The following is a 57,671-nucleotide window of genomic DNA, read 5'->3' as shown; positions in this document are numbered from 1 at the left end:
ATCCTATTATTCATCTTTTCCCTCGATAGTAATGATTCGCCCGTCTGCATCATACTGAAGTTCACAGACTTTCAAGCTACGGAGCCAAGTCTTTCCCTCTGATGGTACACAATCGTGATGAAACAGATACCACTTACCTTTAAACTCTACAATAGCATGGTGAGTAGTCCATCCTACCACCGGAGTCAGAATGACTCCCTGATAAGTAAACGGACCATAAGGGTTATCACCTGTTGCATAGCAGAGCAAATGAGTGTCTCCCGTAGAATAGGAAAAATAGTATTTACCATTATATTTATGCATCCACGAAGCTTCGAAGAAACGGCGTTCCGTATCCCCTGCTGTCAATGGCTTACCGTCTTCATCCAGAATTACCACTGCACGGGGTTCTTCGGCAAACTCCATCATGTCTTCACTCAAACGAGCAACACGCGACGGGATTGCCTCCTCCTCTCCTTCCGGAAAAATGGCAGATTCCAAGGCTTTATTATTACGGTAACGTTGAAGTTGTCCACCCCACAATCCACCGAAATATATATAATAGTTACCATCTCCGTCATCCCATACAGCCGGATCGATGCTGTAACTTCCTTTCATCGGATTAGCTTCCGGTATAAAAGGACCATAAGGTTTATCACTCACAGCTACCCCGATACGAAATATATCATTCTGATCTTTCAATGGAAAATACATATAGTACTTACCATCTTTACAAACCACATCACAATCCCATAGTTGACGGCCCGCCCAAGGAATATCCTCTGTGGAAAGCACCACTCCATGATCTTTTATTTCACCGTTCATCACATCATCCATAGAATACACGTGATAATCTTTCATATTGAAATGATCGCCATTATCATTTTCAGCAATACCACTTTCCCAATCGTGCGAGGGATAAATATACAGTTTGCCATCAAATACATGTACGGCAGGGTCAGCCATATAATCACCGGGAACTAAATATCTTTTTTCTGTTTTCATGCTTTTTCGGTTTTTCTGTTAGAAACTTATTTTGTTTTTTCAGCCTCTTTGATAATCAGGCCGACTACCGGCTTCGGCTGATAATTGCGATCAAAAAGTAACGGATAATCCGTGCGGCCTCTCATCGGCCAGTCATTACGCCAAGAGTTCTGATCGGCTACTCCCCAAAGAGTAACCCTGGTGATGAGGTTATGATGTTTCAGGAACAGACGGAAAAAGTCATTCATTCTTTCAGTCCATGCTTTCGATACCTCTTCCGGTAATCCATCCGGATAAGGATTCATCTCTTTCTTATATTCAAAGGAAGCGGAAACTTCTGCACCTACATTGGGATTCGGTGATGGTATCACCGTCAAATCCAGTTCTGTTATCATTATCTTCACTCCTGTTCCGGCAAAGGCCAGCATACTCTTCTCAAATTCACTGATTTTCGGGTAGTCCATGCCGATGTGTCCTTGCATACCTATGGCATCAATACGGATTCCACGTTTTTTCAAATCGTTCACCATTTTCACGACGGCTTCTCTTCTCCCCGGTTGGGCCATTGAGTAGTCATTGTAGTAAAGTTCGGCATCCGGATCAGCCTCGTGTGCATATTGGAAAGCCAATGGGATATATTCTTCCCCCAGAATCTCATAAAACTTTGTCTTGCGATATGCTCCATTATCTTCAATCGCTTCATTTACTACATCCCAGCCTTTGATACGGCCTTTATAGCGTTTCACGATGGTAGTGATATGGTCTTTCATCCGTTTCTTCAGGACTTCCGGAGAAACATTATTCCCGTCCTTATCTACGCAAAACCAAGGAGCCAATTGTGAATGCCAAATCAGGCAGTGACCAATGATAGCCATTTGATTGCTCTCACCAAAACTGACAAATTCATCTGCCTGCGCAAAATTATACTTATTTTCTTTCGGATGAATGACAGAAGACTTCATGCAGTTTTCCGCCACGATGGAATTAAAATTCTTCTTTACAATTTCAACAGCTGCGACATCCTTACCGGAACTTTGATGTGTGTTCACTGACACGCCAATCAAAAACTTGTTTTTCAAAGCCTTTTTCAGCGAATTTCCATCTTTCGCAAAAACTTCTCCATAAGAAAAAGAAAACATCACTGTCAATAACAACAGAATTATTCGTTTGAGTTTCATACGTTATATTTTTGAGTAATAAACATTCTACTATCTTATCTATTCGCCTTTTTTACAGCGCGATTCTATCTCCTCATTTATATTGTCAATCACATTATCTTCCAATTCATATTTAGAAATAATGAACATAGCGACCAAAAGCAACAACGCCGGAATAACGGCTACGAGCCACAGTATTCCCTGTTCGGCAAAAGGTGATTGTGACACTTCATTTGTCTGGTCGAATCCGACAAAAGCCATAACAAGTCCCGGTACAACTCCTCCAAGAGCCATTCCCGCTTTATAGAAAATACCAGTCAAAGCATTGACTATACCCGAAATACGTTTACCATGAGTATATTCGCCATACGAAATTACTTCGGGAACCAAAGCCCACATATACCCTGTCGCAATAATGACTCCCGTCGATTTTATGAACTGCGCCACAAAGACCAACCATATCTGCGTTTTGAGTACCGGAACCACAGAAATAATATACAGCAATGCCATACCCAATATAGCGACTGAAAGGAATACATAAAACATTTGCTTTTTTCCAATGGCACGTTTAATGGCAGGTACCATCGGCATGAAAATGAATGCGGGTATCGAGCCCAAGGCCATGAAATAAGGCAACATCTCCGGTGCACGTACATTATAAATCATATAATATGAACCGGCAGAATTACCAATCGCCATCATTGCAAAAGCAGTAATGAAAAAGAACGCCAAAATACGCAAAGGTTTATTTCTACAAAATTCTACCCACAAGTCGGACACTTTTACTTTAGATGTCTCCTCCTGATCCATAACCACACGCTCCTTCGTCTGGCTAAAGCAGAACATCAATAACGCCAATCCGATAACAGCATAAATAGTCATCGTAATAAACCATGCGTTAGCAGATGCAGTAGTATTGATTTTACCATCGGGAGACAACACCTTCACCAGTATCGGAATACCGTATGCCACAGCCAAACCACCCAAATTGGCAAGAAACATACGCACTGACGTCAACACCGTGATTTCATTCGTATCGCGGGTAAGTGACGCATTCAGTGCTCCATAAGGCACATTAATCAATGTATAACACATGGATAATCCAACGTAAGTGAAATAGGCATAGAACAGTGAACCCGAAAAGCCGTTCCAAAAACAAAGAATAGCAAAACCAGTCAGCGGAATTCCTCCCCAAATAAGATATGAACGGTATTTACCTAGTTTAGGATTGTGTTTATCGACGAAAGCACCCACCAGAGGATCCCAAAGGACATCCACTATCCTGACAATAAGAAACATCACGGCTGCCACTTCCGGTTTAAGTCCATATACATTGGTATAAAAAATCAGCAGATACATACATACGGTCTGGTAAATAAGGTTTTGCGCCAAATCACCGGAACCGAATCCTATACGTTGAAGCCAAGAGAGTTTATAGAAACCTTTCGCTTCATTGGTCTTTATTGTATTCTCCATAAAATAGATAAATTGGTCATTTTCTGTTTTTCGTATTCATTTCTATCAAGATAGCTGCTGCCACTCGTTGCCCTAGCGTCTTTTTATCCAATGGATGAATATCATTCCATTCTCCTAAATCACTATTTTTAATCAGAGTAACATTTTTATTTGTATCGGCTACTTCCGCCTGCGCTTTCCGGAATTCCGCCCAGGCAGTGCGTCCTCCTTTATCTGTGGGTGAAAGGAAATCCGCCAGCTCAATGATATAGAAAGGCATATCCGACTTATTCCATCGCTGTCTCCAATCGCTAATCATAGCCGTCAACAAGTCTTTATACTCATTTCTGCGTGAGACATTCGATTCTCCCTGATACCAGATGACACCGGATACCGTATAGTTCAGCAAAGGAGCAATCATTGCATTATACAGTCCTGTGGGTTTATAATGAAAAGCCGTTTGTCCCGGAGCAGCGGGCATAGGAGCACCGAGATGATATTTCCAACTCCCCTCCAAATTGATCTCCGATTCTCCTTTTTCCGGCTGACCTTTTCCGAAAAGGATTTTATAAGGCTTTTCCTTTACAAATTGAGGACGACCGCCATAACTGAAAAGGCGTATGGTTATTGTATTTTTTCCGGCTTTCAACAATCCGGCAGGAATGGTGTAGATACGGGGAGGATACTGATAAGAGACAGTCCCCACAAATGTGCCATTTACATAGACCGAATCTGCATCTACGATGCATCCCAAACGAAGAGTCGCTTTCTCTCCCGCCTGTTGTGCAGACACCTGAAAGTCTTTACGGAACCAGTGGGAGCCATTGACAGTATTCAGTCCGTTTGTTGCCCAGCCGGAAGTAAACAAATCTGTTTCTGTCCAATTGCTATCATCATAATCGGCAGCATACCAAGGGGTAGCCTCATGCATCCCTTTATCTCCCTGAAACAACGCCACATTCCAGGCATGACTTTTCTTCCTCTCCTCTTTTTTCATCGACTCCATCAAATCGTCTGACTCATAGATACGCTTTTCATTCAAATAAAATGGAAAAGGCTTCAACCCTCCCTCACTGATCCACGCTTCTACCGGTGAACCTCCGACACTGGAATTTATGATTCCTACCGGAACCTTTGTCTTTTGATAGACATCTTTAGCGAAGAAATAGGCTAAAGCAGAGAAAGGCATCACATTTTCAGGAGTCATCGCTTGCCAGGAAATTCCCGGAATATCTGCCTGCGGAGCATGAAAATTATAGAGCAGAGGTGTTTTTATATAGCGTACCATCGGATAGTTACTGTCCGTAGATATTTCATCGCGAAAACGATCTGTAACCCGTGAAACAGGCAATTCCATATTCGACTGTCCCGAACATACCCAAACATCACCAATAAGAATATCCTTTAATTCGATATCATTAATGGCCATCGTATAAGGTCCGCCAGCTTTCAATATAGGCAAAGTCACTTTCCAGTTACCTTGTACATCAGCAACAGTCTTATATTTCTTTTTCAGGAAAGTTATATCAACGGTTTCATCAGGATCAGCCGTTCCCCAGATATTGACAGGTTCCCCACGCTGAAGTACCATTCCGTCGGAAACAAGAGTCGGAAGTTTAACCTTTGCTCCGCCCAACAAGGCGAAGCAAAGGAACACAACTACTAACCCTACCTTATAAAACCAATACTTATTCATTCTGTCTTTTCTTTTATATGTCTTTATTTCATGATAATTTAGCAAGAGAAGAAATCCATCGGGATTCCACTTTGCAAACTTAGGAAGTTTCTTCCCACTTACCCAGAAATTCTGATTCAAATCATTACTCGCTTGTTACATCATCGTTTACGTATGTTACAAAAACTTGTTGCAATGTTACATTCAAGCTGAAACCACCGATAAACAAGAGGAAAGGGAAAGTTTTAGAACGAGCGGATTACAGTAGTTATTGTTATTCATTTGATCCACTCCAAGATAATAACAACTACTGTAACCCTCACTCTCCCCTTCTTTAATCGTTATAAAATCATTTATTCCAAATCTCCGGTAAAGTCTCCGCTGACATCTTTACCAGCCAAACCATCGGCCACTCCCTTATAAGCATGTTTACGTGCATAATTAGCATCCCAAAGGTTCGGAGCGTCATTCGGTATCCAATTCACATGTTCTTTTTCATTGTCCGATACTCCCCAGATGGTAATACCATATTGTTTGTCCGCTGGGATATACTTCTTGTACATATCAATGACATACTGATACATTTCTGCCTGTTGTGCCAGATTTTCAGTAGTAGGCGACGAGGTGTTAACCTTAATATCCAACTCGGATACTTTAATCAACTTGCCGGTAGCACCCAGTTTCTGGAACATTTGAGCAATATTGTCTTTATTGGAATCAATAGCAATATGCATTTGTGTACCAATACCATCCACTGTGGCCCCTTTGCTTTCGATGTATTCCACATATTTAATCAGACCGTCACACTTATTGAGGTTATATTCCAGATTATAATCATTGATGAATAGTTTATTATCCGGATTTCCATACTGACGGGCAAGTTTGAAAGCTTCTACTGCATAGTCTTTCGGAGTCAGGAAATAATCTTGCCAGTAGAATTCATCAGAAGCCAGATCAGTTTTGCCTTTACCAGTCTTAATGTCTGATGTTTTTCCGTCATCCATTGGTTCATTGACTACGTCCCATGCATGAACATAAGGTTTGCAATGGGTAACCATCTTTGAAATCCAGTCTTCCATAGCATCTCTGATAATCTCGGCTTTTTCTTCGTCGGTCTTCTCAATGATAGTAGGACCGGAAGCGCGAGTGACTGCACGTGTCTCCACCACTTTCTCCGACAATACGATATTATCTATATAATAATCGCCTGCACTAACTCCGAAATTGATACAGAATCGATTCATATCCTCTTTAGACACTGTAAATTCTTTCTTAAATTCTGTCCAAGTCGTACTCACATTTCCATCTACATAGCATTCACCTGCATAACTCGTTGAGTTCTGAATTTGAATTTGGAAAGTAGTTGAGACACTTGCTTTAATCATAGCAGAGAACTCATAGGTCTTGCCGACTTCCAAAGGAGTATCAAAGCCATATCCAGCCTGTGCCTTATATGCATTGCCCGCCCCTCCGTCAACAGAACTAGTCAGCTTCATCGAGTATGAACTTCCATATCCTTCACCTTCTTCCGAAATCGTGGCCTTTCCACTACTCCAAGCTCCCCAAGGAGTAATAGCTTTGCTTTCAAAATCTCCGTTAGAAATCAGATTAACCACAGTAGGCTCCGCATCTTTGTCTGTCACAACAATATTATCTACATAATAAGTCACATCCGGCAAATAACCAAATTCAAATGCAATCTGAAATGTAGTACTAACAAAATCATTCACTGTGATCTTCACCTGCTGCCATTGAGACGTTGTCTCAAAAGCTTCCGTCCAACTGCCACCTGTAGCATACCAGTCTTTATATGGATAATTATTTCCTAACCCATCAAAAGTCAACCGGGCTTTACCGGGATTATCCGAACGGACAAAAAATGAAATTTCATAATTATGCCCACTTACTGCTGAAATGTCAGGAGTATATAATTGCACTGAATGAGCAGCCGTTACAGAAGATCCTACTGCAAATTTCAATGCTTTGGAAGTAGCTGTCAGTCCTTCCCCTTCCACAATGGACATCGCATCACTTCCATTTTTACGATTCCAGCCATCAAAGGTTCCATCTTCAATGCCCGACAAATCCAACAAATTACTGCCCGCCGGCCCCGGAATAACTTCCGGTGCAATCAGACTATTCAGATAACTCGCATTCTGATTAGTGTGCCAAATCAGACAGTGCCCATAAATGCTGATACCCGCTTCTATGGTCTTTGTAAACAACTGATCGACCTTATCAAATTTCAAATTCCCTTTAGAATCGACCATAGGACCGTGCTTCATGGCATATCCTATCGTCAGATCATTAAAGTTCTCATTCACAATGGTAGTCGTTGTCTCGTCACCAAGATATTCATCCATCCCCACTCCGATACCCAACTTAAAGTTGGGATCGGATAAATATTCTTTCAACGGCTTGTAACGAGAAATCTTTTCAGCCAACTGTAAAGGCAGTTCGGAAGAAGTAACCGCTCCATGTGTAGGGTCTTTATACCACTCCATCTTATTATCGTCACACGATGTCAATATCAGCACCGACAAGGCAACAAACGGAAGCATATTTCTGTATTTCATAATCTTTTCAATTTAAAGTCATTATTATTCTGCATCCTCTTCTTCGTCCGGGAAATCGGTATATTCCGGCTTCGTCAAAGGTACGACACGCCAGTTATCAATATAAATCTTCACGGAAGTTGCTTTGGATAGAAACTCTGTTTCTTTATCCGAGCTCGCACCTGTGATCTTATCCAATGTAATATCAGAGTTCTCAAAATAGAAACCGAAGTTGGCATAAGAAGCAGATGCACGGGTAGCGGCCACATCGGCAAAAGTGGTCCAAGCTCCGCTGGATGCTTTCGATTTGTAGAATTCACTAAACGGAACAGTTACAGTCTGCCAACCGGTTGTCTGGAAAGGAACAATCTTTCCGTCTACAAGCCACGGTACGTAATTATAACAGTCTCTCTCCCATTCTCCACCGTTGAATCCGTTCTGACCACAAATCTTCAGGAATCCGGATTCAGACCAAGGTTCGGGCACATAAATTTCAAACTGAATAGCACATTCGGCAACAGGAGTTTCAGCAGGGACACCCAGCGTCAACCAGTCAGGATCAGTGCCATTACCAGCTGTCCAAACTTCAGCACAACGATTCTTCGCTGCTGCCACCGGCAACTGTCTTTCTAATGGCAAACGACAGTAAGCACCTTGCGACACATTACCTTCACCAATCGAAGCTGATTCCAGTTCGGTTGTTTGAATCATACTTTCAGAATCGCCCCATGCCCCTTGTGCACCCACTCCGTCGAAGTTCAACAACAAGCCTTTCTTATAATTGAAATAGGCAGGAGAATAAGCACCACCATTCGAACCTTCTACGAAAATAGAACCGCCCTCTTCAGAAACTCCGGCAGGCATATCCACCATAAAATATTCACCGTCAAGATCAGAAATAATACCTTCTGTCACCACCACATTTCCGGGGAAAACGACTTTTGCTATTTCCGTCAATCCACTTCCATAAACAATGATAGGTTCACCTACATTCGGCATACAGTTGGAGATTTTCGTTATAGACGGTGCAGCAGCACGAATCTGGAAATCATAAACGTATTCACCGCCATCTTTTACCAAACGAATTGTATTACGTACATTCTCGTCAGCTTCTGTAGTCGGAACTTTACTGTTCACACTAACCAGAAAAGATTTATTCGAAACAAAAACCGGATTAAAATAACAGTTATATCCATTAATATACACTTTCTTCAATCCGTTGAATCCTTCACCTTCAATTCGGATCAGTTGTCCCAAACGGGCAAAATCAACCAAACGGTCAGGAACATTCGACTTCGCGTCTTCCAGATAGATCCCTGTTATGTTCATCACAGAACTTCCGCCATTATCGTCATCGTCGTCACACGAAACAAATGAACAAGAGCAGATGAGCAGACTCACCAATAAGCCAAATGCTTTCATACTATTTTTATATATCAAGCTTTTCATTCGTATTCTCGTTTTTAGTTAAACAAATCGGTTATTCTGTCTTCCTTAAATGCATAAGGCATAGGATCCGCTTTCAACAAAGGATTTTGCACAGTCTCCGATTCCGGATAAGGAAGAAGGAATATACTGGAATCGACGTCACCTATGGCACGCTTCGTTTCATCCGAATCCTCGTCTCTCTTCAAAGTCTGTGTATCCGCATCCCATACTACAGGAATAGCAGTACCCCTATCCTGTCCGGTGATATAATTGAGTACTTCCTGTTGTTTATAATAAGCTCTACGTACCAAGTCATACCAATACTGTCCTTCCAGACAAAGTTCCAGTCTACGCTCACGACGAATATCTTCGTAAGTAATCGAATTTTGGGGTTCCAAACCGGCACGCTTGCGCACTTTGTTAAAGTATTCCATTGCATCGGCATCATCTGTTGAAGGATTATTTCCCAATATAGCTTCTGCATAAATCAGATATACTTCTGCCAGACGCAACATGTAAGTATTGATAGGAGTACTTCCGGAAGTGATCTTCGCATTATCTTTGCTAGAACCACAAACATATTTCTTACAATAAATTCCGGAAACAGTACCCGATGCTTTCTTCTCACAAGTATATCCTCCGTTTGCTTTCTGTATTTCAGGATAATGATCGCCATAAGCCATCCAAGTCGGCTGACGCCGTTTATCTCCTTTTTCATACTCCCAAATCACGTCCGGTTGTGCAAAAACATAACCGCCCCATGCACGGTCATTACCGGTAATAGCCGACTCACAAGCAAAATAATCCTGTATCGTATTACATTCCCCATACGTACCATTACTAACCCATTGTAAAGCAAACAGTGTTTCCGAGTTGTTATTTTTATCAATCATAAACAAATCGGCATAATCAGTCATCAGTTCAAAATTTCTGTTTTCTATCACTTTTAAAGCCGCTTTCTTTGCCAAATCCAGATAGTCCTGATTACGGGTCGCACTATTAGGGTTACTACTATAACCGGCATACGTCAGATAAACACGCGACAACATGCCAAAGGCACTGTATTTATTGACACGTCCGGCAGCAGAAGAAACCTCCGGCAAATATTTTGCCGCAAATTCCAAGTCACGCATCGCAAATTCATAGACATCACTTACCGGGCTAGTATTGACAATTGGATTAGCCACCAGTTCATCCGTATCCTCATTTATAATAACATTTCCCCATAACATCGCCAGATAGGAATAAGCAACTCCACGCATGAACCGTGCTTCAGCAATATATGGGTTCTTCACTTCTTCGCTATTGGATGAGTTACCTTTGATCCCGTTAATAATCTTATTAGTTTGCTGTACTATATTGTATAATGAGCCCCAAGCCGAAACTAACGGCCCCGTCAATCCGGTTTCGGTCAAATCGGCAAAAGGATAGATATAATTAGAGGTTGTCGCACAAAGGTTGAATCCGCGTCCATCACCCAGTCCATAATAGAACTTATCGTTAAAGTCGAACCACACCTTATTATACAAAGGAGCTGTTGCTGCCCGGAAATCATCTTCCGTTTGATAAAAGTTATCTCCTGCGATATTGGAGTTATCTTCAGAATCGAGGAAGTCACTGCATCCTGCAAACGCCAAAGCTACAGCCAACATGAAAGAGTATATATATTTACTTGTTTTCATATTTAGTCACTTTAAATGATTAAAAGGTTAAATTCAGACCGAATGTATAAATTCGCGGAGAAGGATAACGATAGTTATCAAAGCCTGTAAGCAAAGCGTCCTGATTGGCAGAACCTATTTCCGGGTCCATCCCTTTGTATTTTGTGAATGTATATACATTCTGCAGGTTACAATAAAGTTTCAGATTCTGAATACCAATCGGTGCCAACCATTTACGCGGGAACGTATAGCCGAAAGAGATAGACTGAATACGCAGGAAAGAACCATCTTCCACAAAGCGGTCACTGAAACGATAATTGGAATCATCTGTCCCTTTGGCAATAGCCATACGGCAAGCATAAGGGTCACCGCCTACAATCTGTATATTCCGATAATCATCCGGACCATTCGGATCAATCAAAGCCAGTTGTGCATAATCCAACGCCGATTTCAGGATATTATTATTGCCCCGTGGATTTTCAAGTTCACGACGCCCCCAGTTTACAACTTCATTTCCCACCGATCCGGTCAGGTTAATGCTCAAGTCGAAGCCTTTATAAGAGAAAGAGTTACCGAAGCCGAAAGTAAAGTCCGGTTCAGGATTACCGATATAAGTACGGTCCTGTTCATTGATAACACCGTCTTTGTTTACATCTTCAAAAATATAATCACCAATCCAGATACTATTCTTGGAAATCGACATACCTTCAGGCAATGCTACCGGCTTAATTGCTCCGGAAGCATCTTTATAGTAAAAGTCAGTAGCCTTTTCAAAGCGGCCAATCACTTTATAACCATAAAACTGTCCGATAGGGTTTCCTACTGATGTACGTGTCAGTACGGTTATTGTTTCGCCTGTCTGATTACTCTTATCTATCAGGCTGGTTGCCGTATCCAGCGATTTTACTTTATTACGGTTCATAGAGAATACCACGTTACTTCTCCATTGAAATCCGCCTTTATCAATATTCACTGTATTTAAAGTCAACTCAAGTCCTTTATTCTCCAAAGAACCCACATTCTTCCAGGGTGCGGAAGTAGAGCCCTGACCTGAAGTTCCCACGTAAGCAGGAAGAGGCACTTGCAACAACAAATCATTTGTTTTCTTATAATAAATATCGGCTATCAATTCAATCCTGTTCTGGAAAAGATTAATATCAAGTCCCAGATTACTTGAATAAGTAGACTCCCATTTCAATTCGGGATTCGGAGTATTGCCAGCCAGCAATCCTGTTCCCCAAACGGTAGCAACAGATGAATAAATGGCTTTATATGCATTATTAGGCACATTCTGATTACCTACAACACCCCATCCTAAACGCAATTTCAGATTATTAATAATATTGTTGTCTTTCAAAAAAGATTCATTGGAAACCTTCCAAGCCAAAGCAGCCGACGGGAACCATCCCCAACGATTATCTTTGTAGAATTTGGAAGAACCGTCGCGACGAAGAGTAAATGTCAACAGATATTTGTCATCGTATGAATAGAACAGACGGCCGAAATAAGATAAAATCGAACTTTCTCCACTATTACCATTATTCTTGGCTGTTGCGGCATCTCCCAATGTCAGGTCGGTTGCGGCATTGGACAAATATCCCATACGGCTTCCCATCAGATATTCCCATTTGCTCTCCTGCATTTCCTGACCAATCATTGCATTCACATTGTGCACTCCAAAAGTTTTCATGTAATTCACGATATTTCTCCAACTCCAGAACTTATTATATGATTTGGAGAAAGTCCCCTGACGGTCCGTATTTTCAATCGCACCAAAAGTATATGAGGGATCAAATTTATAAGTATTAGTTACCCCATAATCGAAAGACAATTCCGTTTTAAACGTCAGTCCGTCAATGATAGTAGCTTCAGCATAGGTGTTTGCCCGAATACCCATTTTCTCATTGCGGTTATCCTTAATCATGGCAAGACCCACCGGATTCGTTTGTACCCATTCGTCCGTATCCGGTCCGTCAAATGTGCCTTCAGCATTACGAACAGCCACACTCGGACTCTGCAATAAAGCAGTTCTAATCAACGACTCGTCAGATACAGTCAATTTCTGACGGGAATTACTAAACGCAAAGTTAATACCCATTTTTAAATAGCTCTTCACCTGGGCATCAAAACTACCTCGTAAGTTCAGACGCCTGAACCCTGAACCAACAGCAATACCATCCTGATTGAGGTAACCTGCTCCCAATGCATAGTTACTTTTATCAGTACCTCCGGTCACAGAAAGATTATGACTGGTCATCATAGCTTTAGAGAACATCTCATCCTGCCAGTCTGTACCCTCACCTAGTAAATCCGGACGAACAAAGTTATTATCCTTGTTCACTATTCCCCAATCATTTCCCGAATAGTCTTTTCCTGAACGAACATTCTTATGCTCCGCATATTCACGCAGATTCAGCATATCCAGTTTTTTAGGCATTTCCTGCCATCCTATATATCCGTCATAAGTTATTTGCGCCTCACCCTTCTGTCCACGTTTGGTAGTAATCATAATCACACCGTTTGCAGCTCGCGCACCATAAATAGCAGTGGCGGAAGCATCCTTTAATACGTCCATAGAGACGATGTCCGAAGGATTGATAGATGCCAGTGCATTATCACTTCCCGAACCTGTGGAACCGTCGATGATAACACCGTCAATGACAAAGATAGGTTCATTGGAGGCATTCAAAGAGTTGATACCACGAATACGGATGGAAGAACTACCACCGGGCATACCGCTATTAGCCTGTACCTGCACACCAGCAGCACGTCCTTGCAGTACCTGGTCAACGGAAGTCACTACAGATTTCTTAATGGCTTCATCGTTGACCGATACAACAGAACCGGTCAGGTCACTACGTTTCATCTGACCATATCCAACTACAACTACTTCGTCTAATACTTTTGCATCTTCTTTGAGGGTAATATCAAACTGCTTTTTCCCGGCTACAGGAATCGTTTGTGTCTGATATCCGATAAAAGAAATCTTCAAGCTACCTTTGGCTGATACATTCAACTTAAAATTACCATCCAAATCGGTAACTATACCATTGGTAGTGCCAGCTTCTACTACACTGGCTCCGATAATCGGTTCGCCCGATGCATCTTTGACCACTCCCGTCACGGAAACAGTCTGTGCCAATACCCATACAGGGAAGAGGCAGAAAAGAATGATAAGACCTAACGGTCGAAAATAATGATTTGTGCTTTCCATAAAATCATTTTTTTAATTAATAATGATAGTGGTTAATCCAAGTTATAGGTTTTTCTCTTCTTATTTATAATAAGGAATAGAGTAAGGAATTCATGTTTCCATAAGCAGTTATTATTTTAAGGTGTCCGACAATTCATTTTTTTGGTTAATGCAAATTTATGGATAATATATCAAGCATAGGTGGAGATTTTGTTTCAAGCAATTGACAGGCGGTTACATACACTTGCATGTACGTTACAAGCTATTGCACACCCGTTACATACCCCTCCCAGAAGCATCCCTAAAGGGTTTGCACGTAACATCAGTAAAAGGAAAAGTAACAAAGCTAATGCTATTTTAATTTAATATAGTATCTTTGTCTATATAAAAAGCACCAATAAACCCTGCTTATATTAATGAGTATGAAAGCACAAATCCTATTCCTTTTTTCCATATACTGTTTCCTGATAGGAAGCACTCCTGTTATGAAAGCACAGACCGGCAAATTCTATTCAACAGACAAAGAACTTTCCAACAGTCTGATCAATGCCGTATATCAGGACCGGAAAGGATTTATCTGGATAGCTACCGAAAACGGACTTAATAAATTCGACGGGACACGTTTCTCGATCTATCGACATAATGCTACGGATAGCACCAGTTTGAAAAACAACTATGTACGGACATTATTCGAAGACAGTCGCGGTAATTTCTGGATCGGATGCATCAATGGCTTACAGCGATATGACCGCGCCACAGACAACTTTCACGAATTATTCATCTCTCGGAAAGACGGACGAAAGAATCCTCATATCACTTCCATTATTGAACGCCGGAACGGAGATCTTTGGATAGCAACTTCCGGACAAGGCGCCATATCCCTAAAAAAGAACAGCAATCCCGCCTCCTTCCATATCGAAACCGAACTGACAGACCGGATAGGTAGTAACTACCTGAATGTCATTTTCGAAGATTCCCGGCAAAATTTATGGATTGCTACAGAAGAAAAAGGACTTTACCGTTATTCTCCGGAAAGTAAAGAGCTTAAAAGCTATAAAGCACCTTATCATATAGCAGGTGATGACGTTTCTGCCATTTGTGAGGATGCACACGGACAAATTTTCGTAGGAACCTTGACAAAAGGTCTTTTCAGACTATCATCCCGACAGGAAGGAAACTTCGAACCTGTCCTCTACCAAAACCGGATGAATTTGAATATCCGGACTCTCATCATTGATACCCGTGGAAAACTTATCATAGGAACAGACGGTGAAGGAGTAAAAGAATATCAGCCTCAACAAGATATTATTGTGGACAGTGAGATTAATGCGGGTCCCTTTGACTTCTCCAAATCCAAGGTTCACTCGTTAATCGAAGATAAAGATCACAATTTATGGCTGGGCATTTTTCAGAAAGGTTTGATACTAGTGCCCGGCATTTCAAATAAGTTCGACTACTACGGCTACAAATCAATACACAACAACACCATTGGTTCCAGCTGTGTTATGGCTATTCATACAGATGAACAAGCTACAATCTGGATAGGTACGGATAACGACGGATTATATGCCATAAACGATCAGGGAAAACAATTACGCCATTACACCCATCAGGCAGGTAATCCCCAATCTGTCCCCGGCACTATCCTATGTCTCTATGAAGATTCCAATCAGGAACTTTGGCTAGGATCTTACTTCGATGGTCTGGCACGGATGAACAAACAAACCGGAACATGTCAAGATGCCACCTCGCTTTTACAAGGAAATCTTAACGCAGGCAAGCCCAAAGTTTCCTGCATCATTGAAGACAAAAACAAGAATCTCTGGGTGGGTACTTATGGTTCGGGCTTATACAAAATCAATTTACCAACTCAACATGTCACCTATTACGAATCTACCCGCAACGAAAACGATGACTGGAGCATCAACCGTCTTCCGAACGATTGGATCAGCTACCTACTGGAAGATAAAGAGGGAATGATATGGATCGGCACTTATAAAGGTCTGGCCGTACTCAATCCTCAAACGGACAATTTTATCAATTATAAAAAGCAAAACAATCTCCTCCCCGGGTATGTCGTTTACAGTTTATTGGAAAGTAGTAATGGAGAGATCTGGGCTGGTACTTCCGAAGGATTGGTCTGCCTGAATAAAGACAGACTAACACCTGTACTTTTCACTACTGCCGATGGACTCCCCAGTGATATTATTTGCGGCCTGGCTGAAGACGAGAAAAAAAATATATGGATCAGTACCCATCAGGGAATCTCCAAACTGAATCCTCCAGAAAAGAAGTTTATCAACTATTATGCAGGCGACGGTCTGCAAGGAAATGAGTTTACACGCACTGCTGTATTTAAAGATAAACGCGGCAAGATATTTTTTGGAGGTACCAATGGAGTAACAGCTTTCTACCCCCAGGATATCACCGAAATCAAAAAAGAAATGAATGTATTGATTACCGGCTTTCACGTTGCTAACCGCCCTGTGAAAAAAGGGGATAAATCCGGCAACAATGTCATCACTGATACTGCTGTCATGGATACCGAGCAATTTACACTGGCATATAATGAAAATACATTCAGCATTGATTTTTCTGTTTTGGAATTCAGCAATCCCGACCGGATTAGTTATCAATATAAGATAAAAGAATTAGGCGATGAATGGATCAGTACGCAACCGGGAACAAACCGGGTGACTTATAGCAGTCTGAAACCGGGGAAATACACTTTCTCCGTACAGGCACGCGACCATAATAATTTCTCTAATATCCGCACAGTTACTATTGCCATCACTCCACCCTGGTACCAGACCTGGTGGGCAAAAGTAATCTGGGGATGCCTCGGAGCATTACTAATCTATGCTCTTACCATGTATATTCTGTCACGTATCCGCCACCGGCAAGAAGTGATGCGACAAAAACACATGGAACAGATTAACGAAGCCAAATTACAATTCTTCATTAATATCTCACATGAAATACGTACCCCGATGACTCTTATCATCAGCCCGTTAGAGAAACTGTTAGCCGAACATTCCGAGAAACAACCGGTTTATCTCATGATTTACCGGAATGCCCAACGTATTCTACGTCTGATCAATCAACTGATGGACATACGAAAACTGGACAAAGGACAAATGCATCTGAAATTCCGGGAAACAGACATCGTAGGATTTATCAATGACTTGATGCAAACATTCAATTATCAAGCGCAAAAAAAGAACATCACATTTACTTTCGAAAAAGAACTGGAAGGTGCTGATTCTCTGAAAGTATGGATTGATCTAAATAACTTTGACAAAGTATTGATGAATGTCCTTTCCAATGCTTTCAAATATACACATGAGGGAGGAAATATCGAAGTGTTATTGAAAACCGGTCACAACGATGCCTACCGGGGTGCTTTGAAAGATTATTTCGAGATAGATATCACCGATAACGGAATCGGTATTGACAAAAACAAAATAGAACAAATATTCGAGCGTTTCTATCAGATTGACAACGACATGACACAATCTAATTTCGGTACAGGAATCGGACTGCATCTTTCACGGTCGTTAGTGGAACTGCACCACGGCATCATCAAAGCAGAAAACCGCGAAGACGGACAAGGAACCCGTTTCATCATCCGCCTGCCGTTAGGTAGTAATCACTTGAAAGCAGAAGAACTGGAAAATCCTGAAGAAACCGGAAGCGAACCAACAATCTCCCAACTTCCCAAAGATTCGATCTATGAAACGGAAGAAGAAAACAAAACTAACGAGTACAGGAAACACAAAGCAAAAACACGTTATCGCGTCTTAATCGTAGAAGATGATGAAGAAATACGCCGCTACATACGTAGCGAACTGGATAGTGATTTCCGTATCTATGAATGTACAAATGGACGGGAAGGACTGGAAACCATTTTGAAGGAGAAACCCGATCTCGTCATCAGTGATGTTATGATGCCCGAAATGGATGGGATCACTCTCTGCCGGAAAATAAAACAGAATATCAATATCAATCATATACCGATTATATTATTAACCGCCAAATCGAAAGCCGAAGACCAAATCGAAGGGCTTGAAATTGGAGCAGATGCTTATATCGTAAAACCATTCAACACTGAATTATTACGAACTACTATCAGTAATCTGATAGCCAATCGGGAAAGACTGCGTGGCAAACTGGTAGGTGAACAACAAGTAGAAGAAAAAATAACAAAGATAGAAATGAAGTCCAATGATGAGATCTTGATGAGTAAAGTAATGAAAACCATCAATGACCATCTTGCCGACCCTACCCTTAATGTAGAGATGCTGGCAGCCAACGTTGGAATGAGCCGCGTACATATGCACCGCAAATTAAAGGAGTTGACTAATCAGTCAGCACGAGATTTCATTCGTTCTATCAGACTGAAACAAGCTGCCAATCTGCTACGTGAGAAGAATCTAAGCGTTTCGGAAGTTGCATACGCTACAGGCTTCTCCAACCTCTCTCATTTTTCCAATACATTCAGAGACTTTTACGGAATTTCACCGAGTGAATATAAAGAACAACAGATGTAACAAACAGAATTAGACTTGTTACAAACAAGAATCTAAATTAGAAAGAAAGCCGTTATTGATATGACAAATAATGACTAAAGCTACTTATACATAATCAATGCAGACTGTCCGGGAATAATTACTTCCGGTCCGATCTGCGTACCTAATCCACGCACATCTATCACACCATCTTTGCATACCACTGTATATTTACCAACAGGCACTTCCAAACGCGCAGGAGTCATACGAGAATTAAACGCCACGATAATATCTTCCCAACTATCTCCGTTCGCATGATCCTTCAGGCGGAATGCAATCAGGTTTTGTCCTTCCACCGGAAGAAACTCCAGATGCTTCCGAACCTTTTCCGCATCTCCCATACGGAAAGCGGGATGGGACTTACGCAGATCTATGAGTCGCTTATAATACATGAAAACATCTCCGTTCGTCGTTTTACGTCGCCAATCGATAGCATTGACTGCATCCGGACTCTTATAACTATTGTCCACTCCTTGTTTATCGCGCATCACTTCTTCTCCTGCATAGATAAAAGGAATACCTTGCGAAGTGAAGACTACCGTCTGCGCAAGCTTATCAAGTCGAACCAGTTGCTCGGGAGTAGCGCCCGGCATACTTGCTTTCAAGCGATCAACAAGGCACAAACCGTCATGGCAGGAAACGTAGCTAATCATCTGGGTAGGCTGCTCCGCCCACGGTTTCTGACTATAATTAACAGAATCACACCGTACTTGCGGATGCTCAATAGCACCCACAATACCGAATTTAACACTCATTTCTGCTCCCGGAACTCCGGCGAGGAAAGCCCCTTTCTCCTTTTTCCACACAGGTCCGCAAAGCCCATCACGCAATTCATCCGAGAATACGGCAATTCCCGGCATGTGGGAAACATTCCCTTTCATTGCCAACGAATCTGCCGGATATTGGGGATTGTCTGCTGCCCAACCTTCTCCATAAATACAAATGGTAGGATCAACCTTGTTCACCGCTTTCCGGATCTCATTCATGGTTTCAATATCATGCACTCCCATCAAGTCAAAACGGAAACCATCAATATGATATTCTTTTATCCAATAAAGAACAGACTCTATCATAAACTTGCGCATCATAGGGCGTTCACTTGCCGTCTCATTACCGCATCCGGAACCATTTGCCAATGTCCCGTCTTCTTTCTGACGATAAAAATAACCGGGAACAGTACGCTCAAAATTACTTTCAACGGTATTAAAAGTATGATTATAAACCATATCCATTATCACACGGATACCAGCTCTATGCAGTGCTTGTACCATTTGTTTGAACTCTTTCACACGAGTGGCAGGTTGATAAGGATCAGTTGAATAAGAGCCATCCGGCACATTATAATTCGCCGGATCATATCCCCAGTTATAGTGGTTTTCTTCCAGTTTTGTTTCGTCGATAGAAGCATAATCAGAAGAAGGAAGAAGATGTACATGTGTCACTCCCAGTTCTATCAAGTGATCGATACCGGTCAATAACTTATCTGAATTCATGGTCCCGTGTTCAGTCAATGCGAGGTATTTACCTTTATTCTTAATTCCCGAAGTAGAATCAACCGAGAAGTCACGATGATGCATTTCATAGATAATCATATCAGCAGGAGATTTCAGAGAAGGACGTCTGTCACTCTCCCATCCCTCGGGATTTGTAGTCTTCCAGTCAATAATGGCAGCACGTTTCCCATTCACTCCGACAGCATGGGCATTGATTCCCGGCGTGTCTCCCTGCCATTTATCATTGATTTTTACATTGAAGGCATAGAATTTGCCAAGCAGGTTCTCATCTACTGAAGTTGTCCAGGTTCCATCTTCTGTGGGCTCCATCTTTACTGTTTCATAAGCATGTCCGCCTTCACCGGCATCATATAGCATCAGGCGTACTTCTTCTGCAGTTGGTGACCAAAGATAAAATTTGGTTGCCAACGGCGTATATTCCATTTCCGTAAGACTTCCCGTACGAACCGGATACAGCTCAAAAGAAGCATATTCCTTTTTCGCAGGGGAGCAGCTCATTACTGTTGTCACTGTAGTCACCCCTAATATTGCTAAATAATTACTTCCCATCTTCATTTAAACCTCCCCTAGATATTTCCTTTATATCTATCCCTATAATCAGTCGCTTTACTTCACCTTATCTGGATTCTTCGCTATAAAATCCTTCCAGCTATTATAACCTTTTTCCATGGTCGGCCGCCCCATTTGCAGGAAATGACAATAGGCTGCCGCCAATCCGTCTGTTGCATCCATAAAAGTAGGCATATCCTCTTTTGGAAAGCGCAACATCCGCTGCAACATATCCGCTACCTGTTCTTTTGATGCCTGCCCGTTTCCGGTGATAGCCATCTTTATCTTCAAAGGAGCATATTCCGTAATCGGAATGTCCCGGCTCAACGCCACTGCCATCGCTACCCCCTGTGCACGGCCCAACTTCAACATCGATTGTACATTTTTACCGAAGAAAGGCGCTTCAATAGCCAGCTCATCAGGCAGATAACTTTCAATAATACTCAATACCCGTTCATGGATATGGCGAAGTTTCAGATAGTGGTTGGCAAATTTACGCAAGTCGATAATCCCCATCGCAATCATTTCAGGCTTGGTTCCTTTCACTCTTAGAACACCGTATCCCATGATTGTCGTACCGGGGTCAATCCCCAGGATTATCTTTTCTTTTACCGGTTGAATCACTCTATCACCTCCATCAGGGTCGGAAATCCGATCACTTTATCTTTAAATATTTTTGCCAGTTCGTCATTCAAACGTACTCCCTGTTCCAAATGCCAACGATGCAGTAACCCGCTGCTTTCCACCTCCCATTGCAAAGAATACGCACTTCCTTCTTCCCGGTGACTTAATATCCGGCAAATGCGGGGTGCCTTCAACGCACCGTGTTTCTGTACTTCAGGGATATAACTTTCTTTTATCCAAATCATGAAATTGTCGTGAACATCCTCGTCCACTTGAAAAGTTGTATTATAAATCAGCATATCTTAATTTCATACTATTATTTACCGCAAACATAGCAATTATTTCAGAATAATGCATTATATTTGCGGCAACAAAAAAAGATTCGTTTACAAACGTTATCATATAAGACAAAAAAGGGGCGTTAGCTCATCTGGCTAGAGCGTAACACTGGCAGTGTTAAGGTGATCGGTTCGAGTCCGATACGCTCCACAAACATCGCAGAAGGGTTCTAAAACAGAACTCTTTTTTCTTTTTTTATAACTATTCCATCCCTCTATTCCCTTCAAAAGAAAAACTCATAGAAAAAAACGCCTAAATCTCCCATGTTTCCGGCCTTACAGCTGCATTTCCGACTGAACATCTACACTTTCAAAAAGATATCGAATACCTACAAATAGGTATTTCAATGACGTTTTATCATAAAAACATAAACAAGAAGTATTATATCTTAAGATTTTTATGTTATTTTGCATTGCATAATTCTATTATAAAAATGAATCATTTAACGGATAAAGAATTAGTAAGTCTATTCAGTACGGATAAAGAGAGGGCCTTCAACCTTTTCTTTCAGCGTTACTATATCCGTTTATGTATGTATGCAGTACAGATTACGGATGACTTTTCCGAATCCGAAGATATCGTTCAAAGTTTTTTTATTTCATTTTGGGAAAAGAAGCTCTATAAAACCATTACTGACAATCTGAAAGGATATGCCTATCTCTGTATTCGCAATGCATCACTGAAATTCATTGAAAAACGAGAAAAGATAGACTCCAGCGATATTCTTCTCAACGAAGAAGAATACCTATATATATGTGAAAGCCTTGAAGAGAATGAACGTGAACAAAAAGAAAAGGAGTTGGAAAAAGCTTTAGCAGCATTGCCCGAACAAGAAAAGAAAGCACTCTATGGTGTCGTTATTGAAAACAAAAGCTATAAAGCAGTAGCCAGTGAACTGCATATCAGCGTCAATACATTAAAGACTTATCTTGCCAGAGCGATGAAGAAACTGCGTAAAAACGAGAAATTACTTCTAGTATCTTTATTCTTGATAAACCTTTCATAAATCTTCCAAGAAAAAAAGTCTCTCGTTTTTGACACCCATTTTACACAATTCCGGATCATATAATAAAACGAGAGAAAAGATGAATCAAGAAGATCATAATAAAACGGAGAAAAATCTGATTACTTTGCTCAACTGGTACCGGTTGAAACGGGTAAATGAATTTGCGGCACAATGCGATGAAGCACAAGCATGGGAATCAATCCAGCAACGCATCCGCCACCGTAAACGGATACGAATGTACACCTATTGGAGCAGCACTGCCGCTGCCTGCCTGTTAATAGCAGCTTTCAGTTTTTACACACTCACAGAATATGACCAATCTCTATTTGCACACAGAGGGGAACAGAAAGCAACCCTGTTTGTAAATAACGGAGAATCTTACGACCTGCTGTCGCAAGATAAATCCATATTCAATGCAAACGGCATGCAAGTTGCTCAAAATACAGAAAAAGAATTAAGATACGACACTCAAACGAGTATACAAAAGAATGCAGAAAAGCATATTTTAAATGTACCCAGAGGAGGAGAATATAAACTCGTGCTTTCAGACGGTACACGCGTACACGCCAATGCCGAAAGCCGTCTTACTTATCCCGTTTCTTTTACCGGTAATAAAAGAGAAGTCTACCTCACAGGAGAAGCTCTCTTTGAAGTTGCCAAAGATACGCTCCATCCTTTCATTGTACATACCCCGTACGGTATAGTAGAAGTAGTAGGAACACGGTTTAATGTCAATACTTACGAGAAGAATCAAACTACCGTAACCTTGGAAGAAGGAGCCGTAAAAGTATACTGCGAGGAAAAGAAAGGGACAGAACAAAAATCTCTTTCACCCGGTGAACAAGCTGTCATACAATCAAAAACAATTAATACACAAACAGTTCAGGTACAGGAATATACTTCCTGGGCAAACGGTATATACGAATATACCGATACGTCACTGGAAACTATTGTGCAACAACTTTCGCGCTGGTATAACGTCAACATAACCTTTACCGACCCGCAATTGCGTGAACGAAAGTTTGCAGGAGTCATCTTCCGCGACCAACCATTACAAAAAGCAGTAGATATATTATCCAAAGTTTCTAATGTACACTTCAGACAGAAGGGAAATGTTATTGAGATAACAGAGAACCGTCCCCAATATTAAACAGGAAAAAGCGTTGTTCAAATATGAAAAAATATCTTTTAATCCGGATGATGCAAACAGTAGCCATTATCCTGTTTGCCGCCAATGTATCGGCACAAAACCAAAATGTGGTCATATCAGTACGGAATATCCCGGTACGTACCGCACTGACCCAGATTCGGCAAGCTGCCAATGTACATTTTGTCTATGAAGAGAAGAATATTAATAGCCAACAGACTGTAACACTCAATTATCCGCAAGGGACATCATTGAACACTTTACTCAACAACCTTTGCAAGCAAATAGGACTGACGTACGAAATCAATGAATCCGTTATTCTACTCTATCCTGCTCAAAAGCAAACCACCACTCATGACATCCATATCCTGTTATTGGAAAGGGGAAACAAACAGCCGCTACCAATGGCAACCTGCATTCTCAATCCGCTAGGAGCTTATGCCGCAACCGACATGGAGGGAAAGGCAGTACTAAAAAACGTCCCCACAGGAAAATACATATTAAATATTTCGTATGTAGGCTTCGAGACTGTGCAACGGGAAATCAACGTTGAACAAAACCTGGATCTGACGATCCGCATGTCTCCCACTTCGCTAGCTTTGAAAGAGGTAGTAGTGGTAGCAAAACAAAATGCGGCCGGAGAATCTACCAGCTCCATTATAGGCAGACAAGCGATAGACCATTTACAGGCTATGAGCCTTGATGACGTGATGCAACTCATACCGGGACACTTAATGAAAAATACAGATTTAACGTCCCGTTCCAATGTGCAGCTCCGTACTCTTGTTAACAATAACACCAATGCCTTCGGTTCGAGTATCATAATGGACGGAGTTCCCATGTCCAACAATGGTACACTATCGCAAGGAGGATTTTCAAGTACCGCATTTGTCGGAACAGACTTACGCCAAATTAGCGCGGACGATATTGAATCCGTAGAAATAATCCGTGGTATTCCTTCTGCCGAATACGGTGATTTAACCTCCGGACTTGTAGTTGTTCATTCCAAAATCGGACAAACACCCTGGCAGATCAAGGGAAAGATAAATCCCGGAACAATGAATTACTCGCTCGGTAAAGGATTGCGTTTAAACAAAGATGCCGGTATCCTGAATTTCAATCTCGACTATGCACAAGCATGGGGAGATCCACGCCAGAAAACAAAGTCATTCGACCGTTACACCTTTAGCTTGGGATACAGCAAAGATTTTTCACGTATCTGGCATACAGACACAAAGGTACGTTACATGATGGGTAAAGACTGGAATGGAAAAGACCCGGATGCCATCGACGACGGCACTTTTCAAAAGAATCGCAACCAGCTGTTCTCACTAAGCCATAATGGCAAACTATCAATTAATAAACCATTCTCACGTACTGTTAATTACACATTAGGTGTCAGCTATACTCAAACAGAGATGGAAAAGAGCGCCATTGTTGCCAATTCGTCCGGGTTGCTACCGATACTTACTGCCACAGAAACAGGGTATTATAATGTGCCTTTCGAGCAAAGCTCCTATCAGGCAAGCGGAGGTTCCCTTAGCCGTCCCGGAAATGTATATGCCAAAGTCAGCAACACGTTCTTCGTAAAATCAAAGAAAACATATCAGAACTTCAAAATGGGAGTGGAATACCACTACGACTGGAATAATGCCCGCGGATATTATAATGATGACGACCGTTACCCATTGCAACCCAACAGTAACGGACGTCCCCGTCCTTTCTCCGATATTCCGAGCATCCATCAGATGGCCGCTTACATAGAAGATAACTTCCGTTGGGATATATCAGAAAACAGATTTCTGAAAATACAGTTAGGCGGACGTTTCACCACTTTACAGCCGTGGGCGGATGAAGCAACCTTTTCTTTCTCTCCCCGTGTAAATGCTTCGTTCTCCGTCAACAAATGGCTAAATATCCGTGGAGGATTCGGACTCAACTCAAAAACTCCCGGTTTGGATTATCTCTATCCCGACAAAAAGTACATCGACCGTGTAGCTGCCAATTATATGCCTCAAGACGACAAAGTCGGACAAATATTAATGTACCACACCCAAGTGTACAACGTGCAACGAACTAAAGGATTGAAGAATGCGACCAATCGCAAATGGGAGGCAGGGTTCGACATAAAGTTATCGGACAAGCATAAATTAAGCCTCATCGGTTATCATGATAAAACCGCTAACGGATTCGGATCGGCCACAGAATATTTTACGTATACAGCCAACTATTATTCTGCGGAAAAAGGACTGATTATCACTCCTGGACAAGCCACAAAAATAGATTGGGATAATCCAGAACGCACGGACCTTGTACTCAGTACGACCGGTAAAATAGGAAACACGAATGTCTCTATCAATAAAGGGATAGAAATGGACTTTGACTTCGGCGAGATTCCGGCACTGCACACTTCATTCTATCTGTCAGGAGCATATATGGAATCCAAGACTTACTCTACAGACATCAACAGTAGCAATCCTACCGATCTACCTACTGAATATCAGGTAACCAATACCATTCCATTCAAAATTGTATATCCATCCGGGCTAAACTATAGCACTTACCGCCGCTTTACGAACACTCTGCGGATTGTGACCAATATCCCGGCACTGCGTATGGTAGCTTCGTTCTCAACACAAGCCATCTGGTACAATTATTCCAAGAGCAACAATCCTCCGATGGACCCCATCGGATGGATAGACACAGACCTCTCTTATCATGAAATAACAGCAGATATGCTGGCAGATGAGAACTACAAAATAAAAGGGGTATCATTGAAAAGCCAACGCAAGAATCCTAAAGACAATGTGCCAAGCAAAGCCCCTATTACATGGTTAATGGCGGGACGCCTCACCAAGGAGCTGGGCAATATAGGCGGCATTTCATTCTATGCCAACAACATACTCTTTTACGAACCTTTTCTCAAAAACTCTACCTCCAACACGCTAGTACAGCGTAATACAGGTAATTTCAGTTTTGGTGTCGAATTATTCTTTAATTTATAAATCACAATATGAATAGAACAATTTCTTTTATTACAAAAATGATGTTTGCGGCTGTCACAGTTATCATGGCTGCATGTTCCTCTGACGACAATGCCACACAAGCATTGACCGTACAAGTGAAAGTATCCATGCCCGAAGGATTCAAGTCCGACATTCTATATACAGGGCACACTGTTACAATGGGTAAATACACTGCCATTACAAACGAAAAAGGTATAGCCACTTTCGAAGGAGTGATTCCCGATTTGTATGACATCTCTACTTCCTGCGAAATCACTGCAGAAGAATATGAAGAAATGACAGGCAACGATCCGCAAAATGAAAATTATGTGATTTCCGGCAGTCTATTGAAATATACTGTCGGCTCGTCAACAACCATCGAACTTCAAACAAGTATTTCTGCCAAACAATCAATTGTTATCAGCAAAGTTTACTATGCAGGAACCAAAGACAACAATAATAAAAATTATCTGGCAGGAAAGTACATTGAGTTCTTTAATAACTCGGACCAAACCGTTGATATAGCCGGACTTTATTTCGGACTGGTAGAGTCGGAAAGTACTCCTGCATATACGCTTGGCTCCACACCGGAATATATTTACCTAAAGCAGATTTACCGTTTCCCATCTAATGGAGTCACAGAAGTTGCACCGGGAGCCTCGATAATCGTTGCCAATAGTGCCATCGACCATACAGGAAATAATGAAGTAGATTTATCCAAAGCCGACTTTGAAGCTAAAGATACGCAAGGGAAAACAACCAACAATCCTGCAACCCCGGCTGTAGAACTGATATATACAACATTTCCCACAATCAGTAATATGAATCTGGTACAAGGTGGTCCCTGTTCTGTTGTATTATTCAGTACGGATGAAGATGTAACCTCATGGGAAACTGTATACGTTGACGGTAAAGATAAAGGAAGCAAGTTTGTCAAAACCCCTGTAAAATACATAATGGATGGTGTAGAATGTTTGAAAAACAAAAGTACGGGAGTAGATAAAAATTCCAAACGTCTTTACAACTACATTGATGCAGGCTATCAATACACGGAGGCTACCACCGGATATACCGGAGAAGTAGTCTACCGCAAAACAGCCAAGACAGAAAACGGGCGCACCATTCTTGCTGATACCAATAACAGCAGTAATGACTTTGCCGTATCAGCTGAAATCAAACCGAGGGAATACAAATAATAGAAAATAAAAGAGACTGTGCCCCAAGAACATATAACCTTCCGGTACAGTCTCTCTTCAACTACTTCACGAAATAATTAAACCAATTCAGAAATGATGATGAACCATCGATATATACTCTTTACCGGTCTGATGGTAACTGCACTGTGCATACATGCCCAAGATATCGAATTACAGACAAAAGAAAAATACGAGTACGCCGATGCTACCCAGTTATGGAGACGTACCCTGAATCCTGCCGGGCTCTCTTTGGATACGCTGACCAACCGGGGAATCAGTTATTTCGAATTCTCTCATCAGCAAGGCACACACTATCGGGTTCAGGACGGTGATGAGCAAAACAAATTATTGTTCACTTCGGAACGATACCAAAAAATTGGGAAATATCTCTACGGATACGGGCGTTTTACCTTTGACATGGGACGGCAATTCAACCGTTCATGGAGCGACGTATTGCGTAGCCACCACTCCAATCCTTACTTTTCAGGAAGCTCCATCAAAGGAAAGTACGACTTCCAGAACTTCGACCTCTCGGCAGCGTTAGCCACTCTGCCTATCAAAAACTTCACTTTCGGCGCACGACTGGATTATAAAGTAGGAGATCTTTCCCGACTGAAAGACCCCCGTTCACGCACCAATCTGGCAGACTATCAACTGACTCCTGCCGTCACCTACACGTGGAACAAACACTCGCTGGGTCTTAGCGGTTATTACCATCGCAGAAAAGAAAAAATCCCTAACATCACCACCGTACAAACCGATCCGAACCTCAAATACTACACCTTCACCGGAATGGAAAATACTGATGGTACCACTGGTGGTTACTCCGGTTTTGAACGTGAATTCGTCAACCATGAATTTGGCGGTGAATTGTCTTATCAATATAAAAACGAACGGATTCAAACACTTACCACCCTTTCATACGCCAAAGGCAACGAAGACGTATGGGGAGACATCAAATATTCACCGGGAAAATATCACACCACCACCTACAACCTGCTTTCTATGAACCGGATCAAATCCGGACGCACAGAACACATCATCGACATTTCCATTAACTATCAGACCGGAAAAGCCGACGAATACCGTCAGGAAAAAATAATAGAAAAAGATCCGGTAACAGGTATCGAATCTTCCTACTGGAACACACTTCTCACGTACGACGAACGTTACACCGTCGATTTACTCAATGCCAATCTGCACTACCGCCTGTTGTGGAGTAATCATCACACTGGAGAAGCCACAGCCTACGCAGGCGCACGCGCCTATTTCCAATCGGTAGAAGATCAATACAATCTTCCGTCTTCATCGCTTACAGTCCGACAGGCAACTATCTGCATGGAGGGCGGATATTCATTCCTGCGCAAAAACAACCGTTCATTATGGATAGAAGCAGAAGCCGGATATCACATTTCGCTATCATCGGACCTGTCACTCAACGATCCGTCCACTGAATACGCCCAAAGTGTGCTTTTACCCGACATGACCTATTATGGAGCATCGTATGCGCACGGAAAACTGCAAATACAATATCAAATGCCTGTAACTATAAAGAAACACACCAACGTGTGGTTCGTCAAAGCCACAGGAGCATATCTGAAGACCGACAAGAAAACCGATTCCAAAATGTTCGGAATAAGTCTCGGATTGTACCATTAACCTTCCTCACCTCACAAAAACCAACCAGAAAATTTACACCAATCATGATGAGAATTGCCAATAACAAACTTCGGTTGCTACTCCTGCTGCTCTTTCCCACCCTCCTTTGGGGTAACTCTGCCCCCATGTTTCACATCCGGCAAAACACCAAAGGATGTTTTGTAGAAATACCCAAACGGTTGATAAACCGGGATTTTCTGTTAGCAGCCCGTGTGATGACCGTCAGTTCTCCCAATAATAAAGTTAAACTTTATGCAGGCCAGCGACTTTATGATCCGGTATGGATACGTTTGAAATATGACAAAGAACAGTTATATTTATTACGTCCCGACTCCAAGAACTTATGCGAGGATACAACTCATCTCTCGTATCCAGCCTATGCGCGCAATGCTATCACTCCCATAGCGGAATCCTGGAAAATAGAACAGGAGACAGACAGCTCGATTGTTGTAAACTGGAGCAAATTTCTTAGTGAGCCCATAGAAGGTGTAGACCCTTTTGGAGGGAAAACGTCACCAGGACGTTCCCTGCCCCAACTCAATAAAATACTTCAGGTAGACGTCCACGAAAAGAACCTGGAAGTCAGCGTACAGTATGGTTTTGAAGGAACCACCCAACCTTTCCTCACTACGATACGGAAATCGCTGTTACTACTGCCAGAGCAACCCATGCAACCACGTATACACGATGCCCGGGTAGGATATGACAATATCCCTAAACGGAAATTCAACTTCGATACTCCCTCAATCGCAGCGGAAAACTACATCACCCGCTTCCGGATTGTCCCCTCTCCTAAAGATGTACGCAGTTATTTGCAAGGCAAACAAGTGAAGCCTCAACAACCCATCGTTTTTTATATAGACGATGCCTTCCCTCCTCTTTGGAAAAAAGCCATACGCAAAGGAATACTGGATTGGAACAAAGCATTCGAAGAGATTGGCTTTAAAGAAGTTATGCAAGCAAAGACATACGCCGAAGCCGGACCGGAGTTCGATCCGAACGATATACGTTTCAACTGTTTCCGATATGTAGTCAGCGATTTCCCGAACGCAATGGGAAAACACTGGGTAGACCCGCGTTCAGGAGAAATTCTGCAAGCAGACGTATTGTTTCACAGTAATGTCATAGCCCTGCTACGCAAATGGTATTTCCTGCAAACATCAGCCTACCATCCTGCGGCACGCACGAAAACACTACCGGATGACATAACGGCACAATTAATCCGTTACGCCGCCGCCCATGAGATAGGTCACTGCCTCGGACTGGAACATAATTTCAAAGCCTCGTATGCCTATAATACAGAAGACCTGCGTCGTCCGGAATTTACAGAACGTTACGGCACCACCCCGTCCATCATGGATTATGCCCGGTTCAATTATGTCGCCCAACCGGGAGACGGCGTCCGTTACGTATTACCTCCCCTGTTGGGAGTATACGACCGATACGCCATCCGTATCGGATACGCCTATCTCTCCCGCGAGAACACCCGAACTGTAGCCGGATGGATAGATGAAAAACAAAACGACCCCATGTATCATTGCGGACGCATGGCACCGAGCACCATCCCCACTGATCCTACCGTTCAAACCTCCGATCTCGGTAATGACCCCGTCGCATCGGCAACCTACGGAATCCGCAACCTTCAACAAATATTGACGCAATTGCCGGAATGGAACAAAAAACGTCTGACAGATAACCCGTTTGAGGAGATGCCCGCCACCTATACCGATTTGCAGCAAGCCTATTTCGACCATCTGGAACGTGTGATTCCTTTTATTGGTTTCTCCGATGAAGTATCCGGAAAAGCTGTCGAATTTCTTTGGAAAGAACTGCTTGGCGGATACAACTTCCTACGGACGGATGCCGTATGCAAATATGCCGGCAACCCAACCGAAGCCATCATAAAAGCACAAAAGACAATTATTGAAAAGATGTTTGGCAGAATCATTGCCGAACGAATCTCTTCGAACGAAACACCAGCAGGATTTACCTACGCCCATTATCTGGAAGTCTCTGCCAACTATCTTTTTACGGACAAGACACCGGACATATTCACACGACATTTGCAGGAAAGCTATCTCCAGACCTTGCAATCATTGCTAACAGAAGCACGTACCTCCTCTTTCAGTGTACTCTTCTCCCCTACGGTCAGCGAGCATCTTACCCGCATCCGCGAACAGTTAACAACTAATCCTTCTACCTGGAATAATTATTTAAAAAACAAAATACAATGAAGCTAACTACCATTATTTCCGCCTTCTACCTCTTCTGCCTGTTGTGCATACAGCCCGTGCATGCCGATGGAGGCTTCTGGCTGCCTACTCAAATACAAGGAAAAGTACACCAGGCAATGAAAAAACAGGGATTGCGCCTTAGTGAAAAAGATATTTACGACATCAACCAGTCGTGTCTGTCGAATGCTATCCTTTCATTAAGTTATGACAACAGTACATTTTCTCCCTCTGCCAGTGCCTCTTTCATCTCCGGTGAAGGACTGGTATTGACCAACTTCCACTGTGTCGCACGTTATCTCGAACATATCTCCGATGCAAACCACGATTACGTGAAGCATGGCTGCTGGGCTACCCAACGCAGCGAAGAGACTTATCTTCCGAACTTACAGGTCAATCAATTAATCACTATCAAAGACGTAACGACAGAAATCACACAAGATACCGGAAATCTTACCGATCAGGCACTTACCCAAAAGATCAACGAGAACGGGAATAAAATTGTCAAATCCCAAGCCAAAGGTCGTGGTGTAGAAGGAAAAATCTACTCCTTATTTGGTGGCAGACAATACATCCTGGCTGTCTTCCGCTGCTTCAAGGATGTGCGTATCGTAGCCGCTCCCCCCATCTCGATAGGGAAATTCGGAGGCGACACAGACAACTGGCAATGGCCCCGTTACTCCGCCGATTTCGCTATCTTGCGCGTTTATGCCAACGATAAAAACCAACCGGCAGCCTACAACAAGCAGAACCGCCCCTATCAACCCGACGCTCATTTGTCTATCTCTACCAAAGGAGTGAAACCCGATGATTTTGTGATGGTTGCCGGATATCCTGCACAAACAAGACAATATGTCCCTTCGTTCGCCCTTGAGAAAATTGTATTCAAAGACACGCAAGCAGAAGCAGATATTGCCAAAATCAAGCTCGACTTCTACACACAACGTAAAGAAACGGCTGCCGACTCGCTTTATTCCTACTATAACATTAAGGCCGGAAGTGCTGCTAATGTCTATCTAAAATCAATTGGTGAGATCAGTGGTGTGAAAGAATCCGGCATCATTGCCCGGAAACAGCAGGAGGAACAGGCGATGACAGGATGGATTCTGTCTGATGACACCCGTACGCAACGCTACGGGGCAACATTGCTCGATGATATGAAAGCAAACTACGAACGTCTTACCCAACTGAACTTCACAGACCAGATGTTTCGCGAAGTCGCACTTTATGGTGCCAACGTCATTCCTTTTGCCGGAAAATTTGAAAAACTGGTGCAAATGGAACAAAGAAAAAGCAAGAATGTAAAGACTGCCATGAAAGGAGAAATCCGCAAACTGAAACCGCTTACCGTAGCATTCTATCGTGATTTCAGACCTGAAGACGACAAATATATCATGAAAAAGATGTTGGCTTATTATCTGGAACACGTAGATTCTATTTTCTACTCCACAGCATTGAAAAAGGTAGAAAAGCATTACCCTCAACATCTTTCTGCCTATATAGACAGCCTGTACGATCATTCCCCCCTGCGTAATCAAGAAAGTATGCTCGCACTTCTAGACAGTGTACCGACACAAGGAACAGCTGCACTGTCACAAGATGGGCTGTATCAGTTGTCACTCGGTTTCTATCTGGTGTATGTAGAAAAAATAAACCGTTTGAAACAAGCGTATCAGAATAAAAACATGAAACTCTACTCTTTGTATCTGCAAGCATACGCTGAAAAGAACAAGGGGACACAAATTGCATTTGACGCCAACCGCACCCTGCGTTATTCTACGGGAAAAGTAAAGGCAGCCGTTCCCAGCGAAGGAGTCATCTATACTCCATTTACAACTGTTGACGGAATGCTCAGCCGTCATCGCCTTTATGCCGGAAACAAGGACTTCAATCTGCCGGCACGTTTCGTCAAACTCATCGAACACCGCCAACCCAGTAACTACTTTAGCCAGAAAGTGACACCCACCTGTTGTTTCCTGACAGATGCACATACCACTTCTGGTAGTTCGGGCAGTCCGGTATTGAATGCCAAAGGAGAAGTGGTGGGTATCAACTTCGACCGTATCTGGCAGGGACTTAGTTCCGACTACGAAACTGTAGGAAATGAGAAAAGTCGTAACATCGCAGTAGATATCCGCTATGTGTTATGGACTTTGGAGCAATATTCACGTTCCCAATACATATTAGACGAATTGGACATTCACTAACTTAGTAAATTCTATATAAAAATGTTATCTCCCAAAACGCTCAAATACTTACGTTTAACGCACCGTTATGTATCTTTCATTTGTGCAGGCATCCTGTTTGTCTATCTCCTTTCCGGCTTCCTGCTCAACCACCGGAAAGAATTTACATTCATGAATCAGAAAAAGGAACGTACGGTGGACTATATATTCCAGCTCCCTGCCAATAAAGACGATTTTACAGAAGCCGATGCACGAAAGATTATCTCCGATCTCTCATGCAATCCCGACCTGTATAACCGTTTCAGCCTCAGTAAAAACAAACTGACCATCTTTGGCAAAGAACAATTGGTAATCAAGTTGGATGCAACCAGCCAGCAAGCATTTATTAAAGAAATGCATCGTCCTGCTTTCCTAACCGCATTGAATAAGCTACATCGCAATCCGGGTTCTTTATGGACAATAACCTCCGATGCATTCCTCTTACTCATGTTTATTTTGCTCATCACCGGGTTACTGATTGTTCCCGGGAAAAAGGGATTGTGGGGCATCGGCGGAATTCTAACGATAATAGGAATTTTAATACCTATATTGATTTACTGGATGATAGTATAATTTCTTATTTTTATTCATCCGTATGCATCTTTCTGTACTTTCTTTCCGTATCGCAGAAAACAAAAAAGGACCTTTATTCAAGGTCCTTTTTAATCACTTCGTCCATTTCTTTTATACGTTTCTCACGGTTTTTAATAGGACCGTCTTTCTTGTCATTCTTGAATACGTCATCGGCACGGTCGGCAACCTCGCCGCTCCATTCTTCAAACTGGTCCTTAGCCGGACGACCATTCGGCTCGATATTTTCCTCGGCTATCGAATCATGCCTGTTAATCATATCATCCATAAGTTTTCGTTTTAAAAGTTTATGGCTATAAGACAATACAAACGAAGAAAAGTTTTCTATTTTAATGATTTTTGAAGAAATCAGCCATGTTATTATACTATCAAAGAAACACTCCAGCCCAATCTGTGTCATTCATCCAGATACCTATATAAATTGCAGTTGCCGGCAACGTCCAGTACATTCAGCTCTTTCAAGCGTTTTTCCACTTTCTTTTGTGAAACCAGCCCGAAATTCCGTAACATATCACGCAACTTCCTAAACCCATATTGAGAAGTGATTTGTAGCAGTTCCCGGAGTGTTTTTATATCAGCTTCAGAAATGATCCGCTGCGACCGAATATCGAATTTCAATTCTGTGATAGGAGTATCAAGTAAAGCCTTTGCCGCTTTTATATCTTCGGGAATAAAAATTTCCGGATTCGTTTCTTCCGCCTCTCTCATGAGCATATCATTATCAAAGCCATTTTGGCGGGATTTCATTTCATACATCCGTACTGTTGCTCTAAGACGGATATTTTCTTCCTTATAAGTCCTAAGGAATCCCGCTTGAGATTTTATTTCCTGTACAAGTCCCTCAAATGCCTTCTGTGCTTGACGATATTTCATATGTTTCCGGACACTAAAATCCTTAATATTTCCTTGTAAGACGGTATAAAGAAATAGTTGTCGTCTTTCATCATTCCTTATCATTCCGGCAAGCTCTTTTATTATTAACCGGATCAATGGGGTCAACTCTTTCAGCGATTGAAGTAGAAAAAATTCCTCTTCATTTTCCTTCATCTTCTCATCCATCCGGCGTTTGTGTTCTTCTTCGGAAAGACTGAACCGAATATTTCGTTCAAGACAATCCGTCAGACTGTTTTCATCAAGCATTAGATAATCGCCGACTTCTGAATAAATAATCTCTTGCCTTTTACACCAAGTAATAATACGTCTGGTAGATACCTGATACTTGGTTGCCGCTTCTTCAATACCAATCCATTGTTTTGTTGCCATAACTCGTTTGTTTTTAGATGTATACGTCGCAACCGGATATAAAAAAGGTGCGAACGATACATATATTTCCCAACAGCGGTACTAGCAAAACCGACAGATGAAAATACAGTATGCCCGCACCAGAACTTATATATCGATAGGGATATAAGCTTGGCACGGACATTTGATTTATCATCTGTTTGAAAATTGCTAGTTTCCTGTTAGATAAATTAAATGTCCTATAAATACAAGTCCGGCTGTCAAAGGTCCGGTCCTTGATTGCAAATATACTTCTTTTTTCTGAAAAGAAAGATAATAAATGACAAGCTTTTTAGTTACAATAGAATTTTATATAAGACAAATAAGTAAACAACTACACGGGAGAATAGTTTCATCGGTGAGAAACTAAAGTTCCATCAGTGTGAAACTATAGTTTCATCAGTAAGAAACTAATAGTTCCAAGCAAGAGAAACTAAAGTTTCAAAGCGATGAAACTGTAGTTTCGAACCGCAAAACCAATAGTTTCAAGGCTTGAAACTATCGGTTACAAGGCAGGTCCCGCCCCGTAAGTACAGGGGTAATAAATAAAATAGCTTATCTGCCTGTGGTTAATACTATTCAGGCAATGAAACTTCATCTGTGATTTTTACTTGATTTGGGTATGCATCTCTACCATACCGTCTTTGCAGTGCGTTTATCTCTTCTTAGCTTTGCAGTGACAGCATTATTGCCGTCACAGTGCTATCACCATGCTGCTGTCACGCCATTAACTTTTCATAATCAAACAGTTAAGTTACAATCTGTGACAGATGACAGCAAATTTATTTTTTTTATTTATTGGAGAGAGTATAAGTTCAACTTATAAATGCAATATTTCTTTTTTATTAATCGGACTTTAGATGCAAAGTTGCTTATTTATTCCGATAGAGTTGCGGACGGAAAGGAACATAAAGAGTGTAATTACTATCCGCCGGCTTTCCTCCCACCAATGCAGGTGACCATTTCGGCATTCCTTTGACAATGCGGAGAGCCTCCTCTGCAAATTCCGGATGAGTGGAACGTAGAATATGAGGACGAAGGATAACCCCTTCTTTATCAATAGTAAACTCACACAAAGCATAACCCGAAACATTCTTCTCCAAAAGCCCTGACGGATAAACCATTTCACTGGCAATATATTCTTCCGGAGTCATCGCAGAGAAATGAGCAGGTTCCTCCACCTGTCTTCCGGAAAGTGTCTTTGAACGGGGACCCACCGGATAAATTCCGATATACATCGGCCGCTTATAAGCATCCGGCTCTTCCTTGGTGCGCTGTTGCAATGCTTTTAATAAAGCAGCAGCCTCCACTGCCAACGTCTGTTCAGAAATATTTTCCCCTCGGGATAACATATAAGCCGACTGACAAACCAACACGAGACGTTCCATCAACGTTCCCTTTTCCGGCGACCATTTACGTCCCATCTGCTCTTTACCTTTAGCATCCGTAGAAGAGAAAAAATAAACAATTCCATCCAAACCAGCCGTAGAACCGTCCAAATCCTGTACCTGCTCTGTCACCAAACGAAAGATAGCCCCTAAAGACTGATATAGGGAAGCACTAATGACAACCGATTTAGTATCCACCGTCACCGTCCCCTTCTCTGCCTGCCAATAAGTACGCGATAATGTGTTCGAAACCAGGGTATAACGTCCGTTCCTCTTCTCTACCGACATTGCATACTCCGGCGAAAAGGAAGGGATAGCTGCAAAACGCGCATAAGGCTGTTTCTGGAAGCCCGTATTAAGTAAAGAAAACACACTACGATAATATTCGCCTAACTCGCCTGTATAAGTGGAAAAAGGTTTCACCGGCTCCAAATAGTCAATCTGGGCCGCAAGGCGAAAAGAAAAGGTTAAAAGCAGAAGACAGAAAACAATCTTTTTCATAAGTTGCCGGATTTTCGGTACATATCGGCAACAAAGATACAAATTATTTCGATGGTTCGTGATAAAATTATATCTTTGCACGGTTTTTACTAAGAAACTGAATAACAATACATCAAAAATATGATAGCTAAGATTGAACAACTTCTGAAAGAGGTGGAAGCCTTACACGCCTCCAATGCCGAAGAACTCGAAGCTCTCCGCATCAAATACCTAAGTAAGAAGGGAGCCATTAACGACTTAATGGCAGATTTCCGTAATGTAGCTGCCGAACAGAAAAAAGAAGTCGGCATGAGACTGAATGAACTGAAAACAAAAGCGCAAGACAAAATCAACGCGCTGAAAGAAATGTTTGAAAGTCAGGACAACGATTGTGACGGACTGGATTTGACGCGTTCGGCTTATCCTGTAGAACTCGGTACACGCCACCCGCTCACCATTGTAAAGAACGAAATCATTGATATCTTTGCCCGTCTGGGATTCAGCATTGCCGAAGGTCCGGAAATTGAAGATGACTGGCACGTGTTCTCGGCACTGAACTTTGCCGAAGACCATCCGGCACGCGATATGCAGGATACTTTCTTTATCGAAGCTCACCCGGACGTAGTATTGCGTACACATACTTCTTCTGTACAGACTCGTGTGATGGAAACTTCACAGCCTCCTATCCGCATCATCTGTCCGGGACGTGTATATCGTAACGAAGCTATCAGCTATCGCGCACACTGTTTCTTCCATCAGGTAGAAGCGCTGTATGTAGATAAAAACGTATCATTCACCGACTTGAAGCAGGTATTGCTGCTCTTCGCCAAAGAAATGTTCGGTGCTGATACAAAGATCCGTCTGCGTCCGTCTTACTTCCCGTTTACCGAACCAAGTGCGGAAATGGATATCAGCTGTAATATCTGCGGCGGTAAAGGATGTCCGTTCTGTAAACACACCGGCTGGGTAGAAATCCTCGGTTGCGGTATGGTAGACCCGAACGTACTTGAATCAAATGGTATAGACAGCAAAATATACAGCGGTTATGCCCTCGGTATGGGTATCGAGCGTATCACAAACCTGAAATATCAGGTGAAAGACCTCCGTATGTTCTCTGAAAACGATACACGCTTCCTAAAAGAATTCGAAGCGGCATATTAATAATGTGCTAAATTTACCAGTATGCCAATGTTCCCAATGAAACCGTCGGACGGTGATCGGGACATTGGCATATTCATCAACAGACCAATCAGGCCAACGGCGTTGGTTTCCAATCAATGCGAATCGGTCGATTGAACGATCATTCATTATGGCAAAGGATAGACTCATTACTCCCAGTTATTGTTTCATCTTGGCAGCCAACTTCCTGCTATACTTCGGTTTCTGGTTGCTGATTCCTGTTTTGCCGTTCTATTTATCCGAATTCTTCCAGGCTGGAAATTCCACTATCGGCATTGTCCTCTCCTGCTACACGGTGGCAGCTCTCTGTATCCGTCCATTTTCCGGTTATCTGCTCGACACGTTTGCCCGAAAACCTCTTTATCTGTTTGCTTACTTCATCTTTATGATGATGTTCGGCGGATATTTAATTGCCGGTTCCCTTACCTTATTTATTATATTCCGAATCATTCATGGCGTCTCTTTCGGAATGGTCACAGTAGGCGGAAACACGGTAGTAATAGACATTATGCCCTCTTCTCGGCGAGGGGAAGGCTTAGGTTATTACGGGCTTACCAACAACACAGCCATGTCCATCGGACCGATGTTCGGACTGTTTCTGCATGATGCGGGAGTTTCTTTTGCTACGATATTCTGCTATGCATTCGGTTCCTGTATTTTAGGTTTTCTATGCGCAAGTCTGGTTAAAACGCCCTACAAGCCTCCTGTGAAACGGGAACCGATCTCGCTCGACCGCTTTATCCTGATGAAAGGACTGCCTGCCGGACTTAGTCTGCTGTTACTTTCCATCCCTTACGGAATGACGACCAACTATGTTGCCATGTACGCCCGCCAAATAGGATTGAACACACAAACCGGATTCTTCTTCACCTTTATGGCAGTCGGTATGGCCATCTCGCGTATCTTTTCAGGAAAACTGGTGGATCGCGGAAAAATAACGCAAGTAATAGCTGCCGGATTATACCTGGTTGTTTTCAGCTTCTTCCTGCTTTCAACTTGTGTATATCTGATTCAATGGAATGATACAGCCTGTACCCTACTGTTTTTTGGCATCGCATTATTAATGGGTGTCGGGTTTGGAATTATGTTTCCGGCATTTAACACGCTGTTTGTCAACCTCGCCCCCAACAGTCAGCGGGGAACAGCGACTTCCACCTACCTCACTTCCTGGGATGTAGGAATCGGTATCGGTATGCTGACGGGAGGATATATCGCAGAAATAAGTACATTTGATAAGGCCTATCTTTTCGGAGCCTGCCTGACGGTAGTTTCCGCCCTCTATTTCAGACTAAAAGTGACGCCTCATTACCATAAAAACAAGCTACGATGAGAAAGAAAGAACGTTATGAGAAAGTAATCGCCTGGTTTCAGGACAACATACCTGTAGCCGAAACCGAACTGCATTACAACAATCCGTATGAGTTGCTGATCGCTGTTATTCTTTCTGCACAATGTACGGACAAACGGGTGAATATCATCACTCCTCCTTTGTATAAAGATTTTCCGACTCCGGAAGCACTGGCTGCCACTACGCCGGAAGTGATTTTCGAATATATACGAAGCGTGTCTTATCCCAACAACAAAGCCAAACATCTGGTCGGTATGGCAAAGATGCTGGTGAATGACTTCAATAGCGAGGTGCCGGATAATCTGGAAGATCTGATAAAGTTGCCCGGTGTAGGAAGAAAGACTGCCAATGTGATCCAGTCGGTTGTATTCAAAAAAGCGGCAATGGCGGTAGATACACACGTGTTCCGTGTCAGCCACCGTATCGGACTGGTACCGGACAGTTGCACCACCCCGTTCAGCGTGGAAAAAGAACTGGTGAAGAATATTCCGGAAAAGCTCATACCGATTGCCCATCACTGGCTCATCCTGCACGGCCGTTACGTTTGTCAGGCACGTACTCCCAAATGTGACACCTGTGGTTTGCAAATGATGTGCAAATATTTCTGTAACACCTATAAAGTTACAAAAGAGGAACCAAAAGCCAAGAATAAATAACGATTTAATAGCAAGGAACCGAAATAAATAGTAACTTTGCGGTCGTTCTAAAAGAAGAATTTTAAAAACACTTTTAAATAAAAATAGAGTATTATGCAGACAATTGACAAATTCAATTTTGCCGGTAAAAAGGCATTTGTTCGCGTGGACTTCAATGTACCCCTGGACGAAAACTTCAACATTACAGATGACACTCGTATGCGTGCAGCTCTTCCTACTTTGAAGAAGATTCTGGCAGACGGCGGAAGCATCATCATTGGCTCTCACCTGGGCCGTCCGAAAGGCGTTGCCGATAAATTCTCTTTGAAACATATCATCAAGCATCTGTCTGAATTGCTGGGCGTTGAAGTTCAGTTCGCTAACGACTGCATGGGCGAAGAAGCTGCTGTAAAAGCTGCTGCTCTGCAACCGGGAGAAGTGCTGTTGCTCGAAAACCTTCGTTTCTACGCTGAAGAAGAAGGTAAACCAAGAGGTTTGGCAGAAGATGCAACTGACGAAGAAAAAGCTGCTGCTAAGAAAGCAGTAAAAGAAAGCCAGAAAGAATTTACCAAGAAATTGGCTTCTTACGCTGACTGCTACGTAAACGACGCATTCGGTACTGCTCACCGTGCACACGCTTCTACAGCATTGATCGCTAAATATTTCGATGTAAACAACAAGATGTTCGGTTACTTGATGGAAAAAGAAGTGAAAGCTGTTGATAAAGTATTGAACGATATCAAACGTCCGTTCACTGCTATCATGGGCGGTTCTAAAGTTTCTTCTAAAATCGAAATCATCGAAAACCTGTTGAGCAAGGTAGACAACCTGATTATCGCCGGTGGTATGACTTATACATTTACTAAAGCTATGGGCGGCAAAATCGGTATCTCTATCTGTGAGGACGACAAACTTGACCTGGCTTTGGATTTGATGAAAAAAGCAAAAGAAAAAGGTGTAAACCTGGTATTGGCTGTTGACGCTAAGATTGCTGACGCATTCTCTAACGATGCAAATACTAAATTCTGTGCTGTTGACGAAATTCCTGACGGATGGGAAGGTCTTGATATCGGTCCTAAGACTGAAGAAATCTTCGCTAACGTTATCAAAGAATCTAAGACTATTCTTTGGAACGGTCCTACAGGCGTATTCGAATTCGACAACTTCACTCACGGCTCACGTGCAGTAGGTGAAGCAATCGTTGAAGCAACTAAGAACGGCGCATTCTCACTTGTGGGTGGTGGCGACTCTGTAGCTTGTGTTAACAAGTTTGGTTTGGCTAGCGGTGTATCTTATGTTTCAACTGGTGGTGGCGCATTGCTCGAAGCAATCGAAGGAAAAGTTCTTCCGGGTATCGCTGCTATTCAAGAATAAGATAATTGTTAAAATCACATAGTTAATTATTAGAAGGGCAGTTCTTTGTGAAAAGAGTTGCCCTTATTTATAAAAACAGAATTCCTCTTATTTATAAAAACGAGGTATGAAAAGACCGATACTATTCTTTTGGTTCATCCTTTTCTTCCTTTACTCTTGTCAGAGTAAGAAAGGAGACAGCTCTTTTTTACCTCTAACCGAACTGCAACCACTTACCCTGGGCATGATGCCTACACTGGACGGACTTCCTTTTCATATAGCCAAAACGCAAGGCATTTACGACTCATTAGGACTGGATTTGACCATTCTTTCATTCAACTCTGCCAACGACCGGGACGCTGCTTTCCAAACCCGGAAAATAGATGGCATGATTACTGACTATCCCAGTGCGGTAGCATTACAAGCTATTCATCATACTGATTTAGGATTCATCCTGAAGAATGATGGTTATTTCTGCTTCATTGTCTCCAAAGAAAGTAACATCAACCAACTGGAACAGCTCAAGGAAAAGAATATCGCCGTGTCGCGCAACACAGTTATCGAATATGCCACCGACCAGCTATTAAGCAAAGCCGGAATCAAGCATACGGAAATAAACATGCCGGAAATCGGCCAGCTTCCTCTCCGTCTGCAAATGTTGCAGTACAATCAAATTGATGCCTCTTTCCTACCCGACCCTGCCGCATCCATCGCCATGAACAGTAAACATCGTTCATTGGTAAGTACGCAAGAGTTGGGTATCGATTTCACCGCTACCGCTTTTTCACGAAAAGCGCTCAACGAGAAGAGAGAAGAAATCGAGCTACTCATCACAGGATATAACCTGGGAGTAGATTACATAAAAATGCACCCGCAGAAAGAATGGGAGCAAGTATTGATAGAAATAGGTGTGTCCGAAAATCTGACAGGACTCGTCGCCCTCCCCAATTATCAAAAAGCAAAACGCCCCTCCGCTGAAGCGATAGACAAGGCTATACACTGGTTGAAAGAAAACCACCGAATACCCCAAACCTACTCTGAAAAGAATCTGATTGACACTACATTTATTCCCACAGTATCAACCATAATACAGTATCAACCATAATCAAAATCAAATAACAACTAACTCATGCGAAAAACACTACTCCAACTCTTAACCTTTGTATTATGCATTACAAGTATGCAAAATCCTCTCCTGGCACAGGAGCAGACACCATTAAATCAAGTTGTCAACACACTGAAAGAACGGATTAGTCTCTCCGGATATGCCCAACTGGGATACACTTATGACGATGCAGCGAATCCGGATAACACATTCGACATCAAACGAATCATTTTCATGGCACACGGAAAGATCACCAAACGGTGGACTTGTGATTTTATGTACGACTTCTACAACGGGGGCATGTTACTCGAAGTGTATACCGATTATCAGTTTCTCCCCGGACTTACGGCACGTATCGGTGAATTCAAGGTTCCTTATACCATAGAAAACGAATTGTCTCCTACTACAGTAGAACTTATCAATTGCTATTCACAATCTGTCTGCTATCTGGCAGGAGTAAGCGGCAGCGATAAATGTTACGGAATGACTTCCGGACGGGATATAGGTATGATGCTTCACGGGAAATTATTTCGTGACTTCCTACAATATAAAGTAGCTGTAATGAACGGACAGGGACTGAATACCAAAGACAAAAACAGTCAAAAAGATGTGGTCGGTAATCTGATGGTTAATCCGCTGAAATGGTTGTCCGTAGGTGGTTCGTTTATCCGCGGAACAGGACACGCCATAGCTGACTCTGAATATACCGGAATCAAAGTAGGAGAAAATTACGCTAAGAGACGCTGGAGTGCAGGAGGGGTTGTCACCACTTCCACTTTTAATCTGCGTACGGAATATCTTGCCGGAAAAGACCGGAGTGTGAAAAGCGAAGGTTTCTATGCAACAGGAAGCGTGCGTTTTGCCCGGAATTTCGATTTCATCGCTTCGTACGATTATTTCAACCCGAACAAGAGTGCAGATTTCAAACAAAATAACTATATTGCAGGCGTACAATACTGGTTTTATCCCAGATGCCGGTTACAGGCACAATACACCTTTTGTAATAAGAAAGGAGATGGACAAAAAGATTCCAATCTGATACAGGCACAGGTACAAGTGAGGTTTTAAATTCAAGGACTAAATTTAAGTATTAGGTATTAAGTATTAGAGCCGAAGCATCAGGGTTAAGTTCCAAGGTAAAGTATCAAGGCTATAGTAAGTAGTACCTTAACAATAGGATTAAAGCAGTAGAGTTGAAGCAGCCGAATCAAATAATTATAAAATATAAACCTTATTAATAACAGAACAAAAATCATGGAACACAAAATCGCCGAAACCAACGCCCGAATAGACGTGGCCGACGTATTAAGAGGATTGGCAGTAATGGGGATCATCCTCTTGCACAGCATCGAACACTTTAATTTCTATTCTTTCCCGGAAGAAGTCCCTTTTGAATGGATGAAATTTACCGATCAGGCTATCTGGAGAGGATTATTCTTCACATTCAGTAATAAAGCATACGCTGTATTTGCTTTGCTCTTCGGTTTCAGTTTCTATATTCAGGACAATAACCAACAACGGAGAGGGAAAGATTTCCGCCTGCGTTTTTTATGGAGATTATTCATCCTATTCATTATAGGACAATTCAATGCCGCTTTCTTTACCGGCGAAATATTAACCATGTATGCGATTTTAGGAATTATCCTGCCGATATTCTGCCGGATGAGTGACCGTACAGTTGCCATCTTTGCTACTTTATTAATCCTTCAACCTATCGACTGGGCAAAACTGATCTATGCCTTGTGCAATCCTGACTATGTGGCAGGTAAAAGTTTGGCAGGTTATTATTTCAGCATCGCTTTCGACGTACAAAAACATGGCAACTTCCTTGAAACAGTCCGCATGAATATGTGGGAAGGACAAATGGCTAACATGACCTGGGCTTTGGAACATGGACGTATCTTACAAACACCGGGATTATTCCTATTCGGAATGCTGGTTGGCCGCCGCAAATATTTCCTGTATAGCGAACAGAACGAACGCTTGTGGTTAAAAGCATTAGCCATTTCGCTTCTCTGCTTCTTCCCCATCTACGGATTGAACAATATGTTGCCGGAATTCATCGAACGGAGTGCCGTCCTTGTTCCTCTACAGTTGATATTAAGTTCATTCAGCAGCCTTAGTTTCATGGTATTACTGGTGACAGGATTACTGTTGACTTTCTACCGTGTGAAAGACCGCAGTTTCTTTATGCGTTTCACATCTTATGGTAAAATGAGTTTAACGAATTATCTCGGGCAATCCATTTTCGGTTCTCTTTTGTTCTATCATTGGGGATTCGAATTGGGACGATATTTAGGAATCACCTATAGCTTCCTTTTTGGCATCCTTTTTGTTCTATTACAAATGGTATTCTGTTCGTGGTGGCTCCGACACCATAAACATGGTCCTTTTGAGGGTCTCTGGAAACGTTTGACCTGGATTGGAAAAAATAAATAATTAAATAATGATGAACGAAAAAACGATTAATGAACAATACGCATATATACGTACCTTACTTGAAGAGAAAAGGCTCAAGGAAGCTCTGATGCAGTTGGAATCTCTGCTGTGGCAGTGTCCTGACTGGGATCTACGCACTCGCCTGGAACAATTGCAGACTTCCTACAAATATATGCTGGAATACATGAAACAGGGAGCAAATGACCCTGAACGATGGAATCTGTATCAGAAAATGGTATCAGACACGTGGGGAATTGCCGACCAATCACGTTTGCTCATATTGGATAACGCTTCATCAAGATACTATCATGAAGTACGACGTACTCCCAAATCGCCAGATTTGTCAAACTATGGTCTTAAAACCATATTACACATACTGGAGTCTTTTAATGACGACTTGGCAGTCAGCGGATTACTGTCTGACGAAAAGATGGATGAAGTATTAAAGCGGCATGAGGACACGCTCAAGTTTATGTTTATCAGAACATGGACAAACAGTGCCTGGACTCCCGAAGACGAGGAAGATGCAAAAGCCATGCTTGCCTCGGAATTACTTCCGGGAGACGACTTATGCTTATTTGTCAGTGCCCTCACATTGAGCTTGATGGAATGTTTCGACTTACGAAAAATAATGTGGTTGCTTGATGCTTACGAGCATCCCAACGTCAACGTCAGCCAACGGGCATTGGTTGGTGCGATGATTATTTTCCACATTTACAGAAGCCGCCTTACTTTCTATCCGGAACTGATAAAAAGGGTGGATCTCATGGAAGAAATTCCTTCATTCAGAGAAGATGTCGCTCGCATTTACCGCCAAATGCTATTATGTCAGGAAACGGAAAAGATTGACAAAAAAATGAGGGAGGAGATTATTCCCGAAATGCTGAAGAATGTTTCCTCCATGAAAAATATGCGGTTCGGCTTTGAAGAAAGCGATGAAGAGAACAACGACATGAATCCGGATTGGGAAGATGCATTCGAGAAATCCGGACTGGGGGATAAATTGCGTGAAATGAACGAATTGCAGTTGGAGGGTGCAGATGTATATATGAGTACTTTTGCGGCTTTGAAAAACTATCCGTTCTTCCGCGAGGTGCATAACTGGTTTTATCCATTCAGCAAGCAACAGTCTAATGTGCTCAAGGCAATGAAGCAGGCAGGAAATCAGGGAGGCAGTCTACTGGATTTAATTCTTCAATCGGGATTCTTCAGTAACAGTGATAAGTACTCTCTCTTTTTCACGATCCATCAATTGCCACAGTCACAACAGGATATGATGTTGAGCCAACTGAATGAACAACAGGTTGCAGAATTGGCGGAGAAATCGAATGTTGAGACGATGAAGAAATTCAATGAACGTCCGGGAACGGTCAGCAACCAGTACCTGCACGATTTGTATCGTTTCTTCAAACTTAGTGTGCGCAAGAGTGAATTCAGAGATATTTTTAAAGAGAAGCTCGATCTTCATCATGTCCCTGCACTCGACAATATATTGCACTGGGAAGATGTATTATTCCCCATTGCCGATTTCTACCTGTCAAAGGAACGTTGGGACGAGGCTATTGAAATTTATGAAGAGTTGGAAACGATTGGCGGATTCGAAGGAGAGAGTGCTGAATATTACCAGAAGTTTGGCTATGCATTGCAGAAAAGAAAGAAATATGCAGAAGCTATCCAGGCTTACCTGAAAGCAGACACGTTGAAACCGGATAATATCTGGAACAATCGCCATCTGGCTATTTGTTATCGGTTGAACAGAAATTACCAGGTAGCAATCACCTATTATAAGAAGGTAGAAGAAGCTGCTCCGGAAGATACCAATGTGACTTTCCATATCGGTAGCTGTCTGGCCGAATTGGGGCAATATGAAGAAGCACTGAATTATTTCTTCAAACTGGATTTCATCGAGAACAACTGTATTAAGGCATGGCGTGGTATCGGATGGTGTTCATTTATCAGCCAGAAACATGAACAGGCGATGAAGTATTATGAAAAAATAATAGAACAAAAGCCTCTGGCTATTGACTATATGAATGCAGGACATGTTGCCTGGGTGATGGGAGATATTCAGAAAGCGTCCGTTTTCTATGGAAAAGCCATTACGGCTAGTGGAAACCGGGAACGATTCCTGGAAATGTTCCATAAAGATGAAGAAGCTCTTCTCACACAAGGAATTCGGGAAGAAGATATTCCTCTGATGTTGGATTTATTATAGTCTTCCACATCTTTCAGTTTGGGATATTCAGTAAATGTTCCTGCTTAAAAATACAGAAAAAGGCTGCCTCATTTTCTATTTTGAGGTAGCCTTTGTGCATTATTGGACTAAGTATATCTTATGTATTTCATGTAATCAATAAGTTTATTACACTGATATATTCAGATATATTCAAGATACTTACTACAGCTTTTTCAACTCTCCGTACAGTTTCTGTATGGGAAGCCCCATAATATTATAGAAACTACCGGAAATTGATTTAACCCCGATATACCCGATCCACTCCTGAACGCCATAAGCTCCTGCCTTATCCATTGGCTGATAACGATCTACGTAATACAGGATTTCATCTTCCGACAAGACATCAAACAGCACTTCGGAGGAAGCGGTAAAGCTTTTTTGCCACTCAGTAGTAGTTAGGCAAACCCCTGTGAAAACCTGATGAGATTTTCCCGAGAGAGCGCGAAGCATTTCAATGGCTCCTTCCCTACCCTCCGGTTTCCCAAGTACTTTCCCATCTAACCAGACTATGGTATCTGCCGTAATCAATAATTCTCCCGGCTTCATCATGGTACGGTAGGCATCCGCCTTTTCACGGGCAATATATTCAGGTATTTCAGCACCTACCAATGTATCCGGGTATGACTCGTCTACATCCGGCAATGTTCTGACTACATAGTCTACTCCTAGTCCCGACATCAGTTCTTTCCGACGGGGAGAATTGGAAGCTAATATAATCTGATATTTCTTTAAGTTATCAAGCATGGTTTTATTCGTTATTAAACAACGATTATTTATGATTAAGTTACCAACCGAAGGCGTCTTCCACCATCCATAGACCGTGAGCTTTCAGCACCTGCTCCACTACATCACGTCCGCATCCACGACCACCGTCTGCATAAGAAATATACTTTGCAACGGATTTCACTTCCGGCACGGCATCTTTCGGGCAGCATGGCAGTCCGCACTCACACATCACTTCAATATCCGGCACGTCATCACCCATATATAGAATTTCATCATCGGTCAATCCGTACTTATCACGAAAAGCACGATAATCATGTATCTTCACAGCAGAACCCATGTATAAATCCTTCACTCCCAGTCCCTCAAAACGGATACGTACCGCTTCTGTCCGGCCACCGGTGATGATAGCTATGTGAAGTCCTTTTTTCACAGCCAACTGGATGGCGTACCCATCTTTGATATTCACCGTGCGCATCGGTTCTCCGGAAGGATGCAAAGGTACGGTTGTCGAACTCAATACTCCGTCTACATCAAAAGCTAAAGCCTTGATACGGGATAAATCATAATTGATGGTGCTCATGGATACTTTTGCTCATTAGTTTATATATTTCCTGCAATGCCGGAGAATCTACCAACATGGCAAGATGATTACTCATCACATTCTCATCGTAACGAACAGCGGGTCCGGTCTGTGCATCACGTGGCGCCAATTCGTGGACTTTACGTGCTGTTTCATCTATCAGCGGAAGCATGACATCGAAAGGCAAGTTGTATTTTTCAAGCAAATCAGCTGCTAATGCATACATGTGATTGGTGAAGTTACAGATAAAAACAGCAGCCAAATGAAGGCTCTTACGTTGCTCGGAAGAAGCCTCGTAGACCTTTTCCGAAAGTGTGGCGGCAACAGCCTTCAACAATTCCACGTCTTCCGGCCTTTTCGCTTCAACAAAGAAAGGCACTTCCTGAAATTTAACTTCACGTTGTTTGCTGAATGTCTGCATCGGATAAAATACTCCGTAACGTTCTGCATGCCCTTCCCAAACGCTCATCGGAATGCTTCCTGCCGTATGCACCAACAAAGACGCTTGCTTTCCTTCTGTTATCTGCGGTAACAAATCTACTAAAGCATCATCTTTCAACGATACGATATACAATTTTGCATCTTTGGAGACTGCCTGTAAATCTGTTGTATATTCAGCTTCTACTTTCTCGGCTAAGGTACGGGCAGATTCCATAGTCCGGCTATATACCTGTACAATGCGGAAACCTTTACGATAAAGAGCTTTCGCCAGATTAGTAGCCAAGTTACCTGCACCGATAAACACGATCGGTGTATCTTCTATACTTCTTTTCATTATTCTCTTATCGTTTTGCAAACCAGAATAAAACGATTCCGATGATGAGCAGTGTCAATGGCAACAGATATCCGGATAACGAACCCAATAAGGACATGACCAAACCGATATTCATCACTAGCCAAAGCCCAAGCAACACAAAACCAATTGATTTATCGCGTTTGAAAATAAGGAAACAGATCGAGGCGTACAATAGCATATTGTCCTTATTCATCACCCAAGGCAGTCCAATGGAAGAGAAATGAATCAGTTTATCAATCAGATAAAGTGCTCCGATAACGATAAAGGTAACAGCAGTAGCCAGATAGGTATCTTTACTATTATTCGCTTTAGCAGCTCCCATACTTATTTTCCTCCGAACTTGTTAATATGAATTTTCTCCCATTGAAGATGTTCTTCATTGAAAGGTTTACGTTCCATCCCTTTATGTCCGATAGCAATGACAGAAAGAATCTGAAGTTGCAAGGGAATATCCAAAATTCCATGGACAAATTCATCGGAAGGCATTCCGGTGGCAGTGAAACGTTCGCGAACCTGCACCCAACAACTTCCCAAGCCAAGATCTTCAGCCTGCAACTGTATCATGATGGAAGCAATGGAAGCGTCTTCAATCCAAACATCGCTGGCCAACGGATCGGCCATTACAACAATCGCCAAAGCTGCATCGGCAATGAACGAAGAAGCCTGTTCTTTGCAATGAGACAATTCTTTCAATACCTCTTTATCATCAACCACTACAAACTGCCAACTATTACTACGTTTGGAAGAAGGAGACATCAAAGCAGCTTTCATCAACGTAACGACCTGATCTTGTGTCAATTCTTCATCGGAGAACTTCCGCATACTACGACGGTTCTTTATCAATTCACTGAAATTTTCCATATTATTTCCGGTTTCATTTGATTAATGTATGCAAAGATAATGCAAACCGAGCGTAATAGGAAATAAAAGTTTATACTAAATGAAGAATATATTGTATCTTTGCACAGAGAAATAATTTCATTATGAAAAAGCGAATTACACAGGACGATTACGTTAAAGCGAATCGTAAAGCTAGCCGTGAGGCAGAAATTGAGATGTACGGGCACCCTATTTGTCACAAACGAGTGCACCAGTCAAAGAAAGTATATAACCGCAGAAAGATAAAGGCAGCCGATAAAAAGCTGCCTTATTTTTTTGTCTTCAAAATAGCGTCACTATCCTCCAGACATAGCGACACTATACAATAGAAATGGCGTCACTATCATGATAGGATAGCGTCACTATATTTAGGGGATTAAAAAAGAAGTTTATCTATTTACCTATCTATCTAATAATCTATACAATCCGAGTTAATTCTCCGGTCGTAGAATCAATAATAAACCCGTAGACTGTCACATCTGAAGGGATCAAAGGATGACGCACAATAAAATCTACCGTTCCTCTCACCGACTTTTCTGTATCTTCGAAACCATCCAGCCACGAATGAAAGTCAACTCCGCAGAAACGCATCATATCAATATAATCCGGATTGATTCCGCGTGCTTTCATTTTTTCGAGCATTACTTCACTGTGCATGTGGCAAGCTCCACAGTCAGAATGAGCAATCACCATTATTTCCTCTACCCCCAACTCAAAAATAGCTACAAGTAAACTACGTATCACGCTACCGAAAGGATGGGAAATAACGCCACCTGCATTTTTTATCATTTTCACATCGCCATTCTTAATTCCTAATGCTGCTGGCAGCAAAGCAGTCAGTCGGGTATCCATACAGGAAAGAATAGCTATTTTCTTATCGGGATATTTATTGGTAATATACGATTCGTATCCCTTGTTCTCAACAAATTGCTTGTTGTAAGCTAAAATTTCTTCTAACATAGTTCCGCTTTTTAAAAGTTCTGTTCGATTACACAAAGATATAGAAAAAAGGGACATATCATCACGACATATCCCCTCTTTAATCTAAATTTAATCTGTAAGAGTACTAATACCCATTGTTTCCATATTCTTCTGCATTATCAATCTGACTCAAGAAGTTAAAAGAAATCGGACGCAAATAATGCTTGTTTTCATCAAAATTTTCAGCTGCACGAGGATTACCAACAGCAAGACGTTGTTTGAAAGAATCTTTGTGACGCTTCATCAATACCCAACGTTGATATTCTCCACATAATTCACGAGCATATTCGTCCATAACATCATTCTGTGTAGCATTACTCAATTTCATAGCATTGTAAGATGCATCATTGCGAGCGGCACGCTTTTTCAGTACATTTAAATATTCAGCAGCTTTTCCGCCATTTCCTAATTGTTGGTTAGCTTCAGCTGCAATCAGATATACTTCAGCCATACGCATAATGAACACATCACCTGTCTTACGTTGCAAATTGCTACTATATGAATCTTCCGACAACCAATTGTATTTGTTGAAACCAGGGTACATATTTTTGTCATTAGTGACTTTTATATCTGTTTTACGATATTGTCCGTTATCAAACAAATCATCAATATTGATTACATAATATCTACGTTTCGCTTTCTCCGCATCCGAAAGTCTTTCCTTTGATAAGTAGAAACAGATTCTATCATCATCTTCAGCTACAGGGTAAGGTATCACATAGGGGTTCTTCACTTCCTGCAATTTGGAAGGATCACCGCTATTTTCACCTTTCGGCCAAACCTTGGCTATCATTTTGGGCGCCCAAGTTCCATCATAATATGTATAATTCAAATCACCATAAGGATAAATATACTCATTATGGAATTTTGCATCCAATCCATAAGTATCGATTATATTTTGAGTAAGAATTGTAAATGAACTAATATTATCATTTACGCCATGTTTTGTTCCAATTTTTGGTTTTGTACCATCATCCAATGTCTGCTTCTTATTAGTAAATAAATAACTACCTCCTGACTGTACGGCAGAAAACTGTACAAAAGCCGTAGTAAAGGTTACTTCCCACCGCTTATCATAATCAGCATCAAAACAATCCAGCAAATATTTGGAAGGTGCCAACGTATTATTATTGGTACGTCCATACCAATAATTCTGATTATCCGGAGTAGGATAAATAGTGAGAGTATTTGGCTTTGGATACATATAAGTAAAGTTATTATTACATTGTGTTCCAGCATTCCAATTCTCCAAATTCGTAGCATCCGGACCGGCAGCAATAAATAAAGCTTCTTTATTATTTCGATTATTTGCCGGAGCCCAAACATCTTCCACATCATCATACAAACAGTCACCATACGCTAAAATCATGTCCTCTGCCACTTCTTTAGCACGTTGCCAATAAGATACTCCATCTTCTGTCAGCCCATATTCGCCACCACCTTGAGCATAAACGCGAGCCAAAAGTCCTAACGCGGTTTTCTTAGTCACACGCGCACGATTACTATCATAAGGAGTATCTTCAAGATTATTGGCCGCAAATTTCAAATCATCAATTATCTGCGTATATAGTTCTTCAATAGAGTTACGCTGCGGAGTCAAAATAGGATCTTGAGACGATTCTTCCAATGTTAACGTTACATTTCCATACGTATTCACCAATATGGAATAATAAAACGCACGAAGACAGCGGGCTTCAGCCACTAAAGTCGTTATATCTTTTTCATTGCCATCCGTTAGTAATTCAGCCCTGTTTACTACTGCATTACAATTACCGATCATAGAATAAGCCTGACCGAATAATTTATTTGTAGCATTCGTATTCGTAGCTAAACCATCATAATAAATCACCTGCTTGGCATAATCCGGATTACCGGCAGGAGTTATCCAGCAGTCCGTACCACCTTCAGCCACAGACAAGAAATCATAGACACTGAATAACTGCCCGTAAAGTGATGAATAACAATAAGACTGTAATCCTTTAAGCCCATCGAACGTTGCAAGAATTTCATCTCCTGTTTTTTGGCTTGGATTATACTCATCAAGCGAGCAGGCAGACATTGAAGCCACAGCGAATGTAAGCGCTGCTATTTTATAGATTGTACTTTTCATTTCAATACTTTTTTTAGTGAAAAACTAGAATGTAACATTTACACCAAATACAAATTGTTTGGTCAATGGGTACTTCAGAGAACCATTCATTTCCGGATCATAGTCTTTCAGCAAATGGCTTTTCGCAAATACAAACGGATTTGTAATGGTAGCATAGAAACGACACTTCTCTATACCGGCTGATTTTAAGATAGATTTCGGCAGACTATATCCCAATGTAATGTTCTTAATCTTTATAAACGAACCGTCTACATAGCGTAATGCGTAATATCCCGTATATTGTTCGAGACCTTTATTAGCATTGGCGGCAGGAAAATCATTTGAAGGGTTGTTTTCAGTCCAATAATTGAAATAGGTCGGGAAGTTACGTATACCCTTCGGGTCATAAGACGTCAACATATCATAAGCAAACATCTGTCCGTAACGTGCATAAACAAACACACTTAAATCAAAATCCTTCCAGGTAAAATTATTCTGGAATCCTAAAGACCAATCCGGAGAGTTGTGACCCAGAATTTGATAATCTGCATCACTTGGAGTATATTTATTATCAGAAGTGTAATAAATAACATTACCATTTTCATCCACAGCAGCACTACCCGTTTCTTCATCTATTTTATAGAATCTACCATCAGATTCTTTTACTAAATTAGGTATATTGATTTTCAAATCACCAGGTGCAGCACCAAATACCGCCGCATCAGTTTCCTCACCTTTTTGCCATACACCATCCAACTTATAATGATAATAAGAGTTAATAGCTTCTCCCAATGCCAATGCATAACCGGTGTCACCATTATTAAGCACATCTGAATCTCCACCGGACAATTTGGTTATTTTCTCTTTATTATGATTGAAAGTTACACTTGAACTCCAGGTAAAGTTCTTTGTTATAATATTACGTGTATTAAGAGCCAACTCAAAACCTTTATTGCTAGTCTCACACATATTTAAATTAGTAGTATAATTCGCTTTAGGTCCGCCATCCGGGGAGAATGCTCCATTAATAACAGGAAGTGCCTTGTTCCATATAACATCTTTTGTTTTTGTATTATAATATTCCATACTGACATCAATGCGATTATTTAAGAATGCAGCGTCAATACCAATATTCGTGTTATACGACTTTTCCCATGTAAGCAAATAGTTCGGAATATTCTGTGAGAATTTATAAATCGGTGTCAGAACACCTCCTAATATCATATTTACAGCAGTAGCATCCAATGATGCAGCAGACGAATACGGATCAATCCCCGCTGTACTACCCGTAACACCATATCCGAAGCGGATTTTCAGATTACTCAACCAGTTAGTCGTACTCTCCATAAATTTTTCATCAGAAATTCTCCATCCCAAAGAAAAAGCCGGGAAAGTATCCCATTTATTACCTTCTGCCAGTCTGGAAGAGCCGTCATGGCGGACAGATGCAGCAAATAAATACCTACCCATATATGAATAGTTCAAACGGCCGACATATCCCATCCCCTTAGACATACTATAAGAAGTACTTCCCGAAGTTGCGGAATTACCATCAAGAATATTATGCCATAAGAATTTATTATCAGAAACACCTTTTTGATACAAAGTAGTGACATCGCTACGATTGTGATTCCACGATGTAACTGCAGTAAGAGTTATATCATGCACTTTCTTAATCTGGAAATTGTAAGTAAGTATATTTTCCCACTTATAATTATACGAACGGTTGTCCTTAACTTGCGCCTTAATGCCGTCTGCCGTTTGATTTGCCTTATACCATTGAACAGACCCCTCTCCTGTGAAAGTGTTACTACGTGAATATCCCAAATTAGCACCAGCACGAGTAATAAAAGTCAGTCCTTTAAGAGGAGTGATTTCCAAGTAAGGATTATAATAGACCTTAAGGTTTTGAGCCTGATTGCGGTACAAACTTTTATCCTCATTTAAAAGATAATTATATACTGTAGATGAAGGATCGGCAACAGGTTGCGGATTGATGCTTCCATCTTCATTATACAACGATCCAAGAGGATTTGACGCCATCAAAGTCTGTAAATCAGAATCAGCTTTATTTTGATGTACATAAGACAGTTGAGCATCAATGCCCACCTTCATCCACTTTTTAATCTTATGATCTACCCGGATTTTAGATGAATAAAGTTTATAACTATCTTGTGCAAACTGCCCATCCTCATTAGAGAAGTTCAGAGAAAAATATGCCTTTGTATTTTCCGTTCCACCAGCCACAGAAACAGAATAATTCTGTGTTACACTGGTTTTCAACAAAGCATCCACCCAATCTATATATTGGCCATTTTGATGTGCATTCCATTCAGCATCAGTAGTAAACAGATTTTTATCATCAGCAACCGAGCTCCAACGTCCATCGCCAGCACCAACAGATGCATCTCTCAAGGTTTGTATATAACTTTCTCCACTACGCATCTCCGGAGTCCTTGACCAGCCGTTTACACCTACGTATGCATTAAAATTAACAATTGCTTTGCCTTCCTTACCACCTTTAGTAGTAATTAAAATAACACCGTTCGCACCACTTGAACCATAAATAGCTGTCGAAGAAGCATCTTTTAAAACTTCAATGCTTTCAATATCATTCGGATTCAATGTAGAATAATCCCCCGGCATACCATCAATTATAAATAAAGGATTTCCGGAATCCTTCTGGAATGACCGGTTACCACGCAACTGCATCTTTACTCCCGAACCGGCCTGTCCCGATTCACGCGTAATATCCAATCCTGCCACCTTACCTTGTAAAGCCTGCATCGGATTTGAACTTGGATTCATCACTACATCTTCACTTTTTACAGAAGTGATAGCTCCTGTCAAATCGCGTTTTTTCATCGTACCGTAACCCACAACAACCACTTCATCCAATGCCTGTGTGTCCGAAACCATTTTCACATTGACCGGTCCGTTGCCCGTCACAGTCACCGTTTGTTCTTTGTAACCGATATAAGAAATGACCAGTTCTTTTCTTCCCGCCGGAAGATTGATAGAGAAGTTACCGTTAAAATCGGTAATCGTACCTGTACTTGTTCCTTTCACAACGATAGAAACCCCAATCAACGGCTCCCCGCTTTCATCAATGATAGTTCCTTTCACAGTTTTCGTTTGTGTGACAACTTGCACCATAGTATTAGAAACTCCATCTTCTGCATACACAGAATATGACAGAGGGGCAGACAATAAAGACAGCCCTAAAATCATGGAAGCGCGTCTATGATGATTCTTCCATGCTTCAACAAATGCATTACATCTCATTCGTTCTAATTTAAAGTTAATATTAATTCTCGTTGTTTTGCAAAAACTATTCGATTATAATCTTAATTAAAGACAATACTTCGGTAAATTTTTACCGAAAAATTAAAAGTTAAACAATAAAACCGGCAAAAGTCGGTTCGGAAACACTAA

At 41.8% G+C, this 57,671-nt stretch carries 40 protein-coding genes and 1 tRNA gene; 19 read left to right on the top strand and 22 right to left on the bottom strand.

What is annotated here, in order from left to right; translation table 11 throughout:
* Positions 1-6: 6 nt before the first annotated feature.
* From AB5217_RS13965 to AB5217_RS13930, 8 genes are all read right to left on the bottom strand, one after another.
* Entirely contained in the window at positions 7-984 is a 978-nt protein-coding gene (locus tag AB5217_RS13965) for a glycoside hydrolase family 43 protein (RefSeq protein WP_004326484.1), read from the bottom strand.
* A 26-nt stretch (positions 985-1,010) separates the two neighbouring features.
* Positions 1,011-2,141: an endo-1,4-beta-xylanase gene (locus tag AB5217_RS13960; RefSeq protein WP_004326483.1), complete on the bottom strand. Its 1,131-nt coding sequence runs from the start codon at positions 2,139-2,141 to the stop codon at positions 1,011-1,013.
* A 39-nt stretch (positions 2,142-2,180) separates the two neighbouring features.
* Positions 2,181-3,596: an MFS transporter gene (locus tag AB5217_RS13955; protein ID WP_004311418.1), complete on the bottom strand. Its 1,416-nt coding sequence runs from the start codon at positions 3,594-3,596 to the stop codon at positions 2,181-2,183.
* Positions 3,597-3,612: 16 nt separating this feature from the next.
* Entirely contained in the window at positions 3,613-5,271 is a 1,659-nt protein-coding gene (locus AB5217_RS13950) for a sialate O-acetylesterase (RefSeq protein ID WP_004304379.1), read from the bottom strand.
* Positions 5,272-5,603: 332 nt separating this feature from the next.
* Positions 5,604-7,826: an endo-1,4-beta-xylanase gene (locus tag AB5217_RS13945; protein WP_004326482.1), complete on the bottom strand. Its 2,223-nt coding sequence runs from the start codon at positions 7,824-7,826 to the stop codon at positions 5,604-5,606.
* Positions 7,827-7,850: 24 nt separating this feature from the next.
* Entirely contained in the window at positions 7,851-9,254 is a 1,404-nt protein-coding gene (locus tag AB5217_RS13940) for a glycan-binding surface protein (protein WP_004304381.1), read from the bottom strand.
* Between the two features lie 14 nt (positions 9,255-9,268).
* On the bottom strand, positions 9,269-10,915 hold the full coding sequence (locus AB5217_RS13935; protein WP_004300844.1) for a RagB/SusD family nutrient uptake outer membrane protein: 1,647 nt from the start codon (positions 10,913-10,915) through the stop codon (positions 9,269-9,271).
* A 19-nt stretch (positions 10,916-10,934) separates the two neighbouring features.
* Positions 10,935-14,108, bottom strand: coding sequence for a SusC/RagA family TonB-linked outer membrane protein (locus AB5217_RS13930; RefSeq protein WP_008999830.1), 3,174 nt, complete (start codon positions 14,106-14,108; stop codon positions 10,935-10,937).
* Between the two features lie 395 nt (positions 14,109-14,503).
* On the opposite strand from AB5217_RS13930, the gene AB5217_RS13925 reads away from it, so the two are divergent.
* Positions 14,504-18,637 carry a two-component regulator propeller domain-containing protein gene (locus tag AB5217_RS13925; protein ID WP_004326480.1) on the top strand — a complete coding sequence of 1,378 codons (4,134 nt, stop codon included), beginning with the start codon at positions 14,504-14,506 and terminating at the stop codon, positions 18,635-18,637.
* Between the two features lie 80 nt (positions 18,638-18,717).
* Here the strand turns inward: AB5217_RS13925 and pulA are convergent, their stop codons facing one another.
* Genes pulA through AB5217_RS13910 form a run of 3 tightly spaced genes read right to left on the bottom strand, consistent with a single transcriptional unit; the run spans position 18,718 to position 21,641 of the window.
* Positions 18,718-20,724 (bottom strand): type I pullulanase, encoded by a 2,007-nt coding sequence (pulA, locus tag AB5217_RS13920; protein ID WP_032844681.1) that lies wholly within the window; start codon positions 20,722-20,724, stop codon positions 18,718-18,720.
* Positions 20,725-20,775: 51 nt separating this feature from the next.
* Positions 20,776-21,342 carry a crossover junction endodeoxyribonuclease RuvC gene (gene ruvC / locus AB5217_RS13915; protein ID WP_004300848.1) on the bottom strand — a complete coding sequence of 189 codons (567 nt, stop codon included), beginning with the start codon at positions 21,340-21,342 and terminating at the stop codon, positions 20,776-20,778.
* A complete protein-coding gene (locus AB5217_RS13910; protein WP_032844683.1) occupies positions 21,339-21,641 on the bottom strand; it encodes a DUF4286 family protein in 303 nt (100 codons plus the stop codon). Before AB5217_RS13910 ends, ruvC begins: the two co-directional genes overlap by 4 nt.
* 116 nt (positions 21,642-21,757) lie before the next feature.
* Here AB5217_RS13910 and AB5217_RS13905 point away from each other — a divergent pair.
* The 9 genes from AB5217_RS13905 (at position 21,758) to AB5217_RS13865 (ending at position 34,723) form a co-directional block, all read left to right on the top strand.
* Positions 21,758-21,831 (top strand) — tRNA-Ala (locus tag AB5217_RS13905).
* A gap of 283 nt (positions 21,832-22,114) precedes the next feature.
* On the top strand, positions 22,115-22,687 hold the full coding sequence (locus tag AB5217_RS13900; RefSeq protein WP_004321495.1) for a sigma-70 family RNA polymerase sigma factor: 573 nt from the start codon (positions 22,115-22,117) through the stop codon (positions 22,685-22,687).
* Positions 22,688-22,766: 79 nt separating this feature from the next.
* A complete protein-coding gene (locus AB5217_RS13895; protein ID WP_004326998.1) occupies positions 22,767-23,837 on the top strand; it encodes a FecR family protein in 1,071 nt (356 codons plus the stop codon).
* A 23-nt stretch (positions 23,838-23,860) separates the two neighbouring features.
* Positions 23,861-26,839: a TonB-dependent receptor gene (locus tag AB5217_RS13890; protein ID WP_080598077.1), complete on the top strand. Its 2,979-nt coding sequence runs from the start codon at positions 23,861-23,863 to the stop codon at positions 26,837-26,839.
* A gap of 8 nt (positions 26,840-26,847) precedes the next feature.
* Positions 26,848-28,035, top strand: a complete 1,188-nt coding sequence (locus tag AB5217_RS13885) for a DUF4876 domain-containing protein (RefSeq protein ID WP_004327000.1) — start codon at positions 26,848-26,850, stop codon at positions 28,033-28,035.
* Positions 28,036-28,128: 93 nt separating this feature from the next.
* Positions 28,129-29,694, top strand: coding sequence for a DUF6850 family outer membrane beta-barrel protein (locus AB5217_RS13880; protein ID WP_004300855.1), 1,566 nt, complete (start codon positions 28,129-28,131; stop codon positions 29,692-29,694).
* 44 nt (positions 29,695-29,738) lie between these two features.
* On the top strand, positions 29,739-31,928 hold the full coding sequence (locus AB5217_RS13875) for a zinc-dependent metalloprotease (RefSeq protein WP_032854252.1): 2,190 nt from the start codon (positions 29,739-29,741) through the stop codon (positions 31,926-31,928).
* A complete protein-coding gene (locus AB5217_RS13870; protein WP_032845008.1) occupies positions 31,925-34,132 on the top strand; it encodes a S46 family peptidase in 2,208 nt (735 codons plus the stop codon). Before AB5217_RS13875 ends, AB5217_RS13870 begins: the two co-directional genes overlap by 4 nt.
* 21 nt (positions 34,133-34,153) lie before the next feature.
* A complete protein-coding gene (locus AB5217_RS13865) occupies positions 34,154-34,723 on the top strand; it encodes a PepSY-associated TM helix domain-containing protein (protein ID WP_004321502.1) in 570 nt (189 codons plus the stop codon).
* Positions 34,724-34,796: 73 nt separating this feature from the next.
* Here the strand turns inward: AB5217_RS13865 and AB5217_RS13860 are convergent, their stop codons facing one another.
* From AB5217_RS13860 to AB5217_RS13850, 3 genes are all read right to left on the bottom strand, one after another.
* Positions 34,797-35,009 carry a hypothetical protein gene (locus tag AB5217_RS13860; protein WP_004321504.1) on the bottom strand — a complete coding sequence of 71 codons (213 nt, stop codon included), beginning with the start codon at positions 35,007-35,009 and terminating at the stop codon, positions 34,797-34,799.
* Between the two features lie 128 nt (positions 35,010-35,137).
* The gene (locus AB5217_RS13855; protein ID WP_004300860.1) at positions 35,138-36,004 is read right to left on the bottom strand and encodes a hypothetical protein; all 867 of its coding nucleotides are present in this window, start codon (positions 36,002-36,004) and stop codon (positions 35,138-35,140) included.
* 890 nt (positions 36,005-36,894) lie between these two features.
* The gene (locus AB5217_RS13850) at positions 36,895-37,911 is read right to left on the bottom strand and encodes an energy transducer TonB (protein WP_004300861.1); all 1,017 of its coding nucleotides are present in this window, start codon (positions 37,909-37,911) and stop codon (positions 36,895-36,897) included.
* A gap of 120 nt (positions 37,912-38,031) precedes the next feature.
* On the opposite strand from AB5217_RS13850, the gene pheS reads away from it, so the two are divergent.
* The 8 genes from pheS to AB5217_RS13810 all read left to right on the top strand — a co-directional run bounded on the left by pheS (position 38,032) and on the right by AB5217_RS13810 (position 48,164).
* Entirely contained in the window at positions 38,032-39,051 is a 1,020-nt protein-coding gene (gene pheS / locus AB5217_RS13845; protein ID WP_004300862.1) for a phenylalanine--tRNA ligase subunit alpha, read from the top strand.
* Positions 39,052-39,199: 148 nt separating this feature from the next.
* Entirely contained in the window at positions 39,200-40,399 is a 1,200-nt protein-coding gene (locus tag AB5217_RS13840; protein ID WP_004300864.1) for an MFS transporter, read from the top strand.
* Complete coding sequence (gene nth, locus AB5217_RS13835; RefSeq protein WP_004300865.1) at positions 40,396-41,073, top strand: endonuclease III; 678 nt, start codon at positions 40,396-40,398, stop codon at positions 41,071-41,073. The genes AB5217_RS13840 and nth overlap by 4 nt, the downstream gene beginning before the upstream one ends.
* A 93-nt stretch (positions 41,074-41,166) precedes the next feature.
* Positions 41,167-42,426, top strand: coding sequence for a phosphoglycerate kinase (locus AB5217_RS13830; protein ID WP_004300866.1), 1,260 nt, complete (start codon positions 41,167-41,169; stop codon positions 42,424-42,426).
* 106 nt (positions 42,427-42,532) lie between these two features.
* Positions 42,533-43,510, top strand: a complete 978-nt coding sequence (locus AB5217_RS13825; protein ID WP_195646996.1) for an ABC transporter substrate-binding protein — start codon at positions 42,533-42,535, stop codon at positions 43,508-43,510.
* A gap of 24 nt (positions 43,511-43,534) precedes the next feature.
* Complete coding sequence (locus tag AB5217_RS13820; RefSeq protein WP_032843799.1) at positions 43,535-44,578, top strand: porin; 1,044 nt, start codon at positions 43,535-43,537, stop codon at positions 44,576-44,578.
* Positions 44,579-44,764: 186 nt separating this feature from the next.
* Positions 44,765-45,949 carry a DUF418 domain-containing protein gene (locus tag AB5217_RS13815; protein WP_004304398.1) on the top strand — a complete coding sequence of 395 codons (1,185 nt, stop codon included), beginning with the start codon at positions 44,765-44,767 and terminating at the stop codon, positions 45,947-45,949.
* Between the two features lie 7 nt (positions 45,950-45,956).
* On the top strand, positions 45,957-48,164 hold the full coding sequence (locus tag AB5217_RS13810) for a tetratricopeptide repeat protein (protein WP_004300870.1): 2,208 nt from the start codon (positions 45,957-45,959) through the stop codon (positions 48,162-48,164).
* Between the two features lie 183 nt (positions 48,165-48,347).
* On the opposite strand, the gene AB5217_RS13805 is transcribed toward AB5217_RS13810, so the two are convergent.
* Genes AB5217_RS13805 through AB5217_RS13785 form a run of 5 tightly spaced genes read right to left on the bottom strand, consistent with a single transcriptional unit; the run spans position 48,348 to position 51,148 of the window.
* Complete coding sequence (locus tag AB5217_RS13805; protein WP_154030537.1) at positions 48,348-48,929, bottom strand: Maf-like protein; 582 nt, start codon at positions 48,927-48,929, stop codon at positions 48,348-48,350.
* Between the two features lie 40 nt (positions 48,930-48,969).
* Positions 48,970-49,491 carry a KdsC family phosphatase gene (locus AB5217_RS13800; RefSeq protein WP_004300872.1) on the bottom strand — a complete coding sequence of 174 codons (522 nt, stop codon included), beginning with the start codon at positions 49,489-49,491 and terminating at the stop codon, positions 48,970-48,972.
* Positions 49,472-50,266, bottom strand: coding sequence for a Rossmann-like and DUF2520 domain-containing protein (locus AB5217_RS13795; RefSeq protein WP_004311403.1), 795 nt, complete (start codon positions 50,264-50,266; stop codon positions 49,472-49,474). The genes AB5217_RS13800 and AB5217_RS13795 overlap by 20 nt, the downstream gene beginning before the upstream one ends.
* 7 nt (positions 50,267-50,273) lie before the next feature.
* Positions 50,274-50,609, bottom strand: a complete 336-nt coding sequence (locus AB5217_RS13790) for a hypothetical protein (RefSeq protein WP_004311402.1) — start codon at positions 50,607-50,609, stop codon at positions 50,274-50,276.
* A 2-nt stretch (positions 50,610-50,611) separates the two neighbouring features.
* Positions 50,612-51,148, bottom strand: coding sequence for a nitroreductase family protein (locus AB5217_RS13785; RefSeq protein ID WP_117611224.1), 537 nt, complete (start codon positions 51,146-51,148; stop codon positions 50,612-50,614).
* Between the two features lie 122 nt (positions 51,149-51,270).
* On the opposite strand from AB5217_RS13785, the gene AB5217_RS13780 reads away from it, so the two are divergent.
* Positions 51,271-51,495, top strand: coding sequence for a hypothetical protein (locus tag AB5217_RS13780; RefSeq protein ID WP_004300876.1), 225 nt, complete (start codon positions 51,271-51,273; stop codon positions 51,493-51,495).
* A gap of 88 nt (positions 51,496-51,583) precedes the next feature.
* On the opposite strand, the gene AB5217_RS13775 is transcribed toward AB5217_RS13780, so the two are convergent.
* From AB5217_RS13775 to AB5217_RS13765, 3 genes are all read right to left on the bottom strand, one after another.
* Positions 51,584-52,126: a beta-class carbonic anhydrase gene (locus AB5217_RS13775; RefSeq protein WP_004300877.1), complete on the bottom strand. Its 543-nt coding sequence runs from the start codon at positions 52,124-52,126 to the stop codon at positions 51,584-51,586.
* Between the two features lie 106 nt (positions 52,127-52,232).
* Positions 52,233-54,257 carry a RagB/SusD family nutrient uptake outer membrane protein gene (locus AB5217_RS13770; protein ID WP_070782455.1) on the bottom strand — a complete coding sequence of 675 codons (2,025 nt, stop codon included), beginning with the start codon at positions 54,255-54,257 and terminating at the stop codon, positions 52,233-52,235.
* 24 nt (positions 54,258-54,281) lie between these two features.
* Positions 54,282-57,521: a SusC/RagA family TonB-linked outer membrane protein gene (locus AB5217_RS13765; protein WP_032843802.1), complete on the bottom strand. Its 3,240-nt coding sequence runs from the start codon at positions 57,519-57,521 to the stop codon at positions 54,282-54,284.
* Positions 57,522-57,671 lie beyond the last annotated feature (150 nt).

This window comes from Bacteroides sp. MSSM.1001136sp1_RTP21357st2_D2_RTP21359_211015, assembly GCF_040913205.1.
Taxonomy (GTDB): domain Bacteria; phylum Bacteroidota; class Bacteroidia; order Bacteroidales; family Bacteroidaceae; genus Bacteroides; species Bacteroides ovatus.
This window is presented reverse-complemented; position numbering and strand designations above follow the sequence as displayed.

Bases quoted from the DNA above. Each gene is read 5' to 3' on its own strand.
- AB5217_RS13965 (WP_004326484.1), bottom strand. From the start codon at position 984: ATGAAAACAGAAAAAAGATATTTAGTTCCCGGTGATTATATGGCTGAC.
- AB5217_RS13960 (WP_004326483.1), bottom strand. From the start codon at position 2,141: ATGAAACTCAAACGAATAATTCTGTTGTTATTGACAGTGATGTTTTCT.
- AB5217_RS13955 (WP_004311418.1), bottom strand. From the start codon at position 3,596: ATGGAGAATACAATAAAGACCAATGAAGCGAAAGGTTTCTATAAACTC.
- AB5217_RS13950 (WP_004304379.1), bottom strand. From the start codon at position 5,271: ATGAATAAGTATTGGTTTTATAAGGTAGGGTTAGTAGTTGTGTTCCTT.
- AB5217_RS13945 (WP_004326482.1), bottom strand. From the start codon at position 7,826: ATGAAATACAGAAATATGCTTCCGTTTGTTGCCTTGTCGGTGCTGATA.
- AB5217_RS13940 (WP_004304381.1), bottom strand. From the start codon at position 9,254: ATGAAAAGCTTGATATATAAAAATAGTATGAAAGCATTTGGCTTATTG.
- AB5217_RS13935 (WP_004300844.1), bottom strand. From the start codon at position 10,915: ATGAAAACAAGTAAATATATATACTCTTTCATGTTGGCTGTAGCTTTG.
- AB5217_RS13930 (WP_008999830.1), bottom strand. From the start codon at position 14,108: ATGGAAAGCACAAATCATTATTTTCGACCGTTAGGTCTTATCATTCTT.
- AB5217_RS13925 (WP_004326480.1), top strand. From the start codon at position 14,504: ATGAGTATGAAAGCACAAATCCTATTCCTTTTTTCCATATACTGTTTC.
- pulA (WP_032844681.1), bottom strand. From the start codon at position 20,724: ATGAAGATGGGAAGTAATTATTTAGCAATATTAGGGGTGACTACAGTG.
- AB5217_RS13910 (WP_032844683.1), bottom strand. From the start codon at position 21,641: ATGCTGATTTATAATACAACTTTTCAAGTGGACGAGGATGTTCACGAC.
- AB5217_RS13900 (WP_004321495.1), top strand. From the start codon at position 22,115: ATGAATCATTTAACGGATAAAGAATTAGTAAGTCTATTCAGTACGGAT.
- AB5217_RS13895 (WP_004326998.1), top strand. From the start codon at position 22,767: ATGAATCAAGAAGATCATAATAAAACGGAGAAAAATCTGATTACTTTG.
- AB5217_RS13890 (WP_080598077.1), top strand. From the start codon at position 23,861: ATGAAAAAATATCTTTTAATCCGGATGATGCAAACAGTAGCCATTATC.
- AB5217_RS13885 (WP_004327000.1), top strand. From the start codon at position 26,848: ATGAATAGAACAATTTCTTTTATTACAAAAATGATGTTTGCGGCTGTC.
- AB5217_RS13880 (WP_004300855.1), top strand. From the start codon at position 28,129: ATGATGATGAACCATCGATATATACTCTTTACCGGTCTGATGGTAACT.
- AB5217_RS13875 (WP_032854252.1), top strand. From the start codon at position 29,739: ATGATGAGAATTGCCAATAACAAACTTCGGTTGCTACTCCTGCTGCTC.
- AB5217_RS13870 (WP_032845008.1), top strand. From the start codon at position 31,925: ATGAAGCTAACTACCATTATTTCCGCCTTCTACCTCTTCTGCCTGTTG.
- AB5217_RS13865 (WP_004321502.1), top strand. From the start codon at position 34,154: ATGTTATCTCCCAAAACGCTCAAATACTTACGTTTAACGCACCGTTAT.
- AB5217_RS13860 (WP_004321504.1), bottom strand. From the start codon at position 35,009: ATGGATGATATGATTAACAGGCATGATTCGATAGCCGAGGAAAATATC.
- AB5217_RS13855 (WP_004300860.1), bottom strand. From the start codon at position 36,004: ATGGCAACAAAACAATGGATTGGTATTGAAGAAGCGGCAACCAAGTAT.
- AB5217_RS13850 (WP_004300861.1), bottom strand. From the start codon at position 37,911: ATGAAAAAGATTGTTTTCTGTCTTCTGCTTTTAACCTTTTCTTTTCGC.
- pheS (WP_004300862.1), top strand. From the start codon at position 38,032: ATGATAGCTAAGATTGAACAACTTCTGAAAGAGGTGGAAGCCTTACAC.
- AB5217_RS13840 (WP_004300864.1), top strand. From the start codon at position 39,200: ATGGCAAAGGATAGACTCATTACTCCCAGTTATTGTTTCATCTTGGCA.
- nth (WP_004300865.1), top strand. From the start codon at position 40,396: ATGAGAAAGAAAGAACGTTATGAGAAAGTAATCGCCTGGTTTCAGGAC.
- AB5217_RS13830 (WP_004300866.1), top strand. From the start codon at position 41,167: ATGCAGACAATTGACAAATTCAATTTTGCCGGTAAAAAGGCATTTGTT.
- AB5217_RS13825 (WP_195646996.1), top strand. From the start codon at position 42,533: ATGAAAAGACCGATACTATTCTTTTGGTTCATCCTTTTCTTCCTTTAC.
- AB5217_RS13820 (WP_032843799.1), top strand. From the start codon at position 43,535: ATGCGAAAAACACTACTCCAACTCTTAACCTTTGTATTATGCATTACA.
- AB5217_RS13815 (WP_004304398.1), top strand. From the start codon at position 44,765: ATGGAACACAAAATCGCCGAAACCAACGCCCGAATAGACGTGGCCGAC.
- AB5217_RS13810 (WP_004300870.1), top strand. From the start codon at position 45,957: ATGATGAACGAAAAAACGATTAATGAACAATACGCATATATACGTACC.
- AB5217_RS13805 (WP_154030537.1), bottom strand. From the start codon at position 48,929: ATGCTTGATAACTTAAAGAAATATCAGATTATATTAGCTTCCAATTCT.
- AB5217_RS13800 (WP_004300872.1), bottom strand. From the start codon at position 49,491: ATGAGCACCATCAATTATGATTTATCCCGTATCAAGGCTTTAGCTTTT.
- AB5217_RS13795 (WP_004311403.1), bottom strand. From the start codon at position 50,266: ATGAAAAGAAGTATAGAAGATACACCGATCGTGTTTATCGGTGCAGGT.
- AB5217_RS13790 (WP_004311402.1), bottom strand. From the start codon at position 50,609: ATGGGAGCTGCTAAAGCGAATAATAGTAAAGATACCTATCTGGCTACT.
- AB5217_RS13785 (WP_117611224.1), bottom strand. From the start codon at position 51,148: ATGGAAAATTTCAGTGAATTGATAAAGAACCGTCGTAGTATGCGGAAG.
- AB5217_RS13780 (WP_004300876.1), top strand. From the start codon at position 51,271: ATGAAAAAGCGAATTACACAGGACGATTACGTTAAAGCGAATCGTAAA.
- AB5217_RS13775 (WP_004300877.1), bottom strand. From the start codon at position 52,126: ATGTTAGAAGAAATTTTAGCTTACAACAAGCAATTTGTTGAGAACAAG.
- AB5217_RS13770 (WP_070782455.1), bottom strand. From the start codon at position 54,257: ATGAAAAGTACAATCTATAAAATAGCAGCGCTTACATTCGCTGTGGCT.
- AB5217_RS13765 (WP_032843802.1), bottom strand. From the start codon at position 57,521: ATGAGATGTAATGCATTTGTTGAAGCATGGAAGAATCATCATAGACGC.